This window comes from Streptomyces sp. AC1-42W, assembly GCF_003248355.1.
Taxonomy (GTDB): Bacteria; Actinomycetota; Actinomycetes; order Streptomycetales; family Streptomycetaceae; genus Streptomyces.
On sequence record NZ_QKWY01000002.1, the window covers coordinates 2,968,827 to 3,024,980 of the forward strand.

The window sequence follows — 56,154 nt, forward strand, 5'->3', positions numbered from 1 at the left end:
CGCATGAGCATCCAGCACGCCGAGAACACGGAGCGCCCGGGGCCGTCCGCGCTCACGCTGACCAAGCAGTCGCACTCCTGCATCCGCCTGGAGAAGGACGGGCGCGCGCTCGTCATCGATCCGGGCGGCTTCTCGGAGCGGGACGCCGCCATCGGCGCCCGGGTGATCCTCGTGACGCACGAGCACCCCGACCACTTCGACGAGGGACGGCTGCGGGCCGGGATGGAGGCCGACCCGGCCGCCGAGATCTGGACCCTGCGCAGCGTCGCCGACCGGCTGAGCGCCGCCTTCCCCGGGCGCGTGCACACCGTGGGCGACGGCGACACGATCACGGCCGCCGGGTTCGACATCGAGGTGCACGGCGAACTCCACGCCGTCATCCACCCCGACATCCCGCGCGTCACCAACATCGGCTTCCTCGTCGACGGCCAGGTCTTCCACCCCGGCGACGCCCTCACCGTGCCCGGCCGGGCCGTGGACACGCTGATGCTGCCCGTGATGGCCCCGTGGAACAAGATCTCCGAGGTCATCGACTACGTCCGCGAGGTGAAGCCGCGGCGCGCGATCGACATCCACGACGCGCTGCTCACCGACCTGGCCCGGCCGATCTACGACCGGCAGATCGGCGAACTGGGCGGCGCCGACCACGGCAGGATGACGCCGGGCGACTCGACGGCCCTCTGACCGCCCGCCGCCCCGGCGGCTGTCAGTGGCAGGCGTTAGGTTTACGTACATGCGCATCGCGACCTGGAACGTCAACTCGATCACCGCCCGTCTGCCGAGGCTGCTGGCCTGGCTGGAGAGCAGCGGCACGGACGTGCTGTGCGTCCAGGAGACCAAGTGCACCGCCGAGCAGTTCCCGGCGGACGCGCTCCGCGAGGCCGGCTACGAGTCCGCGGTCAACGCCACCGGCCGGTGGAACGGCGTGGCGCTGCTCTCCCGCGTCGGCCTGTCCGACATCGTCCTCGGCCTGCCGGACGGGCCGGCGTACGAGACCGCGCAGGAGCCCCGCGCGATCAGCGCGACCTGCGGCCCGGTGCGGCTCTGGTCGGTGTACGTGCCCAACGGCCGCGAGGTCGCCCACGAGCACTACGCGTACAAGCTGCGCTGGCTGGAGGCGCTGCGCAAGGCGGTCGCCGCCGACGCCGCGGGCCCGGCCCCCTTCGCCGTGCTCGGCGACTTCAACGTCGCCCCGACCGACGAGGACGTCTGGGACCCGGCTCTGTTCGAGGGGGCCACGCATGTCACGCCCGCCGAGCGCGAGGCGCTGGCCGCGCTGCGCGCCGAGGGCCTGTCCGATGTGATGCCCCGCCCCCTGAAGTACGACCGCCCCTACACCTTCTGGGACTACCGCGAGCTGCGCTTCCCCAAGAACAAGGGCATGCGCATCGACCTCGTCTACGGCAACGCCCCCTTCACCGCCGCCGTGGGCGACAGTTACGTGGACCGCGAGGAACGCAAGGGCAAGGGGGCCTCCGACCACGCCCCCGTGGTGGTCGACCTCGATCTCTGAGCCGCCCGCGGCCCGCGCGCCCTGTGGTGCGCGGGCGGACCGGGATGCGATTCTGAGTGGTATGAACATCCCTTTCCTGGACAACTGGCGTAAGCGTCACGGCGCGGCGCGGCGGACGGGGCTCGCGGGTGCCGCCGACGCCGATCCGGAGGGCGTGGCCGCGCTGCTCGCCGAGTGCGAGCTGCTCCGGGTCCGGGTGGGGGAGCGCGGCATCGAACTGGACGACAGCCCCGCCTCGTTGGAGGAGCTGGACCAGCTGCCGCCGCGCTGGCGCGACGATCCCGAGGAACTGCCCTGGCTGGGCAACGACGCGGGCCTCTACCTCGGCACGGTGCTGGTGCGCAATGTCGCCGGGGCGCAGTGGCACATCTGGCCGAGCGGCCAGCCCGTCGTCCGGCTCGCCTCCGGCCGCGAGATCGACGTCGTGGAAGCGGGGCTGGACTGGGCGATCTCCGGCAGCCCCGAGCTGTCCCAGGTGTACGCGGAGTCCGCCGAGGGCTGACCCGTACACCTGACGGACCACCGGCCGACCATCCGAAGAGATAAAACGCCTTATGCGCCATTGGTGCGTGTCGGTCGGGAAGTGCCTTGCCGGGCTGGTTAGTTTGCGCTGACCTCGACCGAGCGACAAGTGGGTAGGGCAGCGCATGGCCGTCGATCCGTTGATCGAGCTGCGAGACGTCAACAAGTACTACGGGAAGTTGCACGTCCTGCAGAACATCAATCTCACCGTCGGCCGCGGGGAGGTGGTGGTGGTCATCGGCCCGTCCGGCTCCGGCAAGTCGACGCTCTGCCGGACGATCAACCGGCTGGAGACGATCGAGGCGGGCCACATCACCATCGACGGGCAGCCCCTCCCCGAGGAGGGGCGGGGACTGGCCCAGCTGAGGGCCGAAGTCGGCATGGTCTTCCAGTCGTTCAACCTCTTCGCCCACAAGAGCGTGCTCGCCAACGTCTCGCTGGCCCAGATCAAGGTCCGCAAGCGCAAGAAGGACGAGGCGGACCAGCGCTCCCGCGAACTGCTGGACCGGGTCGGGCTCGGCGCCCACGCCGACAAGTTCCCCGCCCAGCTCTCCGGCGGCCAGCAGCAGCGCGTCGCCATCGCCCGCGCCCTCGCCATGGACCCCAAGGCCCTCCTGTTCGACGAGCCGACCTCGGCACTCGACCCGGAAATGATCAACGAGGTCCTGGAAGTGATGCGACAACTCGCCCGCGAGGGCATGACCATGGTCGTCGTCACCCACGAGATGGGCTTCGCCCGCTCCGCCGCCAACCGCGTGGTGTTCATGGCCGACGGCTGCGTCGTCGAGGACCGCACTCCGGAGGACTTCTTCACCGCCCCGGAGAGCGACCGGGCCAAGGACTTCCTGTCCAAGATCCTCAAGCACTGACGGGAGGCCCGGAGTTGCGTACGACAAAAGCACTGGCCGCCTGCGCCGGTCTGCTGCTCGCCGTCCTCGCCGCCGGATGCGGCAAGGAGGGCAGCCCGCCGGTCAAGGGCCCCAAGGCCGACCAACTGCCCGTCTACCAGGTGGACACGGACTTCCGGCTGCCGGACTCCCGAACCTGGCGGAACGCCGAGAAGCGCGGCTACCTGCGGGTGGGCGCCAAGGAGGACCAGCCCTACCTGGGCGAGAAGGACCCCGCGACCGGCGTCTACTCGGGCTTCGACATCGAGATCGCCCGCATGCTGTCGGCCTCCCTCGGCTTCGCCCCCGACACGATCCGCTTCCGCACGATCGCCTCCGCCAACCGCGAGACGGCCCTGCAGAACGGGCAGATCGACTACTACGTCGGCACCTACACCATCAACGACATGCGCAAGAAGCTCGTCGGCTTCGCCGGCCCGTACTACATGGCCGGTCAGGGACTCCTCGTGCGCACCGACGAGAACGACATCCACGGCCCCCAGGACCTGGCCGGCAAGACCGTCTGCTCGGCCGCGGGCTCCACCCCGTACCAGCGGATCGCCGCCGACTACCCGAAGGCGGAGCTCGTCGCGTACGACACCTACTCCATCTGCGTCGACAACCTGCTGACGTACCAGGTGGACGTCGTCACCACCGACGACGCGATCCTGCTCGGCTTCGCCGCCAAGGCACCCGACGAGATGAAGGTCGTCGGCAAACCGTTCTCCGAGGAGCCGTACGGCATCGGCGTCCCGCGCGGCGACAACGCGCTGCGCCTCGCACTCGACGACGCGCTGGAGGCCAACGAGAAGAACGGCAACTGGAAGAAGGCGTTCGAGGCGACGCTCGGCCTGTCCGGCGCGCCCGCGCCCGAGCCGCCGCCCATCGACCGCTACCCGGCGAACTGAGAGGACGGCCCGCCCCATGGACGTACTCACCGACAATTTCTCGCTCTACGGCAAGGGTTTCCTCGGGACCGTCGAACTCACCGTCTACGCCTCGATCCTGGCGATGGTCCTCGGCTTCGTGATGGCCTCGTTCCGGGTGGCGCCGGTCGGCTCGCTCCGCGTCTTCGGCACGGTGTGGGTGACGATCCTGCGCAACACCCCGCTCACCCTGCTGTTCTTCGCCGTGCTCCTCGGCCTGCCGCGCTTCGGCCTGGTGCTGCCATTCGAGGTCTTCGCCGTCATCGCGCTGGGCTGCTACACCTCCGCGTTCATCTGCGAGGTACTGCGCTCCGGCATCAACACCGTGCCCACCGGGCAGGGCGAGGCGGCCCGCAGCCTCGGGATGACCTTCGGGCAGACCCTCGGCAACATCGTGCTGCCGCAGGCGTTCCGCTCGGTGATCCCGCCCATCGGCTCGACGCTCATCGCGCTCGCCAAGAACTCGGCGATCGCCGGAGCGTTCAGCGTCACCGAACTCCTCGGCACCTACAAGACGCTCAACGAACTGGGCTACAGCATCATCTGGACCTTCGTCTGGATCGCCGTGGGGTACCTCATCATCACCCTCACCATCAGCGCGCTCTTCCATGTGATGGAGAAGCGCTGGGGAGTCGCCCGATGACCGCCCACACCGCGTCCGCCGCGAACGCCCTCTACGACATCCCGGGCCCGCACACCCGTAAACGCCACCGCCTCTACGGGCTCGTCTCGACCCTCCTCATCCTCGCCCTCATCGGCTGGGTCGTGTATCTCCTGTTCGACACCGACCAGTTCACCGCCGCCAAGTGGACACCCTTCGAGTACAAGGGCATCCAGGAACTCCTGCTGCGCGGCCTCGGCAACACCCTCAAGGCGTTCGCGTACGCGGCCGTCCTCTCACTGGCGCTGGGTGCCGTGCTTGCGGTGGGGCGGCTCTCCGACCACCGGCCGGTGCGCTGGATCGCCACGATCCTCGTCGAGTTCTTCCGCGCCATGCCCGTGCTGGTGATGATCTTCTTCGTCTTCGTGGCGCTGAAGGTGCAGCCGCTCCCCGCGCTGGTCACCGGGCTCACCCTCTACAACGGCTCGGTGCTCGCCGAGGTGTTCCGCACCGGCATCAACTCCGTCGAGCGCGGCCAGTGCGAGGCCGCGTACGCGCTCGGCATGCGCAAGACGCAGGTCACCACGTTCGTCCTGGCCCCGCAGGCGGTGCGCGCCATGCTGCCCACCATCATCAGCCAACTGGTGGTCGCCCTGAAGGACACCTCGCTGGGCTACCTGATCACCTACGAGGAATTCCTCCACGCCGGGAAGCTCATCGCGTCCAACCTGGACTACGATCTGCCTTTCATCCCCGTGGTGATGGTGATCTCACCGATCTACATCGGGATGTGCATGCTGCTCTCCTGGTTCGCCACCTGGGTGGCGAAGCGGCAGCGACGCAATCCGAAGACGGAGGCGGTGGGCGTCGGACCGGCACAGCCCGGCACGCTGATGCCGGGAGGGCGGTAAAAAGACGGGAGCGGGGTCCGACCGGCAGCAGTCGGTGATCACTTCACGCCACGGCGGGAAGAAGGTCAGCTGCGCGCCGGCGGACCGGTCAGCCGAGCGCGCTCCGCGTCCGCCAGTCGGCCCAGGAGACGTTCCACGCCCCGTAGCCGTTGCCCTCCGCGACCGTGCCCTTGGTGTCCTTGCCGGTGATCTCGAACGGGTCGCCGACGCGGACCTGCCGGTAGAGGGCCGCGGCGTCCGCGTCGCTCATCCCCACACACCCCGAACTGTGGTTGGCCCGCCCGAAGTACGCCGCGTTCCACGGGGCCGCGTGGGCGTACATGCCCGACCAGGTCAGCCGCATCGAGTAGTCGACCATCTTGTCGTAGGCGTCGCCCAGGCCCACCGTCTCGGAGCGCATGTTGATCGTGCCCTCCTTCGACATCAGCACCGCCGTCCCGCGCCACGACCGCTTGTCCCCGCCCGGCGTACCGCCCGACACCGGTACGTCCATGACCGTACGGCCGTCGCGCCGCAGCGTCAGCCGGTGCCGGTCCAGGTTCACCTCGACCACCTGGCTCGCGCCGACCGTGAACGTCGTCGCGTAGTCCCGTACGAAGAAGCCGCCCGCCGGGCCGGAGTCAACGCCGTTCAGCTCGGCGTCCAGGGTGATGCGGGTGCCCGGCTTCCAGTACTTCTCGGGCCGCCAGTCGACGCGGTCGCGGCCCGAGTGGTCGCGCACCCAGCCCCACGCGCCCTCGGTGTCATTCGACGTGGACACCTTGAGGGCCTTCTCCACCGCGGCCTTGTCCTTCACCGGGTTGTCGAACACGATCGACAGCGGCTGGGCGATCCCGACCGTGGTGTTCTTGCCGGGGGCCAGGGTCAGCTTGTTCACCTTGCCCGCCGCCCGCGTCGTGAACGACGCCGTGTCGGCGCTGCCCGAGGTGTCCCGCGCCTTCACGCGGTACGTGGTGCCGGGCGCCGCCATCCGGTCCGACGTCCAGGTCCGGCCGTCGGCGGATATCCGGCCGGTGAGCGCCCCGCCCCCGTCGGCCGACACCGTCACCTCGCGCAGCTTCCCGGCCGCCAGCGTCACCGTCACCGGCCGGCCCGCCACCGCCGAGGTGCCGTGCGGGCTCACCGTGATGGCGGCCGGAGCCGCCGCCTCGGACGGAGCGGCCCCGCCCCCGCCGCCGGCCCCCGGTCCGTGGCGGCGGCGCCACCGGAGCAGGCCGTGAGGGCGAGGCCGAGCACCGCGGCCCCGGCGGCCGGCGCGAACCGGGCGGCCGGCGCGAGCCGGGCGGGCCGCGGCGGACGCGCCGGAACCAGATATGCGCGCATCACAGGAGTCATGGGAATCAAGGGGAAACCTCCAGGTTTCTGCCGGATCGCAGGCGGCGACGCACCGGAGCCTAGGTTCCGTACATCCGCGCGGAAACCGGATCGCGCTCTGTGACGGCAAGCGGAGCGCAACGGTCATCGTCCGGTCACATTCGGCGCGCGGAGCGGTCACAGGCCGCTGTGAGCATCCTGTGCAGCCCCGCAGAACAGACCGCGGGAGGTACGAGGAAGGGCCACCGACATGTCAGCGCTGCTCGCCATGGGAGACCGCAGCCGCGAACGGGACCTGCGCATACACGGCCTCACGGCCGACGAGCACCGCGCCCATCTCGCCATCCACCCCGACGCCGGCTTCCTCCAGCACCCCTCCTGGGCCGGTGTGAAGGAGGGCTGGAGGTCCGAGAGCCTCGGCTGGCACGACGAGTGCGGCATACCGCGCGGCAGCGCCCTCGTCCTCTACCGGCAGTTCCCCGGCACCCGGAAGTACTTCGCCTACCTTCCCGAGGGTCCCGTCACCGACTGGGCCGATCCCGCGATGGACCGGTGGCTGCGCCCGCTGCTCGCGCATCTGCGCGCGGCCGGAGCCTTCGCCGTGCGCATCGGCCCTTCCCCCGCCTACCGGCGCTGGGAGGGCGCCCGGCTCAAGGCGGCCACCGGCCCCGGACGCACCGTCGGCGACGTGCTGGCCAGCGAGGTCGATCCGGTCGGCGCCGCCGTCGCCGACCGGCTGCGGGCCCGCGGCTGGCGGCGCTGCGGCGGGGACGGCGACGACGCCGACGCCCAGCCCCGGTACGTCTTCCGGGTCCCGCTCGCCGGCCGCACCACCGAGGACCTGTGGTCCGGGCTCAACCAGGAATGGCGCCGCAACGTGCGCCGCGCCCGCGCCGCCGGGGTGAGCGTCGTCACCGGCGGCGCCGCCGAACTCCCCGAGTTCCACCGGCTGCTGAGGATCACCGAGGAACGCGACGGCTTCCGGCTCGGCCGCTCGCTCGCCTACTACCAGCGCCAGTACGCGGCGCTCAACGCCGAACACCCCGGCCGCATGAAACTCCGCCTGGCCGTGCACGACGGCGAGATCCTGGCCGCCCACACCATGATCAGCACCGGCCGGCGGGTCTGGTACCAGACCGGCGCGTCCGCCGACCACCGCCGCGAGGTCCGCCCCAGCAACGCCCTCCAGTGGCAGATGCTGTGCGACGCACGGGACGGCGGCGCCGAGGTGTACGACATGCGCGGGGTATCCTCCACCCTCGATCCCGACGACCGCCCCTTCGGGCTGCTGCGCTGGAAGCTCGGCACCGGCGGGCACGTCGTGGAGACCCTCGGAGAGTGGGAGACATCGGTGGGCGGAGCCGCCAACAACACGTTGTACCGGGCGTTCCAGGCGTACCTGGCCCGCCGATGACCGCCGCCGGCACCGCCTCCGGGGCGGCCGCTCCCGAACAGCCCGACGCCCAGCAGCCCGGCCCGCAGCAGCCCGACGCCGGACAGCCCGGCGCCGAAGAATCCGGCTCCGGGCAGTCCGGCGCCCGCGGCTCCGGCTCGGTGCTGCGCAGCGGCGCGGTGATGGCCGCGGGCTCGATCGTCTCGCGCGCCACCGGGTTCATACGCTCGGCGATCGTCGTCGCCGCGCTCGGCACCGGGCTGCGCGCGGACGGCTACACGGTCGCCAACACCCTGCCCAACATCCTCTACATGCTCCTCATCGGCGGCGCCCTCAACGCCGTCTTCGTCCCCGAACTCGTACGCGCCGCCAAGGAGCACGCCGACGGCGGCGCCGCCTACACCGACCGCCTGCTCACCCTGTGCACCACCGGACTCCTCGTCCTCACCGGGCTCGCCGTCCTCGCCGCACCCCTGATCGTCTCGGTGTACGCCCCCACCTACGAGGGCGACCAGGCCGAACTCACCATCGCCCTGGCCCGCTACTGCCTGCCGCAGATCTTCTTCTACGGCCTGTTCACGCTCCTGGGCCAAGTGCTCAACTCCCGCGACCGGTTCGGCGCGATGATGTGGACGCCCGTCCTCAACAACCTCGTGATCATCGCCGTCTTCGGGCTCTACCTCTGGACGGCCGCCGGCTCCGACGGCACCCTCACCGCGGACCAGGCGCGGTGGCTGGGCTGGGGCACCACGGCGGGCATCGCCGTACAGAGCCTCGCCCTGCTGCCCTCGCTGCGCGGCGCGAAGTTCCGCTGGCGGCCCCGCTTCGACTGGCGCGGCAGCGGACTGACCCGGCCGCTGCGCGCCGCCGGCTGGCTCGTCATGCTCGTCCTCACCAACCAGGCCGCCTACTGGGTCGTCACCCGGCTCGCCACCGCCAGCGGCCAGCACGCGGCGGACCAGAACGTCGCGGGCGGCGCCGGCTACACCGCGTACAGCTACGCCTATCAGTTGTGGGTCGTGCCGCAGGGCATCGTGACCGTCAGCCTCGTCACCGCGCTGATGCCCCGCATGAGCCGGGCGGCGGCCGCCGGTGACCTCGCCGGAGTGCGCCGGGACCTCTCGTACGCGCTGCGCACCTCCGCCGCCGTCGTCGTCCCGGCCGCCGCGCTGCTCCTCGCGCTCGCGCCCTGGGTGATGGGCTCCGTCTTCGGCTACGGGCGCACCGACCACGCCGACATCACGGTGATGGCGGGCATGATGGCCGCGTTCGCGCCCGGCCTCGTCGCCTTCTCCGGGCAGTACGTGCTCTCACGGGGCTTCTACGCGATGAGCGACACCCGCACCCCGTTCCTGCTGAACCTCGTGATCGCGGCCCTCAACGCCGGACTCACCGTCGTCGCCTACCTCACCCTGCCCGCGCGCTGGGCGGTGACCGGCATGGCGGGCGCGTACTCCGCCGCCCTGCTCGCCGGCTTCGCCGTCACCGCGTACGTACTGCACCGCCGGGTCTCCCCGCCCGGCACGGCGCGCCCGTCGCTCGCCCGCTCGCCCGGCGTATGGGCGCATGTGCGGCTGGGCGTCGCCTGCGTACCGGCCGGACTGCTGGCGTACGGGGCGGCCCGCGCGGTCGACACGGAGGGCTCCGGCCTCGGCGACCTGGCCGCGCTCGGCGCCGGCACGGCTGTCCTGGCGCTGGTGGTGGCGGCGCTGGCCCGGCCGTTGCGGCTCGACGAGGTGACCACCGCGCTGAGCGCCGTCCGGGGCAGGCTGCGACGCGGCTGACCCCGTCTCGTTCGCCCGCCCGTTCGAAACCGTTCCCCGACCGCTGGGATACTGACGCCATGCCGCGCGTGCTCCTGATCGAAGACGACCCCTCCGTGCGCGAAGGGGTCGAGCTGGGCCTGCGCAGACGCGGCCACGACCTGCGGGCCGTCGCCACGGGCGAGGCCGGGCTCGCCGCGCTGGGCGAGTTCCGGCCCGACCTCGTCCTCCTCGACCTGATGCTGCCCGGCATGAACGGCGTCCAGGTCTGCCGCCGCATCCGCGAGACCAGCCAGCTGCCCGTGATCATGCTCACCGCGCGCGGCGACGACTTCGACGTCGTCGTGGGCCTGGAGGCCGGCGCCGACGACTACATCGTCAAACCCGCCCGCACCGAGGTCATCGAGGCCCGCATCCGCGCCGTCCTGCGCCGCCTCACCGCCCCCGCCGGGCGCGGCGGCACCGAGGCGCACGGCGAACTGACCGTGGACCGCGCGGGCCTCACCGTCGCCAAGTCCGGTGAACGCCTGCTCCTCGCCCCCTCCGAACTCAAGCTGCTGCTCCACCTCTCCGCCTCGCCCGAACAGGTCTTCAGCCGCCAGCAACTCCTGGAGTACGTGTGGGAGCACAGCTACCACGGGGACGCCCGGCTGGTCGACGCCTGCGTACGCCGGCTCCGCCAGAAGATCGAGGACGTCCCCGGCACCCCCCGCTACATCCAGACGGTCCGGGGCTTCGGCTACCGCTTCGGCCCCGTGACCGCCGCCGGGCCGGGCAGAGCCGACAAGGCAACCCTCGCGTGAAACCGTTCGCCGCCCGCTTCGGCCTGCGCACCCGGCTCGTCGCGGCGTTCCTGTTCGTCGCCGCCGTCAGCGCCGCCACCACCGCCGCGCTCACCTACCGCGAGGCCCGCTCGGCGATCCTCCAGCAGGCCCAGGACACCGCCGTCGCCCAGTTCCGCGACCGGCTCGGCACCCAGTCCGTCACCCTGCCGCTGGACGCGGAGCAGCTGCGCCGGGTGTGCCTCGGGCTCGCCCGCGCGGGCAGCGCGCACAGCTGGACCGTGTTCGCCGAGTACGGGGACCTGAAGGTCTCCTCATCGGACCGGCCCACCTCCGAGGTGATCACCGACGAACTGCGGGAGGACACCCGCACCGCCACCCACGGCTCCTTCCAGCGCGTCGTCAGGAACGGCGAACCCTGGCTGACCGTCGGCATGCCCGCCCTCTTCGACCAGGGCGACGGCAGCCGGCCCACCGGCCTGGTCCTCTACGCCGTGCTGCCGCTCGCCGACGAGGAGGCGAACATCGCCGCCATGCTCACCGCCGCCCGCGACGGCGCCCTGCCCGCCCTGCTCATCGCCCTCGTACCCGCCCTGCTCGCCGCCCGCAGCGTCCTGCGCCCCGTCCGCGACCTGCGCCGGGCCGCCGCGGGCATCGGCCGGGGCGAACTGGACACCCGGATCACCGTCCGGGGCTCCGACGAACTCGCCGGCCTCGCCCGGACGTTCAACGAGTCCTCGACCAAGCTCCAGGAGTCCGTGGACGAGCTGCGCCGGGCCGAGCAACGGGCCAGGCGCTTCGCCTCCGACGTCTCCCACGAACTGCGCACCCCGCTCGCCGGCATGCTCGCCGTGACCGAGGTGCTGGACGAGGACGCCGGTGAACTGCGCTCCGACACCGCCACCGCCGTTCGCCTGATCAGCGCGGAGACCGGCAAACTCGTCACCCTCGTAGAGGACCTGATGGAGATGTCCCGGTTCGACGCCCGCGCGGCCGGCCTCCACCTGGACGAGGTCGATGTCGCCGAGACCGTGCGCAAGACGCTCCAGAGCCGCCGCTGGGAGGACCGGGTCGGCACCGAACTCGCCGATGGCGTAAGGGCGGCGCTCGACCCGCGCCGCTTCGACGTGATCGTCGCCAACCTGGTCGGCAACGCCCTGCGGCACGGCGCCGAACCCGTGACCGTACGGGCGCGCTCCGGGCGGACCGAGGACGGCGACCGGCTCGTCGTCGAGGTCGAGGACAGCGGGCCCGGCATCGACGTGGCGGTGCTGCCGCACATCTTCGACCGGTTCTACAAGGCGGACGCGGCCCGCACCAGGTCGGCCGGCAGCGGGCTCGGCCTGGCCATCGCCCAGGAGAACGTCCGGCTGCACGGGGGCACGGTGCGCGCGGCGAACCGCCCCGAGGGCGGCGCGGTGTTCACCGTGGACCTGCCGCTGGGGGAGCGGTGAGGGCCGGACGCGCGCTCGGCGCGCTGCTGCCGGTGCTGCTGCTCGCCACGGGGTGCGGCATCCGCGCCACGGACGTGGTGGCGGCCGGTGAACCGGCGCGCGTCGAGGTCGCCCCGGTCGGCCGGTCCGGCACTCTGCTGTACTTCGTCTCCACGTCCACCCGGCTGCTCCCGGTCATCCGCCCGGCCGATTCGGCGGGCGCGGAAGGGGACTCGTTGGGCAGGGACCCGCTGGTGGGCGTGCCCGCGACGCTCGCGCTGCTCTTCCGGGGCCCGACGAGCCGGGAGCGGGCGGCGGGCGTGCGCTCGAAGCTTCCGGTGTTGCGGGTGAACGTGGGTGTGGAACTCAGCGCGCAGGGCATACGGGTCACTCTGGACGTCCCCGTTGCGGGCTTCCCCGAGGTGGCCCGCCGGCAGCTCATCTGCACGGCGGCCCGCGCCCGCACCGCGGACCGCACCGAGGCGGTCACCATCACCGGCACGGACGGCACCATCGGCCCGGCCCGCTGCTCGGTGTGACCGCGCCGCCCCGGGCGCGCCGCCGGCGGGGTGCTCAGCCGGCCTTGCGGGCGACCGCTCCGTAGCCACCGGCCGGTGTCCGGGCCGCGTACGGCGCGTCCGGCCGCCAGGACGACACGGGCACGAGGCCGGGCTCCAGGAGTTCGAAGCCGTCGAGGAACTCCGCGATCTCGTGGCGGGAGCGCGGGGTGAGCGGTGTGGTGGCGGTGGCGTAGACGGCTTGGGCCGCGCTGCAGTCGGCGAAGTCGTCGGTGGCGTGCGAGAGCACCAGACAGCTGCCGGCCACCAGCGTGTCGCGCAGGGCGGCGACGGCCTGTCCGGGCCGGTCCGCGCGCGAGAGGAAGTGGAGCACGGAGACCAGGAGCAGCGCGACGGGCCGGTCGAAGTCGATGACGTCGCGGACGCGGGGATGCTCCACGATGCCGTGCGGGTCGCGGAGGTCGGCGAGCGCGACGCCGACCCGGCCGGACCCGCTGAGCAGGGCGTCCGCGTGCGCGATGACGATCGGGTCGTTGTCGACGTACGCCACGCCCACCCCGGGCGCCGTCGCGCGGGCGACCTCGTGCACATTGGGGTGGTGCGGCAGCCCGGCGCCTATGTCGATGATCTGCCGTACGCCCGAGGCGACGACATGGCGGACCGCGCGTTCCAGGAAGGCGCGGTTGGCGCGGGCACCGGCCCGCTCCTGGGAGGCGGCCGCGACCAGCTCGTCACCGGCCCGCTCGTCCACCCGGTAGTTGTCCTTGCCGCCGAGCAGGTAGTCGTAGATCCTTGCGGAGTGGGGTCGGCCGGTGTCGATCACCGGGGCGGGTAAGCCGTGCTGCCTCACGTGGCGCTCCTCTCGGCGGTCGCTGCGATCCTGCCTTTGCGTCCGACAACGTGTCAACTAAAGTACACAAGAGCAAGATCAATGAGGGCGAGAGAGAATCACCACGTGAGTGCGAGCTGTGACGAGGGAGAGCCCCGGCCGGGCGCGGCCACCGAGGGCCGGCACCCGGAAGCGCGGTCCCTCGCGCACAAGCTGAAGGCGCTCATGGCCGACCGCAGGGACGCGCGGGGCAGGCCCTATGTCTCCCGCACCCTGTCGCGGGCCGTCGACGATCTGCCCGACCCGCCCGCGTCCGCGTCGTTCGCGCTCATCGCGAAACTCGCCGGCGGCCAGCAGGACAACCCGACGGTCAAGACCGTCCTCGCCCTGTGCCGAGCCCTCGGTGACGTACCGCCGGCCCATCTGCTGCCGCACCCCGGCTACGACGACCTCGCGGCGCTCGAAGCCTTCGAGGACCCGCTCGCCCGCCGCGTGCTCGTCCTGCTGGGCGGACTGCCGGAGAGCGAGGTCCGCGCGCTGGTCGCCCGGCTGGAACACCGGCGCGACGTCCTCGGTCTTCCTCCCGTACCGGACGACGGACCGGACGGCGGACCGGGCCGCGTACCGGAGGACCGGCCCGACGACCGGCCGGTCGGCGGGAAGCCGAAGCGGGCCCGGCGACGACGGACCGAAACCGAAGCCGCCCAATACGCGGCCGACGCACTGGAAGGTCTCTGATGGACGGCATCATATTCGGCGCCTGCGCGGTGGCAGGTGTGCTCGTCACCGTGCTCTGCGCCCGGAGAGCCATGCACCACCCGCGCGTGTTCACCTGGTTAATCGCCGTCGCCTTCGGCGTGTGCACCGTGGGGGTCTTCTTCGCGATCCCCGCCGTCGCCGAGACCGCCGAGGACGTCACAGGACTGGACAACGCCGGGAAGCTGGTGGCCCACGTCTGCGCCATCCTGTGGTGCGCGGCGCTGCAGATGACGATGGTGGACCTGGCCTACCGCCCGGAGTACCTGCGTACCGCCATGTACCAGCGCGGATTCGCGGCCGTCGTCGAACTGGCCGTCATGGTCCCGCTCTTCCTCGCCACGAACGGCCGGGACGCCGAGTTCACCACGGCGTACGCGGACGAGCCCTCCGTGGCCGCGTATCTGCTCGTCTACCTCTCCTACGTCCTGGTCACCTGCGGAGAGCTCGCCTTCATGTGCGGCCGCACGGCACGCCGGTGCCGGACGACCCGCCCCTGGACCGGTGCCGGCTTCACCCTGTGCGCCGTCGCGGCCGTCCTGGGCGTCGCCTACACCATGTCCAAGGGGTCGTACCTCGTCTTCCACGCGCTCGGCAGCCCGTGGTCCCTCGGCGTCGAGGAGAAGCTGAGCCCGGCCCTGAGCGGCCTCGCCGTCCTCTTCCTGTTCGCCGGGCTGACCATGCCGATGCTGGGCGGCCTGCTCCGGCGCATGCGCGGCCGCGAACGGACTCCCCAGGGCCTCGGCCACTGACCGCCTCCCCCTCCCGGCCCGCCCGGGAACCCGGTTGTGTGAGGGGTGCTCGACCTGCGTGAGGCGGGCTTGGGGGACGCGCGTCAGTCGGAGGCGAGCGGGTCCCGGTGGTCGGCCTCGTCCCGCTTCCAGTAGCCCTTGGCATAGGCGCGGTGGCGGTCCAGGCCGAGATCCTCCAGGAAGTGACGGCGAATGTCCCGGACGGCTCCGGACTCCCCGGCCACCCATGCGGCGACCCGCTGCCGCGGGACGGGCGCCTTGAGCACGGCGTCTCTCAGGGCTTCGCCCTTGACCCGGCCGGCGCGGTGCACCCACACGACGTCCAGGCCGGCCGGCAGGGCCACCTCGGTCCGGGCCTCGGGGCCCGCCACCTCCAGGTAGACGGCGCCGCGCATACCGGCGGGCAGGTTCTCGGCGATGGTGAGGACGGCGGGTTGGGCGCTCTCGTCGCCCGCCAGGAGGTAGAAGCCGGCGTCGAGGTCGGGGCGGAAGGAACCTCGCGGGCCGCCGAAGGAGACCTCCTGACCCGGGCGGGCGGCCTCGGCCCAGCGGGCGGCGGGGCCGTTGCCGTGCAGCACGACGTCGATGTCCATACGCGGCGCGGACGGATGCATGCGGCGTACGGTGTAGGCCCGGCCGATGGTCTGGCCGTCCAACGGGTCGGTGACGAACAGCTTTACCCACTGGGTCGGTTCGTCGCAGCGGAAGGCCGACATTCCGGGGCCTCCGAGGGTGATGCGCGCCAGGCGCGGGGCGATCTCGGTGACCGCTTCCACCGTGGCGGTGTGACGGGGACGACGGGTGCGGAACATGGGGCAGCCCTTCAGGCGGAGGAGTCGGGAGACGGAGTCCCGGGGGGAGTGGCACCGTCCCGCAGGGCCAGGACGGCGGTGGTCAACTGCCGGGCGAACTGGGCGTCCAGCGGCCGTCCCGTCATGAAGGCCCGGTGGAAGGCGGGTCCGACGACAAGGTCGAGGAGTTGGTCGGCCTCCTGCCGGGTCACCGTGGAGTGCAGGGAGCCGGCCAGGGCCGCCTGGACGCGTCTGCGGTCGTACTGCCGTTGTGGTCGCAGTACTTCGTCGCGGAGGGCCGCGGCGGTGGCCGTGTCGTGCTGGGCGTGTCCGATGAGTACGAACAGGACGCGACCGGTGGCGGACTCGGTGAAGACCGTGCCCACGTGGGTCGCGTACTGCTCCAGCGTGGCCTGCGGGTCCTGCGGCAGCTCGGGCCAGAAGGCCAGGTCCCGCAGGTCCTCGTCCAGGACGTCGAGAAGGATGTCCACCTTCGACCGCCACCACCGGTAGATCGTCTGCTTGGCGACGCCCGCTCGTTCGGCGATGGCGCCGACCGTCATGGCGTGGAATCCGACGTCGACCAGGAGATCGTCGGTGGCGCGCAGCACCGCTAGGCGAGCGGCCTCGCTGCGCCGGGGTCCGTTGCGGGTGCGGCCGGCGTGCCCGCCGCCCGCCCGGTCCTGAACGTGCTGGGCGTCGATGGCGTGTCCTCCTCGTCGCGTTGCGGCGTCCGCTCCGGAGCCGGTCGACGAGATCGAGACTAGACGCAACGGTGCGTATGGTCAAAGGGGTGGAGGAGGGCAGGGGAAGGCCCGCCCCTCTCCGGTCGGGGGATTGGCCGGAGAGGGACGGGAGCAGGGGGAAGGGCGGACGCACCGCCTCATCGGACCTGGTGCGCTGTGTGTGCGATGTCGCACGACCCGTCAGTGCCGTGCGGCAGTGGCATCCCGCTCGACGGCCGCGGCCGCCGCACGGGCGAACAGCAGCCGGGTGCGCATCCGGTACACCGGGTCCCCGTGCTGGTCGACCGCCTCGACGAGGAAGCGGACCGTCCCCGTGTCCGGGCGCCTGGGATGCGGCGTGGCCTCCTCCACGGTGGCCCGCCCGCGCACTTCGTCGCCGGGTCGCACCGGCTTCAGGAACCGGACCTCGTCCATGCCGTAGGAGCCCTGGCAGGCGGCGTCCGCGAGCAGGGCGCGCACGAACTGCCCCATGACCACGGCGCCCGTGTGCCAGCCGCTGGCGACCAGGCCGCCGAAGGGGGAGCGGGCGGCGGCCTCGGGATCGAGGTGGAACGGCATCGGGTCGTAGACGCGTGCGTAGCCGATGATGTCATCGCTCGTGAGCCCTGTGGCGCCCAACTCGTACGTGGTGCCGACGGGAAAGTGCTCGAAGTGCCGCACGGTGACTGGTCCTTCGTCTCGGGGGGCGGTGGGGTGGGTCCCCGGCGGCCGGTTCAGCCGACGGGTGCCGCGGCCTGTGGGTACACGGACAGGTCCGGAGTGCGGACGGCGACGCGCTCGGCGCCGGGCCGGCCGGACCGGGGCTCCTCGGCGCTGAACCATTCCGCGACCCGGAACGCCAGGTCCATCGACTGCCCGCGGTTGAGCCGGGGGTCGCACGCCGTCTCGTAGCGCAGGTGCAGGTCGCCGGAGAGGACCTCGTCGCTGCCGCCCACGCATTCGGTGACGTCCTCGCCGGTCAGTTCCATGTGCAGCCCGCCGGGGTGTGTGCCCAGGGCGCGGTGAACCTCGAAGAACCCCTCGATCTCGTCCAGGACGTCATCGAAGCGCCGGCTCTTGTGGCCACTGGGCGCGGTGAAGGTGTTGCCGTGCATGGGATCACACACCCACACCACCTGCGCACCCTCCGCGCGTACGGCCTCCACCAGGGCGGGCAGCCGGTCGCGCACCAGTCCCCGCCCCATCCGCGTGATGAAGGTGAGCCGGCCCGGGGTGCGCTGCGGGTCAAGCCGGTTCAGCAGAGTCAGTACGTCTCCGACGCCCGCGTCCGGGCCGAGTTTGACGCCGAGGGGGTTGCTGACGCCCGCGGCGAACGCCACGTGCGCCTCGTCCGGCCGGCGGGTGCGCTCGCCGATCCACAGGAGATGCCCGGACAGGGCGTACCGCCGCCCGCTGTCGGGGTCCGTGCGGGCCAGCGCGGACTCGTAGTCGAGGAGCAGGGCCTCATGGCTCGCGAACACCTCCGTGGTGCGCATGGCCGAAGGGGTCATGCCGCAGGCCCGGATGAACGCGAACGCCGCGTCGATCTCGTCCATCAGCCGCCCGTAGCGGCCGCCCGCCGTGGACAGGGCCACGAAGTCGCGGTTCCTCTCGTGTACGGCGTGCGGGTCCGCGTAACCGCCGGCGGTGAAGGCGCGCAGCAGGTTCAGCGTCGCGGCGCAAGCATGGTAGACACGCTCCAGCCGGGCCGGGTCGGGGGTTCGGGCCTCGGCGGTGAACGCCCGCCCGTTGACGGCGTCGCCCCGATAGGAGGGCAGGGTTACGCCGCCCCGGGTCTCGGTGGGCCGCGAGCGGGGCTTGGCGTACTGGCCGGCGATACGGCCGACCTTGACCACCGGCAGGCCGGCCGCGTAGGTCAGCACGGAGGCCATCTGGAGGAGGACTTCCAGCTTGCCGCGGACCGACTCCGCGCTCACCGCGTCCAGGGTCTCGGCGCAGTCGCCGCCCTGGAGCAGAAACGCCTTGCCGCGGGCGACCTCGCCGAGCCTGTCCAGAAGGGTGTCGCACTCCGTGGCGAACACCAGCGGCGGGGCGCCGGCCAGGGACGACAAGGCGGTTCGCAGTGCCGCGGGGTCGGGCCAGTCGGGCTGCTGCGCGGCGGGCAGCGACCGCCACGCTTCGGGGGACGGTACGGACGGCGAACCGCCGCACTGTCCTGGGGAGTCGGGCTGCTTCGGTGAGCGGGCCCGTGCCGGGGGGTCCGCCGGTGACGGGCGCTTCAGGGTGTCCACGCTGAAAACCTCAACGCCTTCTGTACGGGGGCAGGGGCAGAGGGGGCCGGGGTGCGCAGCCTGTCACGCGCCTGCCCGGCCCGGGCAGTGGGTCGTTGTGGCTAGAAGGGTGGATCTAATACCCGCGTACTAGCCCCAGCGGCCGACTGTCGGGGTGGTGCCCGCTCCTGGAGCATTTCGGAAGGCGCGGGCCGCCGGCGGGAACCTTCGGTCCCCGTGGTACCCGCGCCGCACCCGCTACGCCACCTTCGAAAGGCGACTCCGTATGAGCAGCACCGCCAGGCCCGCCGGGTCCGTGTCCCGCCCCCAGACCGGGGACGAGTACCTCGAGAGTCTCCGGGACGGCCGGGAGGTGAGGATTTACGGCGAGAGGGTCGACGACGTCACCAGCCACCCCGCGTTCCGCAACAACTCCCGCATGGTGGCCCGTCTGTTCGACGCGCTGCACGACCCCGAGCGCAACAGCAGGCTCATCGTCCCCACCGACACCGGCAACGGCGGCTTCACCCACCCCTACTTCAAGGCTCCCTACACTTCCGGCGACCTGCGTACATCGGCGCGGGCCATGGAGGAGTGGGCGCGGATGACGTACGGCTGGCTGGGGCGTACCCCGGACTTCAAGGCCGCGTTCCTCTCCACCCTCGGCTCGAACAAGGAGCACTACGCTCCGTTCGAGGACAACGCGTCTTCCTGGTACCGCAAGGCGCAGGAGAATGTGCTGTTCATCGGCCACGGGATCGTCAACCCGCCGATCGACCGCAACCGCGGGCTGACCGAGCTGAAGGACGTCATGCTCACGGTGGACCGGGAGACCGATGCCGGCCTGGTCGTATCCGGCGCCAAGGTGGTCGGCACGGGAGCGGCGCTCACCCAGCACATCTTCATCGGCAGCTACGGGGTCATCCCCAAGGGCGCCAAGGAGTTCTCCGCCTACTTCATCGTGCCGACCAACAGCCCCGGCCTGAAGATCATCTCGCGGCCGTCGTACGAGTACGCCTCCGCCACGGTCAGCAGCCCCTTCGACCAGCCGCTCAGCAGCCGCCTCGACGAGAACGACGGAATCCTTGTCTTCGACCAGGTCCTGATTCCCTGGGAGAACGTCTTCTGCTACGACGTGGACAAGGCGAACAACTTCTTCTACGGTTCCGGGTTCTTCTACCGGGCGATGTTCCACGCCTGCGTCCGCTTCGCCGTGAAGATGGACTTCCTGACGGGGCTGCTCGCCAAGTGCCTGGAAACCACCGGAACATCGGAGTTCCGCGGAGTGCAGAGCCGACTCGGTGAAGTGCTCGCCTATCGCAACATGTTCTGGGCGTTGGTGGACTCCATGGCCGAGAATCCCACCAAGTGGCCGGACGGCACCGTCACCCCCAACGGGGAGACAGCGCTGGCCTTCAGGGTGCTGTCCTCGTCCATCTTCCCCAAGGTGCGCGAGATCTTCCTCCGGGACCTCGGCAGCGCGCTGATCTACAACAACTCCCACGCCGCCGACTGGTCCGACCCCGAGGTCAGGCCATACCTCGACAAATACGTCCGTGGCCTGGGCGTCGAGGCGATCGACCGGGTGAAGCTGATGAAGCTGGCCTGGGACGCGGTCGGCACCGAGTTCGGTGCCCGCTGGGAACTGTACGAGATGAACTACGCCGGCAACCACGAGCAGATCCGCTTCGAGGCGCTCCACGCCCAGCAGGCCTCCGGAAAGTTCGACGACTACAAACAACTCGTCGACCAGTGCCTGTCGGAGTACGACGAGAACGGCTGGAAGGTCCCGGACCTGATCGACGCGAAGGACACCACCGTCATCGGCGGCGGCGTGCCCGGTACAGGGCGGTCCGGCTCGGCCGAGGCCGGGCGGTGAACAGCCCGGCCCGCGCCCCGGGCGGCCCCGCCGCCCCTCCCGAAACCTCCGTCCTGCCCGACGAGGCCCATCTGAGGCAGGTCTTCGGACAGTACGTGACCGGTGTGTGCGCGGTGTCGACCCGATTCGAGACCCGGACCGGAACGCGGCACGACGCCATCGCGGTGAACTCGTTCACCTCGGTCTCCCTGGACCCGCCGCTGGTGTCGATGTACTTGCGGAACGACTCCACCTTCCTGCGCCGGGTGCGGACGTCCGGCCAGTGGGCGGTGTCCTTCCTCGGCAACCGGGCGCGTTCCCTGGTCGGGGCCCTGACCGCGCCCGCGGTGCGGCGGCCTCCGGTGGAGGAGGCGGCGGACTGGGTCGTCGGCCCCCACACCGGCTGCCTGCTGCTGCCCGACGCGCCCGGCACCCTCGAATGCGATCTGCACCTCACCCAGGCGCTCGGCGACCACGTGCTCGTCGTCGGCCGGGTGCTGGGTGCCGTCGGCCGTGACCACGACCCCCTGGTCTTCCACCGAGGCACCTTCACCGGCGTCGCACCGGCACCCTGACCGGGCGACGGACAACCAGAATGAGGAGGAGACGCCATGGCGGCAAGACGCCCGCGCGTGGCCGTGGTGGGCGGCGGCATCGGCGGCCTGGCCGTCGCACTCGGACTGCGACGGCAGGGCATCGAGGTGGTCGTCCACGAGCAGGCCCGGGAACTGTCCCACCAGGGCGCCGGTATCGCGATCGGCGCCAACGGGCACCGGGCCCTGCGCGATCTGGGCCTCGTCGAACGGCTCGCCGAATCGGCCGCGCGGCCCGTCCGTGCCGACTTCCGGCACTGGCGCACCGGCCGGTCCATGGTGACCCACCGCCTGACGGGCAACTACGAGAAGCTCTACGGGGCGCCCTTCTGGACGGTGGAACGCGCGGCCGTTCAGGAGGCCCTGCTCGCCGTGCTCGGCCCGGAACACGTCCGGCTCGGCGCACGCTGCACCACGGTGGAGCAGACCACCGACGGTGCCGTGCTGCGCTTCGCCGACGGCACCGAGGCCCGGGCGGACGCGGTCGTCGGCGCGGACGGCATCCACTCCGCGGTGCGCCACCACCTGTTCGGCCCCGACGCGGCGGTGTTCTCCGGAACGAGCGGGTACCGAGCCCTGGTACCCATGGAACGCCTGCGGCACGTTCCCGAACTGGCTGAGCCGGCCCTCTGGCTGTGGTTGGGGCCGGGCCGGCACTTCATCGCCTACCCGGTGGCGGACGGCAGCGCCCTGAACTTCCTTGCCGTCGTGCCCGACCGCACCTGGACGGTCGAATCCTGGTCCACCGAGGGCGACCCCGGCGCATTGCTGGCCGCCTTCGACGGCTGGCATCCCTTCGTGACCGAGGTCCTCGGCGCCTGCGACCACCCCGGCCGCTGGGCGCTGTACGACCGCGAACCGCAGCGCACGTGGAGCGTCGGACGGGTGACGCTGCTGGGCGACGCCGCACACGCGATGCTGCCCCACCACGGGCAGGGCGCCAACCAGGCACTGGAGGACGCCGTTGTCCTCGCCCGCCTCCTGGCGGGCACGGATGCCGAAGGAGTGGCCGGTGCGCTACGTGCCTACGAGCAGCTGCGCCGACCCCGCACCCGGCTGATCCAAACCGGTTCACGGAAGAACGCAGGCTGCTTCCAACTGCCGGACGGGCCGGAGGCCGAGGCCCGCAACGAACGGCTGACCGGGCTGCCCGACGACCTCGCCTGGATCCATGGGCACGACGCCTTGGACTCGCTGCGGGCCGCCCCTGCGCCGGTCTGACCGGCAGGCCGCCCCCCGACCGCCCCGACGAACGGTGAATCATCCCATGGCACACATCTACTCCTTCGAAGGCACCGTTCCCGTGGTGCACCCGACGGCCTTCGTCCACCCCGACGCCGTACTGATCGGCTCGGTGGACATCGGACCGGGCTGCTACGTCGGCCCGCTCGCGAGCCTGCGCGGCGACTTCGGACACATCGAACTCAGGACCGGCTGCAACGTGCAGGACGGTTGCGTACTGCACTGCTTCCCCGGCGCCGACACGGTCGTGGAGGAGGACGGACACGTCGGTCACGGCAGTGTGCTGCACGGCTGCAGGGTCGGCCGGGACAGTCTCATCGGAATGAAGTCCGTCCTGATGGACGGAGTGGTGGTGGGCCGGCAGGCGTTCGTCGGTGCCGGCAGCTTCGTCAAGTCCCGCTTCCACGTTCCCGAGCGGCACCTGGTGGCGGGCAGCCCGGCCAGGGTGGTACGCGAGCTCACCGCCGACGAGATCGCCTGGAAGGCCAACGGCACCCTTCAGTACCAGAAACTGGCCCAGCGCTGTCTGAGCGGCCTGCACCCGGCGCGGGCCGCCACCGAACGCGTCGAGCCCCTGCCCTCCGCAGGAGCCGGCGGGCCCGAGCACGTCACCCTGCACGCCTACCGGTCCCGCTGAACCGGTACACACCACACGGCCCGGGCCCCCGGTGCGGTCGACCGCACCGGGGGCCCGGGCCGTGTACTCGTCCTTCGCTCACAGCAGTCGCAGCAGGGACACCGGCCGCTCGACCAGGTCGGCCACGTGCCGGAGGAACCCGCCGGCCACCCCACCGTCACAGACCCGGTGGTCGAACGTGAGCGACAACTGGCACAGTTGGCGGATCGTCGGCTCTCCGTCGACGACCCAGGGGCGGGGCAGTATGCGGCCCACGCCGAGCATCGCCGCCTCGGGATGATTGATGATCGGCGTCGATCCGTCGACACCGAAGACACCGTAATTGTTGAGGGTGAACGTCCCACCGGACAACTCGGCGGGGGTCAGTGTCCCCTCCCGGGCGCCGGCGGTGAGCCGGCTGATCTCCGCGGCGAGCTCCGGCAGCGTCCTGCGGTCCGCGTCCCTGACCACCGGCACGACCAGGCCCCGCCCGGTCTGTGCGGCGAATCCCAGGTGCACGGACGGCAGCCGGACGATCTCCCGGCGGTCGGTGTCCACGGTGGCGTTCAGCTCCGGATACCGGGCGAGCGCCGCGAGGCAGACCCGCGCCAGCAGCGCGAGCAGCGAGATCCGCTGCGCGTCCGGGGCCGCGAGCTGCCGCTTGACATCCAGCAGGGCGGTGGCGTCCGTGTCCACCCAGGTGGTGGCATCGGGGATTTCCCGGCGGCTGCGCGCCAGCTTGTCGGCGGTCAGGCCGCGCACACCACGCAGGGGGAGCCGTACGGCTTCCGCGGCAGCCGCCGGCGGTGCCCCGAAAGCCTCGATGTCCTGACGCCGGACGAGCCCGCCGGGCCCGCTGCCCCGGATCGTCCGCAGATCGAGACCACGCTCCCGGGCCAGCCGCCGGACCAACGGGGAGATCACCGGCACCGGCCCGGCCGGCCCGCCGCCCGGCCGGGGCATCGCCACGAAGGCCGCGGGCGCGGCGGGGGCTGCGGGCGGCTGCCCGGACGAGCGGGGGCGGATACGCCGACGGCGGGCCGCGGCCGGCGACGTCCCGTAGCCGACCAGCACGTTGCCGGAGTCCTCGGCCGCCCGCCGCTCACGGACCGACACGAGCGGCTGCCCCACGTCCAGGCTGTCACCGGCCCGGCCCCACAGCCGGACGACGACTCCCGCGTACGGGCACGGGACTTCCACCACGGCCTTGGCCGTCTCCACCTCCACCACCGGCTGGTCGACGTGCACGGAATCCCCCTCCGAGACCAGCCACCGTACGATCTCCGCCTCCGTGAGGCCCTCGCCCAGGTCGGGCAGGGCGAACTCGCGCGTCGTCGTGGTCATGCTTCCTCCGTGTGCGAGCCGTCCTGCCACTGCAGCCCGGCGACGGCGTCCAGCACCCGGTCGACGTCAGGCAGATGGTGCCGCTCCAGCATCGGCGGGGGGTAGGGGATGTCGAAGCCGGTGACCCGCAGCACCGGAGCCTCCAGGTGGTGGAAGCAGCGCTCGGTGACCCGGGCGGCGATCTCGGCGCCGAACCCCGCGAACCCCTGGGCCTCGTGCACGACGACCGCCCGGCCGGTGCGCCGGACACTGGCGCACACCGTCTCGTCGTCGAAGGGCACCAGACTGCGCAGGTCCACTACCTCCAGCTCCCAGCCCTCGGCCACCGCGGCCTCGGCGGCGTCCAGACAGACCGGAAGGGAGGGCCCGTAGGTGATGAGGGTGGCCGAGGAGCCGCTGCGGCGTACCGCGGCCCGGCCCGGTCCGGTCACGGCAGCCGTACGGTCGATGTCGCCCTTCGACCAGTACAGGCGCTTGGGTTCGAGGAATACGACGGGGTCGTCCGAGGCGATCGCCGCGCGCAGCAGACCGTACGCGTCGGACACAGTGGCCGGCGTGACCACGTGCAGCCCGGGAGTGTGGGCGTAGTACGCCTCCGAGGCGTCACTGTGATGCTCGACGCCGCCGATCCCACCACCGTAGGGAATACGGATGGTGATCGGCATGGGCAGGGCGCCACGCGTCCGGTTGCGCATCTTGGCCACATGGCTGACGAGCTGCTCGAACGCCGGATACGCGAACGCGTCGAACTGCATCTCCACGACGGGGCGCAGCCCGTACATCGCCATGCCCACGGCCGTGCCCAGGATGCCGGACTCGGCCAGCGGGGTGTCGGTGACCCGAACGTCGCCGAACTCGGCGGCCAAGCCGTCGGTGACCCGGAACACGCCGCCCAGTGTGCCGATGTCCTCACCCATCAGATGGACCCGGTCGTCACTGGCCAGGGCATCGTGCAGGGCCAGATTCAGAGCCTTCGACAGAGTCACCCGCTCGACGCCCGCCCCGGCCGCGGACCGCGCGGCGGGCACGGCGGCGGTCACAGCGCCGCCTCCTCTGCTCCGGCGTCGCCCCGGCCGACGGGCTCGTTCGCCAGCTCCGCGATCAGTGTGGCGCGTTGCTCCTCCAGTTGGGTGGTGCGCCGGGCATAGACGTGCTCGAACAGGTCCAGGGCGTCGGGCATCGGTTCGTCCGTGAGACGGGCCCGCAACTCTGCGGCCATCTCCTCCGCCTCCCGGCGTACGTGCTCGACGCCGGCGTCGTCCAGCAGCCCACGCTCCCGCAGATGCCGTTCCATGCGGTCCACCGGGTCCCGGCGGCGCCAGAACTCCACCTCGGCCGCGTCGCGGTACCGGGTGGCGTCGTCGGCGTTGGTGTGTGCGTCCATGCGGTAGGTCACCGCTTCCACGAGGGTGGGCCCACCGCCCGCACGAGCGCGCTCCACGGCCTGCCGCACGGTCTGGTACACGGCAGCGGCGTCGTTGCCGTCGACCAGCACACCCGGGATGCCGTAGCCGACGGCTTTGTGCGCCAGGCTCGGGGCGGCGGACTGCCGGGAGACCGGTACGGAGATCGCGTATCCGTTGTTCTGCACGAAGAAGACCACCGGCGCGCGGTACACGGCCGCGAAGTTCAGCGCCTCGTGGAAGTCGCCCTCGCTGGTGCCCCCGTCGCCGGTCATCGCGAGGACGACGAGGTCGTCGCCGCGCAGCGCGGCGGCATGGGCCAGTCCCACCGCGTGGAGCGTCTGGGTGGCCAGCGGCGTGCACAGCGGTGCCACCCGCCGCTCACGGGGGTCGTACCCGCTGTGCCAGTCGCCCCGGAGCAGGGTCAGCACCTCCACCGGGTCGACGCCCCGCACCAGCAGGGCCAGGGTGTCCCGGTAGGTGGGGAAGATCCAGTCCTGGTCGGAGAGGGCCAGCACGGCCCCGGCCTCGCAGGCCTCCTGCCCCGAGGTCGACGGGTAGACCGCCAGCCGGCCCTGCTTGGTCAGCGCGGTCGCTTGCAGGTTGTAACGGCGCCCGCGCACCAACTGCCGATACAGCTCGAGCAGTACCGAGTCATCGAGGTCCCCGGTGCCGGACGGGCTGTCGATGAGGGTCAGCGGTTCCGGGGAGGGCAGCATGGCCGCCGCGCCGGCCTCACTGACCTCTGGCGGATCGAGAACGGTCATGGGGACGAGGCTCCTTCGGTCGCCGGACTGAGGTGTCAGCGTTCTCCGCACCAGAATTCGCGGAGGGACGCGGCGGCGGCAGTCGGCTGATACGGCTAGTACCTCGTGTCTACTTCCAACAGGCGACTGGTGGGCCCCGGCCCTGGACTCCACGCTGAAATCACTTCCGCGGTGTCGCAGACCGCCGCTTCCCGCCAGCCAGGAGGTAGTCCATGAGCAGCACAGACACATCCCGACTCGTCGTCGGTGACCGGTTTCGGGACTTCGCCGCGGCCGTCGGCGCCGACACCTTCTCCGACCTCGTCCGCGCGCTCGACGCCGGCGACCTCGACACCGTGGAAGGGCCGGTGCGTGTGGTCACCGGCCAGGGAGTCGGCTCATTCGAGGTCTCCTACCTCCTGGACGCCATCGCCCGGCGGAAGTTGGACGACCGCATCACTCTCGTGCACACCGCCGGGGAGCCCGCGCGCCGCCAGGAGCTGCACAAGGCTCGCGAGGACAACGTGCTGGTGGCCGGGCTCACTCAGGTCGACGACACCACCTATGAGGCCCGGCTCCGGCTGCACGATCACAACGAGTTCCTCGTCGATGTGCAGGACCGCGTGCATGTGCAGGGCATGGTGGCCGTCGAGGCGGCCCGCCAGATGTTCCTCGCGGTGGTGGAACGCTACTTCACGGCACGCTGGTCGCAGCAGCGCTACTACATTGTCCTGAACTCGATGAACACCACGTTCTCCAACTTCCTCTTCCCCGTCGGCGCCACCCTGCGGCTCACCGTGGACGCATCCGACCTGTCGGAGCCGAGCAGGCTCACCGTCCGCACCACGGTGGTGGTCGAGCAGGCCGGCCGGGAGGCCGCCGGCATCACCATCGACGCCGCCGCGTTCGCCCCCGGACTGCTGGAGGACAAGGAACTGCGCCGGGCCAAGAGCGCGGTGGCGAGCACGATGGACGCCGCTCTCGCCACCGCGTGACATGAGAGCACCGGTACAGGGAACCCAGCCGCGCCGCGTGCCGGGACGCATCCCGCGCCCGTGGCGGCTGACATATCTGGGGCCGGAGGGAACCTTCACCGAACGGGCGCTGCGCACCCTCCCCGAAGCCGACGGCTCGCGGCTGTTGCCGGCGGCCACGGCCGCCCGGGCACTGGAACTGGTGCACGGGGGCGACGCGGACGCCGCGATGCTGCCCGTGCACAACACGGTGGCCGGGCCGGTGGGGGACACGGTGCGCGCACTCGCCGGGGCACCCGCTCCGGTCGTCGTCCGCGAGGTGGTGCTCCTCGTCGAGTTCGCGCTGTTGGTGCGTCCCGGCACCGGGCTCGACACCATCCGTACGGTGAGCGGCCACCCGCACGCCGGGGCGCAGGTCGCCGGCTGGCTGGCCGGGCGACTGCCCCGGGCACGCTGGCTGCCCGCGCCGTCCAACGCGGAGGCCGCGCGCCGGGTCAGGGACGGCGCGAGCGACGCCGCGGTGGCCGGTGACTTCACCGCCGCCCACTACGGCCTGCGGGTGGCGGCCGCCGGCATCCAGGACACCGCCGGGGCGGTCACCCGGTTCCTGCTCTGCGCGCACTCCGGAGCCCACGCCTTCCCGCCCGTCCGGCAGGCCGATCGCACCTCATTGCTCGGACGTGTTCCGGGCCCGCCGGACGGCCTCGGCGCCTTCCTGGACGACCTCCGGCGCCACCCCCTCCTGCGGGCCGTGTCCCTGTACACCGTGCCCGACGGCAGCGGCGCTTCCGTCCTGTTCGCGGACTGCCCGGGCAACGCAGAGCAGCCCGCGACCCACCGCACCGTCCAACTGCTGAGCCTGCGCCTGCCCGGGCTGCAGTCCCTGGGGTCGTACGCCTCGGCCCCCAGCCCAACCGCCGTACGAACGGAGCCTGACGACGATGCACCGCGAGACGAGCACCACCGGGGAAGCCGCGCCCGGGGACATCGCCCGGCTGCGGGAGCGCATCGATGACCTGGACCGCTCCCTCATCGGTACGCTGAAGCAGCGGATCGAGGCATCCCGGGAGATCCAGCGCATCCGCACGGGAGGGGGCGGAGCCCCGCTGGACTCCGGCCGCGAGCTGTCCATCCGGGGCCGGTACGCCGAGGAACTGGGGGAGAGCGGGGCGGGTCTCGCCGAGGCATTGCTGGAGATGTGCCGGGGGCGGTCTCCGCGGTGAGTCCTCCCCCGCGGACGGTGCCACCGTCCCGCCGCCCGCGTCGCGGTCGTGAGGACGTCCTCATGGCCGCGACGGCCCTGTTCCACGAACGGGGGCACGACGCGACGAGCATGAGCGACATCGCCGACCGCCTCGGTGTCACCAAGGCGGCGCTGTACCGGCATGTGCGGGGTAGGGCCGAGGTGCTGCGCGAGGTCACCCGTCCGGTCCGCGCGCGTCTGCGGTCGTTGTCGGCCGCGGGCGCGTCCGGGGACGGCCGCTCACCCGCCGCCGAACTCGCCGACCTGCTGGACGCGCTCGCCCTGGCGGCGGCGGCGGATCCGGCCCGCCACGCGGTGTTCTGGGGCGTGGGCGGCACACCGAGCCCGGATGCCGAGGATGCCGTGTGCCGGGAATCCATGATTGCGCGGCTGGCACAGCTGCTCGCGCGGGCCATGCGCCGGGGCGAGACACGGTGCGACCTCGATCCGTCGGTCACAGCCCGCCTGCTCGTGGGAGCGGTCGTAGGCACGGCGGCGGGCGGAAGAGGCACGGAGTACCCGTTCGGGAGCCGGCGGAAACCGGACGGCGAGTCAGGGGCCGGGAGATCGCCATCGGCCGTCGATCTCCTGCTCGACGGCCTGCTCCGGTCACCGGCCGGCCCGCGGCGCACATGAGGGCGGCGGACCGGACGACGCGGAATGGGTGAGCGCGGCCCGTACGGCCTCGCGCAGCCACATGTGCACGGGCTCGGTCTCGTGCCGCGGGTGCCACGCCTGGCAGATGCTGATGGGCTCGGTGGCCACCGGCAGGTCGAACAGTTCGACGTTGACCGACCGCCGCGCGCCGGCCGCGACCGAGTGGGGCATCGCGGTCACCAGGTCACCCGTCGGGATCATCAGGAGCGCCTCGCCGTAGTTCGGCACGGACGCGATCACCTCCCTGTGCAGACCGAGTGCGTGCAGCGCGGTGTCGATGGGCCCGGCCATACGGCCCTTGCGGGAGACGCTGACGTGCCGCGCCGAGGCGAATGCCTCTGCGGTCACCTCCGCGGCCAGCAGTGGGTGTCCGGCCCGCGCCACGCCTGTGAACCGGTCTTGGAACAATGGCTCGATCCGCAGCTCCGGGCTGGGTTCGTCGATGACGCCGACCTCGATGTCCACAGAGCCCTCACGCAGGGGCGCGCTGCCGTGGGTACTCTCCACCGTGAAGGCGAACCGGGCCATCGGCACCTCCACGCTCGCCCGGTTCAGCAGATTCGGCGCCAGCACCGCCGCGTACGCCTCGTCCGCCACGATGGTCAGCATCCGACTCACCCGGGAGAGGTCCTTCTGCGGGCTCGGGCTGAGCAGCAGCTCCGCCTCCCGCAACAACGCCCTCACCCTCGGCTGGAGTTCCAGGGCCCGAGGAGTGGGCACGAGGCCCCGTCCGGCGCGGACCAGGACGGGGTCGCCGAGGGCGAGGCGGATCTTGGCCAGCGTCCGGCTCATAGCGGGCGGGGACAGTGCCAGCCGTTCCGCGGCGCCCGTGACGCTGTGCTCCTGCAGCAACGCGTCCAGGGCCGGCAGCAGGCGCAGGTCCAGACTCGGTCCTTGACGGCCGGACAGCTCGTCGGCCCATCCGCCCTGACGGTCGCCGACGCCGGTCTCGCTCATGGCTTCCCCTCGGTGGTGCCGTGTTCGTCGTGTCCCGGTCGCAGCCACAGTACGACCACGATGGTCAACAGGAGCAGTGCGAGTGCCACGATGCGCAACGACTCGGCCATTCCCGTCGTGAACGCCTCCCGCACCTGTGCGGACAGGTGTGCCGCGGCGGTGCCGGAGTGCTCCACGCCGCGCAGGGTGGTGCCCAGCGCCTGCCCGTTTCCGAAGTCCCCGGTGTCCCAGGGCCCGGCCGGCAGGGCGTTCACGAATCGGGTGTTGAGCAGCGTGCCGAACACGGCGAAGCCGAGTGCCCCGCCGATCTCCCGGCTGAAGCTGTTGACGCCGGAGCCGACGCCCGCCTGGTGGGCGGGGACGGAGGTGATGACTGCGTTCGACAGGGGCGGATTGGACAGCCCCGACCCGATGCCGACCACGACGATGCACCCGGCGTACACGACGTACGCGGTGCCGGGGCCGCACAGGGAGAACAACCCGAGGCCCACTACCACTACGAGCAGCCCACAGGCGATGACCGGACGGCCCCCGTACCGGTCGGCCAGCCGGGCGGCCCGCGGGGAGGCCAGGAAGATCACGACGGCCAGCGGTGCCGTGCCGAGGCCGGCCAGGACGGCCGGATAGTCCTTCACGTTCATGAGGTACTGGCCGTTGAGGTAGAAGACCGAGTACATCGCGACGAAGGACGCGACGATGCCGAGGGTTCCGGCACGCATCCCGGGCCGGCGGAACACCCGAGGGTCCAGCAGCGGCTGCTCCCGCCCGAGTTCGTAGCGGCAGAACAGCACCAGGAACACTGCGCTCGCGGCGAAGCCAGACAGCACGGCGGGGGAGGCCCAGCCGAGTTCGGAGCCCTCGATGATGCCGAAGAGCACCCCGAAGACGGCCGCGACGAGAAGGAGTATTCCGCCCGTGTCGATCAGGTGGGCATGGCGTTCGACGCGGGGCAGGGTCCTGGCCGCCACCGCCAGTCCGCACGCCGAAAGCGGAGCGGCCACCGCGAACAGGACCTGCCAGTCGTAGAACTGGAGCACCGCGCCGCCCACGATGTTGCCTGCCACGCCACCGCCTCCGCTGAGCGCGGTCCACAGAGCGACGGCATGCCCGCGTTTCCCCGGTGGGAAGCAGGAGATCAGCAGCGGCAGGCTGTTGGGCAGGATCAGTGCGGCGCCGGCCCCGGTCACCGCCCGCGCCCCGAGCAGCAGGGGGACGGTCGGTGAGACCGCGGACGCGAGTGATCCCACGACCATCATGGCGAGGCCGGTGAGCAGGGCGCCCTTCCGGCCGAAGCGGTCGCCCACGGCCCCGCTGGGGATGAGCAGGCAGCCGAAGACGATCAGGTAGCTGTCGACGATCCACAGGACCTCGGTCGGGCTCGGCCGCAGCGCGCTGGTCGCCAGGCGGCCGACCGCGAGGTTCACCCCCGCGCCGAGGCCGAAGACCAGCATGACGCACATGCCGAGCGCGGCGACGGCCGTGCGGGATTCCGGCCGGGCGCCGCTCGACGCGGCGGTCGAACGCCGTACCGGATCGGTCGGCGAGGACGTGTTCACGACACGGTCCACCCGGAGCCGGTGAATGTGGACAGTTCGAATCCCTGTCCGTCGGTGATGCCGACGGACACGTATCCGTTGTCCGGATTCCGGACGTGGTCGAGGTATGAGCGGGCACCGGCGGCGAACTTCTCGGTGTCGTCCGCGTGCACGAGCGCGCCGGTGCGCAGGTGCGGTTCGGCGGCCCGGACGACGTCGAGAAAGAAATCGGCCCAGCCGTCCAGATAGAGAAAATCGATCGGATCGGCGGACAGGGCAGGAAAGAAGGATAATACCTCGCTTGCCTCGCCGGTGATCACCTCGGCATATTTGTCGACCCCGGCCGCTTTCAGGTGATTTCGGGCCGCCGCGCACTTTCCTTCGTGGAGATCGACGGTGTAGAGCTTTCCTATTCCGTTGTCCTTGAGCGCTGCTGCGATATGGAGGGCGGTGAAACCGTAGGCGGTGCCGAACTCGAAGGCGATCCGGGGGCGCATGGCCCGGACGCAGGCGTAGAGCAATCGACCGATGGCTGCCGGGGCCGCGTAATAGCCGGAGGCGCACGCGGAAACGAGTTCCGCCGGTGTCCACGGTGTGGTGCGTCGCCGGATGATTTCGAGGAGCTTCGGTTGTTCCACGGCGTCTACGCGGTCCTGCTCGGCGGAGATGGCGTCGAGCACTGCTCGTATGTCGGCAGAGAAAAGGGAGGAGGTCATTCCCGAATTACCTTTCGGAGGTGTTTTCGATACATCGGAACCTGCGCTCGATCCCTGGCGCGATGAGCATCGATAGGGCTCTGGAATTCCAGGGTGTCAGGGACCGCCGGCGCGCCCGTAGCGCCACTTTGGCCGGATGGATCAAGGGAGGCTGGCCGGCCGAAGCGGGAAGTTGCTGCGCCGTGCGCGTTCGGCGGACATCGGCTCACCTCTCCCGGAAGGGGGAGAACAGCAGATTGGGAACGGGGTTCCTTTCCCGACCTCACTGTAGGGGGAGCCGGTTGTTCAATCCAGTGCAATATGTGCAAGGTGGATTTGCTTGAGGTGGAATCGACGCTTTCCCCGAACGGGAGACGAAGGTTGGTTTAGCGGGCAACATAATGCTGTGATGTATCTCACGTTTAATTCATGGCTTCCGTTTCGGTGCATATACTGATTTCGCAACGAGAAATCGTTCATGGGCGAGGTGTGGGCGACGTGCTCGCCTGTGCGCCCTTGATGAGTGATGGCCATTCATGACAGGGGGAAAATGTGTCTCGTGAATCCCGTCAGATGTTAGAAGGGCAGCTCTCCGTCCTGGGTTCCGAACGTGCGACGACGGATCGCGTGTTGCGGAGGGCGCCCTTTCCGCTCACGCCGCGCGAGCGTCAGGTCCTCGATGAGATCAAAGAGGGGAAATCGAACAGGATGGTCGCGCGTTTGCTGGGGATATCCGAGCGAACCGTCAAGGTCCATCTGCATTCGATATTTATCAAGTTGGACGCGGCATCCCGCACCGAAGCTGTCATCGAAGGCATAAGGAGCGGCTGCATCAGCCTGCACTGACCAAACGGTGAGGGCCCCCGGCGCATCGCGCCGGGGGCCCTCACCATGTGCGTCGGATGTGACCGGCCGTGTTCCGGGGGAACCGGCCAGTGCTCAGGGGGTGCCAGCCGACAGTGTGCGCGCCAGGGAGAGCGTGAGCTGGGCGGTCGTGACCACGAGCTCCTCGTCGATGGGCGCACCGAGCACGAGTACACGGAAGTACAACGGGCCGAGGGAGAGATCGATGAGGTGGTCGACCCCCCGGTCCGCAACCGTGATGTCCTCACGGGCGAGGAGGTCGCGGAGCCCGGCGGCGTCCCGTTCCCGTTGTTCCCGCAGGAATCCGGAGCGCAGCGACGCCGCGGTGTCCTCGTTCAGTTGGGCGTGACCCAGAAGGGCCTGCAGCACCTGTCCGGCCGGCTCCTGGAAGAAGTCGGCCACCCGCCGGAGGTGGGACGTGAGCGCCTCCTCGGCGCCGGCGTCGGTGTCCGGGCGCCATTCCAGGGCCTCGCGGGCGTCGTCGGTGAGAGTGTCGAGAAGGATGTCGACCTTCGACTTCCACCAGCGGTAGATCGTCTGCTTGGCCACGCCGGCACGCTGGGCGATGCCTTCGATGGTCAGGGCGGAGAACCCCCGCTCGACCAGGAGGTCGTCCGCGGCGTTCAGTACGGCCAGCCGGATGCTCTCGCTGCGGTAGGGTCCGGTCCGGCTGGTGGCCGTGGTCGCCCCACCGGCCGGTCGTGGTTTCCGCGTGGTACCGATGGCTCCGTCAACCCTTCACGTCATGTCCGTCCCCGTAATTCTGTCACAGCGGGGGTCCGCCGCGGCCGAGCGCGGCGAACCCCGGTCAGGCGGTTTCGCGCCCGGTCCGCACCAGGCTGAGCAGCACGCCGAGGGAGAGCGCGGCGACGACCGCGCTGAATGTCTCACCGGCGGGGCGCAGGCTGGTCTCGCGGATCAGGATGCCCACGCCGATCGCGGGCACCGCCAGCATCGAGTAGAGGATGGCGAAGAAGGTGGACACCGACGCGCCGCGGTGCTGAGGGGCGCTGCGGGTGGTGATGCCGCTGATGCCGTGTCCGACCGCGATGCCCGTCGCCAGTCCGTTGACGATGGCCCCGGCGAACAGCGGGGTGAGTGTGCTGGTGGCCATCGCGGTGGCGATCAGGACGGCCGCGACGATCAGGCCCAGGCAGGCCGCGGGCAGGGCGGTGCCGGGCTTGAGGGTGCGGACCAGGAGCTGGCCGAGCGCGGTGCACGCGAAGGCGGCGAAGACGACGAGGCCGGTCAGTGAGTGGCTGGACTCGTGCAGCACCGTGCCAAGGAACAGGCCGGTCACGGCGGTCAGGACGCCGAGGACGGCGAAGCCGGCGCCCGCCGCCATCGCCGACCGCAGGAAGTCGGACCGGATCTCGCCCGGGATGTGCAGGGGCTGGAACTGCAGCGAGAAGCCGGACCGGTGGGCCGAGCTCTCATCGTTCAGCAGGACGCCGACGGCGGCGATGGCGGCGAGGGCCAGCATGGCGACCCAGGGGGTGCGCAGCGGAGACGGCGCGAGGTCCGCCAGAATGCCCGCCAGCAGAGTGCCGCACGCGAGTCCGCCCATGTTCGCGAACAGGGCGATGGTGGCCGGCTTGACGCGGCTGTGCTGCCCGAGCCGCTCGGCGAGTGAGGCCGTCGCGGCGCCGGTGATCAGTGCCGCGGAGAACCCGGAGATGATCCGGGCGACGATCATGGCGGTGACGTTCTGCGCCAGCAGGAACACCACTGCCGCCATGACGGACAACAGGGTGGCGGCGACGAGCACGGGACGACGCCCGATCTGGTCCGAGAGCCGGCCGAAGACCAGGAGTCCGAGGACGACCCCCAGCGCGTAGACGGCGAAGATCACGGTCACGGTGAACGGTGTGAAGCCGAACTCGTCGCCGTAGAGCGGGTAGAGGGGGGTGGGCGCGGTAGTGCCCGCCATGGTGATCCAGAAGGCGAAGGCCACGCTGAACGCGGCGAGGCCGGTGCCACGTGCTGTCGCTGGCGCGCCGGTCCGGTCGCCGGCGCGAACGGTCGAGTTTCCCACTGCGGTGGCCTCTCATGAGCGATGGAAGAGCGGAAGGGAGTGGTGCGGGCGGCCGCCCGCACCATCGGGGAAACGGCTTCGGGGCACAGGTGTGCCGTACGGGCGTGCGCACAGGTATGACGCACGCACATGACAAGACTTGCCGTTGCGTCTACTCAGAGGCTAGACCAGTCGGTGCGTCTATTCAATGCGCTCGACGCACGGCAGGGAATGGGTGGACCGGGCCGGTGGCTGTCGGGCCTTCGGGTTCGAGGCGGTCCTGACGATGCGGGGGCGGCGGCGTTACTCTGCGCGGACGATCCTTCACCGGAGGTACGCATGCGACGTTCCGTCAGGCGAAATGTGTCGTTGGCGGCGGTTCTCGCCGCCACCCTGTCCGTCGGGGCCGCCGCCCCGGCCTCGTCCGCCCACCCCGCCCACGCCCCGGCGCCACCGGACAAGTCGCCGGTCGCGGTGGGGTACGGGGGCGCCGTCTCCAGCGTGGACGCGGACGCCACCGCCGCCGGCATCGAGGTGCTGCGCAAGGGCGGCAACGCGGTGGACGCCGCCGTGGCCACGGCCGCCGCGCTGGGCGTGACCGAGCCGTACTCCGCGGGGCTCGGCGGCGGCGGGTACTTCGTGTACTACGACGCCCGCACCCGTACCGTGCGGACCATCGACGGCCGCGAGACCGCGCCGCGCAGCGCCGACTCCGCCCTCTTCCTGGAGAACGGCAAACCGCTCGCCTTCGCCGACGCCGTCACCAGCGGGCTGGCCGTCGGCACCCCCGGCACGCCCGCCACCTGGGACACCGCCCTGGACGCCTGGGGCAGCAAGTCGCTGCGGAAGGTCCTCGCGCCGGCCGAACGCCTCGCCCGCCAGGGCTTCGTCGTCGACGAAACGTTCCGCTCGCAGACGGCGGGCAACGAGGAGCGGTTCCGGGACTTCCCGGCCACCCGGAAGCTGTTCCTGCCCGGCGGGAAGCTGCCCGAGGTCGGCGCGGTCTTCCGGAACCCGGATCTCGCGCGTACCTACCGGGAGGTCGGCCGCGAGGGCGTCGCCGCGCTGTACAAGGGCGAGCTGGCCCGCGACATCGTACGCACCGTGCGCAACCCGCCCGTCGACCCCGCGTCCGACCGGGTCGTCCGGCCCGGCGACCTGACCGCCCGGGACCTGCGCTCCTACCGCGCGCTGCGGCAGGCGCCCACGAAGGTGAACTACCGGGGGCTCGACGTGTACGGCATGGCACCGTCCTCCTCCGGCGGCACGACGGTGGGCGAGGCCCTCAACATCCTGGAGTCCACCGACCTCGCGCGGGCGAGCGAGGAGCGCTACCTCCACCGCTTCATCGAGGCCAGCCGCATCGCCTTCGCCGACCGGGGGCGCTGGGTCGGCGACCCCGCGTTCGAGGACGTGCCGACCCGCGGCCTGCTCAGCCAGAGGTTCGCCGACGCGCGCGCGTGCCTGATCCGGGACGACGCCGTGCTGCCCAGCCCGCTCGCACCCGGCGACCCGCGCCACCCCGGCGCCTGCCGCTCCGCGGGGAAGGCCGCGCCGACCACGTACGAGGGCGAGAACACCACCCATCTGACGACCGCCGACAAGTGGGGCAACGTCGTCGCCTACACCCTGACCATCGAGCAGACCGGCGGCAGCGGGATCACCGTGCCGGGGCGCGGCTTCCTGCTCAACAACGAGCTGACCGACTTCTCCTTCGCCCCGGCCGACCCGGCCGTCCACGACCCGAACCTCCCCGGTCCCGGCAAGCGCCCCCGCTCGTCCATCTCGCCGACCATCGTGCTGCGGCACGACCGGCCGGTGCTGGCCCTGGGCTCACCCGGCGGCGCCACCATCATCACCACCGTCCTCCAGTCGCTGATCGGCACGGTGGACCGGGGGCTGCCGCTGGTCGAGGCCATCGCGGCGCCGCGGGCCAGCCAGCGCAACGCGGCGGCGACCGAACTGGAACCGGCGCTGTGGAACAGCCCGCTGCGGGCGAAGCTGGAAGGCATCGGACACGTCTTCAAGCTCAACCCGGAGATCGGCGCGGCCACTGGTGTGCAGCGGCTGCCCGACGGGCGGTGGCTCGCGGCGGCCGAGAAGGAGCGGCGCGGCGGCGGCTCCGCGATGGTGGTGAGGCCCGCCGGGCGGCCCTGACGGGATGCTCAGAGCGCGGTGAGGATACGCGGTCCGTCGTCCGTGATCGCGACGGTGTGCTCGGCGTGCGCGGCGCGGCTGCCGTCCGTCGTACGCAGGGTCCATCCGTCGCGGTCCGTCCGGAACGTGTCCACGCCGCCGCCGATCAGCATCGGTTCGATGGCCAGCACCATGCCGTGGCGCAGGAGCATCCCGCGCCCCGGCCGGCCCTCGTTGGGCACCCCCGGGTCCTCGTGCATCTCGCGGCCCACGCCGTGTCCGCCGAACCCCTCGGGGATGCCGTAGCCGGCGGCGCGGCAGACCGTGCCGATGGCGTGCGCGATGTCGCCGATGCGGTTGCCCGCGGTGGCCGCCGCGATGCCCGCCGCCAGGGCCTCGTACGCGGTGTCGACGAGCCGGGTGTCGGCGGGGCGGGCCCGGCCCACGGTGAAGCTGATCGCCGAGTCGCCGGCCCAGCCGTCGAGCGTCGCGCCCGCGTCGATGCTCACCAGGTCGCCGTCGCGCAGCCGGTAGTCGGTGGGGATGCCGTGCACGATGGCGTCGTTGACCGACGCGCAGATGACGGCGGGGAAGGGGACCGGGGCGAAGTGCGGCCGGTAGCCGAGGAACGGCGAGCCGGCGCCGGCCTCACGCAGCACCCCGCGCGCCACCTCGTCGAGTTCGCGCAGCGAGACGCCGGCCGCGGCCGCCTCCCGCGCGGCCGTCAGCATCCGTGCGACGACCCGGCCGGTCGCCCGCATGGCTTCGATGGATGTGTCCGTCTTGAGTTGCACCATGCCAATTACTATACCGGATTCCAATTACTATACCGATCCGGTCGGTATTAGAATGACGGCATGGTCCGCACCCCCCTGACCCCCGAAGAGCGCCTGCGCGGCGAACGGCTCGGCCGGCTGCTGCGCGAGGCGCGCGGCGCCCGCAGCATGACCGACATCGCCGCCCGGGCCGGCATCTCGGCGGAGACCCTGCGGAAGATCGAGACCGGCCGCGCCCCCACCCCCGCGTTCTTCACCGTCGCCGCGCTGGCCGGCGCGCTCGGCCTCTCCATGGACGAACTCCTGCTGCGCTGCACCCCGGAACCGGAGGCCGTACCGGCGGCCGTCCCGCTGGCCGGCTAGCACCCGGCGCACCGGCGGTACGTCACCCGCGCAACCGTGGTACGCGCCCGGCGCGTCGCGTACTGGCCCGCACGGGTGTGAAACATGATCGACTCGGCCGGTTCACGGCGATGGTCTTGCCCCGCCGTGTGGTGGGGCCTACGTTCTCCCGTACGCACGTGTTCTACGGGCGTAGAAGCATCAAGAGGCTCTCTGACGCCGCGTCGAAGGAGCAGCTCATGTCCCACGTCGTACGCGCCGCACTCGTCCAGGCGACCTGGACGGGCGACACCGCATCCATGATCGCCAAGCATGAGGAGCACGCCCGCGAGGCCGCCCGGCAGGGCGCGGGCATCATCGGCTTCCAGGAAGTCTTCAACGCCCCCTACTTCTGCCAGGTCCAGGAGCCCGAGCACTACCGCTGGGCCGAACCGGTACCGGACGGCCCGACCGTACGGCGGATGCGGGACCTCGCCCGCGAGACCGGCATGGTGATCGTCGTCCCGGTCTTCGAACTGGAGCAGTCCGGCTTCTACTACAACACCGCCGCAGTGATCGACGCGGACGGCTCCTACCTCGGCAAGTACCGCAAGCACCACATCCCGCAGGTCGAGGGCTTCTGGGAGAAGTACTACTTCAAACCCGGCAACGCCGGCTGGCCCGTCTTCGACACCGCGGTCGGCAAGGTCGGCGTCTACATCTGCTACGACCGGCACTTCCCCGAGGGCTGGCGCCAACTCGGCCTGGGCGGCGCCCAGATCGTCTACAACCCGTCCGCCACCTCGCGCGGCCTCTCCGCCTATCTGTGGCAGCTGGAGCAGCCCGCCGCCGCCGTCGCCAACGAGTACTACGTCGCCGCGATCAACCGCGTCGGCCGGGAGGAGTACGGCGACAACGACTTCTACGGCACCAGCTACTTCGTGGACCCGCGCGGCCGGTTCGTCGGCGACGTCGCCTCCGACAAGGAGGAGGAACTCGTCGTACGGGACCTGGACCTCGGGCTCATCGACGAGGTCCGCCAACAGTGGGCGTTCTACCGGGACCGCCGACCCGACGCGTACGGGGGGCTGATCGAGCCGTGAGCAGCCTCCACCACCGCCACCTCGCCGTCAGCCCCGACTGGCTGGCCCTCTACTACCGCCACCCGCTGGAGATCACCCGCGGCGAGGGCCGCCACGTCTGGGACGCCGACGGCAACCGCTACCTCGACTTCTTCGGCGGCATCCTCACCACCATGACCGCCCACGCCCTGCCCGAGGTCACCAAGGCCGTCAGCGAGCAGGCCGGCCGGATCATCCACTCCTCCACGCTCTACCTCAACCGCCCGATGATCGAACTGGCCGAGCGCATCGCCTCGCTCTCCGGCATCCCCGACGCACGGGTCTTCTTCACCACCTCCGGCACCGAGGCCAACGACACCGCCCTGCTGCTCGCCACCACGTACCGCGGGTCCAACCAGATCCTCGCGATGCGCAACAGCTACCACGGCCGGTCCTTCTCCGCCGTCTCGATCACCGGCAACAACGCCTGGTCGCCCACCAGCCTCTCGCCGCTCCAGACCCTGTACGTGCACGGCGGCGTTCGCACCCGCGGCCCCTACGCGCACCTGAGCGACGAGGAGTTCACCGCCGCCTGCGTCGCCGACCTGGAGGACCTGCTCGGGCACACCCGCGCCCCGGCCGCCCTGATCGCCGAACCCATCCAGGGCGTCGGCGGCTTCACCTCACCGCCGGACGGCCTGTACGGCGCGTTCCGCGAGGTCCTGAACCGGCACGGCGTGCTGTGGATCTCCGACGAGGTGCAGACGGGCTGGGGCCGCACCGGCGAACACTTCTGGGGCTGGCAGGCCCACGCGCAGAACGGGCCGCCGGACATCGTCACCTTCGCCAAGGGCATCGGCAACGGCATGTCCATCGGCGGCGTCGTCGCCCGCGCCGAGGTCATGAACTGCCTCGACGCCAACTCCATCTCCACCTTCGGCGGTTCACCGGTCACCATGGCGGCCGGGCTCGCCAACCTGGGCCACCTCGTCGAACACGACCTCCAGGGCAACGCCCGGCGCGTCGGCGGGCTGCTCATCGAACGGCTGCGCGCGATCGGCGCCACCTCGGGCCGGGTGCGCGAGGTACGCGGCCGGGGCCTGATGATCGGCATCGAACTCGTCAGGCCCGGCACCGACGAGGCCGACCCGGAAGGCGCGGCGGCCGTCCTGGAGGCGGCCCGCGAGGGCGGCCTGCTCATCGGCAAGGGCGGCGGCCACAACACCAGCGTGCTGCGCATCGCCCCGCCCCTCTCCCTCGCGATCCCGGAGGCGGAGGAGGGCGCGGAGATCCTCGCCGAGGCACTGCGCGCGGTCTGACCGCCGACCACGGCGCGGGCGCGGGCCCCACGGCCGGCGCCCGCGCCCCACCCGCAGGACAACGAGGAGGGGTACCCATGAGCCGTACCGTCATCCGCGGCGGCCTGGTCGTCACCGCGTCGGACGAGATGCACGCGGACGTCCTCGTGGACGGCGGCCGGATCGCCGCGCTCGCCGCCCACGACAGCGACGAGGCCGCGGGCTGGACCGCCGGCCGGACCATCGACGCCACCGGCAAGTACGTCATCCCGGGCGGCGTGGACGCCCACACCCACATGGAGATGCCGTTCGGCGGAACGCGGGCCGCCGACACCTTCGAGACCGGCACCCGCGCCGCCGCCTGGGGCGGCACCACCACCATCGTCGACTTCGCCGTCCAGTCGGTCGGCCGCCCCCTGCGCGAAGGACTCGACACCTGGTACGCCAAGGCGGACGGCAACTGCGCCATCGACTACGCCTTCCACATGATCCTCGCGGACGTCAACGAGTCCTCGCTCAAGGAGATGGACCTCCTGGTGGGGGAGGGCATCACGTCCTTCAAGCTGTTCATGGCCTACCCCGGCGTCTTCTACAGCGACGACGGGCAGATCCTGCGCGCCATGCAGCGGGCCGAGTCCAACGGCGGCCTGATCATGATGCACGCCGAGAACGGCATCGCCATCGACGTCCTGGTCGAACAGGCGCTCGCCGCCGGCCGCACCGACCCCCGCTACCACGGGGACGTACGGAAAGTGGCGCTGGAGGCGGAGGCCACGCACCGGGCCGTCCAGCTCGCCCGGGTCGCCGGCGCGCCGCTGTACATCGTGCACGTCTCCGCCGACGAGGCCGTCGCCGAGATCGCCGCGGCACGCCACCAGGGGCGGCCCGTCTTCGGCGAGACCTGCCCGCAGTACCTCTTCCTGTCCACCGACAACCTCGCCGAACCGGACTTCGAGGGCGCCAAGTACGTCTGCTCCACCCCGCTGCGGCCCAGGGAGCACCAGGAGGCGCTGTGGCGGGGGCTGCGCACCGGCGAACTGCAGGTCGTCTCCACCGACCACTGCCCGTTCTGCTTCTCCGGACAGAAGGAGAGGGGCCGGGGCGACTTCTCGAAGATCCCCAACGGCATGCCCGGCGTCGAGAACCGGATGGACCTGCTGCACCAGGCGGTCGTGGACGGGCACATCTCACGCCGCCGCTGGATCGAGATCGCCTGCGCCGCCCCGGCGAGGATGTTCGGCCTCTATCCCAAGAAGGGCACGATCGCGCCCGGCGCGGACGCCGACATCGTCGTCTACGACCCGACGGCCGAACAGACCGTGTCCGCCGCCACCCACCACATGAACGTGGACTACTCCGCGTACGAGGGAAAACAGCTCACCGGCCGGGTGGAGACCGTGCTCTCGCGCGGTGAGCCCGTCATCGACGGCCGTACGTACACCGGCCGCGCCGGCCACGGCAGCTACACCCCACGCGCCACCTGCCAGTACCTGAACTAGGAGCACGCGGCATGGACTTCGGACTCGTCCTCCAGACGGACCCGCCCGCATCGGCCGTCGTCGGCCTGATGCGCCGGGCCGAACGCAACGGGTTCCGCCACGGCTGGACCTTCGACTCGGCGGTGCTCTGGCAGGAGCCCTTCGTCATCTACAGCCGAATCCTCGAACACACCGACCGCCTCACGGTCGGCCCGATGGTCACCAACCCCGGCACCCGTACCTGGGAGGTCACCGCCTCCACCTTCGCCACCCTCAACGACATGTACGGCAACCGGACCGTGTGCGGGATCGGCCGGGGCGACTCCGCGATGCGCGTCGCCGGGCGCAGCCCCCACACCCTGGCCCGCCTCGGCGAGGCCATCGACGTCATCCGCGACCTGGCCGAGGGCCGCGAGGCGACCGTGGACGGCAACCCGATCCGCATCCCCTGGGTCAGGAACGGCAGGCTGCCCGTCTGGATGGCCGCCTACGGCCCCAAGGCCCTCGCGCTCGCCGGGCGGAAGGCGGACGGCTTCATCCTCCAGCTCGCGGACCCCTACCTCACCGAGTGGATGATCAAAGCGGTACGGGAGGCGGCGGCCGGGGCCGGACGCGACCCGGACGCGGTCACCATCTGCGTCGCCGCCCCCGCCTACGTCACCGCCGACGACTCGCCCGAGGCCCTGGCCCACGCCCGCGACCAGTGCCGCTGGTTCGGCGGCATGGTCGGCAACCACGTCGCCGACCTCGTCACCCGGTACGGCGAGCACTCGGACCTCGTCCCGGACGAGCTCACCGCGTACATCAAGAACCGCCAAGGCTACGACTACAGCCACCACGGGCGCGCCGGCAACCCGGACACCGCGTTCGTCCCGGACACCATCGTGGACCGCTTCTGCCTGCTCGGGCCCGCCGCCGCCCACATCGACAAGCTGCGCCACCTCCAGGCGCTGGGCGTGGACCAGTTCGCGGTGTACGCCATGCACGACGCCCGCGAGGCCACCATCGACGCGTACGGCGCCGAGGTGATCCCCGCGTTCACCGGCTGACCGTTCACACCGGGGAGGAGGTCCGGCCCAGCAGGGCGCTGACGTCGTACGACTCCGAGGGCGACGGCGTGTTCCGGGGGACGGGCACGTCGAAGTCCGAGAGGTTCACCACCGCGTCGGTGCCGTCGCCGCCGTTCAGGGTGAGCCGCAGCGGGTACGGCTTGCCGGTCGCCGCCACGTCCACGGTGAGCGTCATGTCGCCGCGCATCCGGGTCAGCGGCACGACGGGGGTGTCACCGAGGGTGGTCCTCGCGCCCTTGTTGAGGGTGCCGCTGTCGTCGTTCGCGTTGTCGCTGACCAGCTTCTGCACGGTGTTGAGGTCGCACGTCTTCGTCAGGCCGCGCAGCCGGGGGCTGTCGGCGGGCGCCTTCAGATAGCGGTCGCCGACGATGGCCGCGAAGGCCGAACCGCCGTTGGGCACCTGGTTCTTCCAGAAGTCGGCGTCCGGCTTGAGCCACACGTCGTCACCGCGCTTGACGATCAGCACCGAACCCCGGCTCTCACCCAGGTCCACCGAGCCGTTGCAGTTGCCGTCCCGGTCCAGGGTGAGATCCAGGGACATGGGCTCGCCGTCCTCGCCGAGGTCGCCGCGCGAGGTCACATGCACCGACCGCGCGTCCAGCAGCGCGTCGCGCGAGCGGTCGGCGATCTGCTGGGCGGTCAGATGGTCGATGTCCTCCGCGTGGGCCACGCCGCCGAGCGCGCCGCTGCCCGCGGCGGCCACCAGCACCGCCGCGGCCCACGCCGCCGGGCGTCGGCGCCGCGCGGAGCGGCGGTCCGATTCCGCGTGGGGGCCCGAAGATGAACCGGTCACGTCGCCTCCTCGGAGCGAAGGGTCGTGGGGGACCGCCGGGTGACCGCGGTCCCGTCCCGTCGAGCGTACGCCGGAGGAGTGAACACCGCCCGTTCGGACCGGGCCGGGCGCCGGACCCTACGGCACGCGGGCGGTCCACGCGTCGTCCGCGAACTTCGTACGGACCAGCTCCCGCGCCCTGGCCAGCTCCTCGGGCGTCACCCCGCCCCGCGTCAGACCGTGCCGGTCGCGGAAGGACTCGATCATCCGCTCGATCACGGCCTGGCGCGGCAGCCCGGTCTGCCGGCGCAGCGGGTCCACCCGCTTCTTGGCGCTCTTCGTGCCCTTGTCGGACATCTTCTCCTTGCCGATGCGCAGCACCTCCAGCATCTTGTCGGCGTCGATGTCGTACGACATGGTCACGTGGTGCAGCACCGCGCCGGGGCCCCCGTCCGGGCCGACCACGCGCTTCTGCGCGGCGCCGGCGATCTTGCCGACCTCGGTGGCGATGTCGTTGAGCGGCTGGTACCACGCCTTGATGCCCATGTCGCCCAGCGCTTCGAGCACCCAGTCGTCCAGGTATGCGTAGCTGTCGGCGAAGGAGAGCCCGGAGACGAGGGACTGGGGCACCGCCAGCGAGTACGTGATGGTGCTGCTCGGCTCCGCGAACATCGCGCCGCCCCCGGAGATCCGGCGTACGACCGTGACGCCGTGGCGCTCCACGCCCTCGGCGTCCACCTCGTTGCGCAGCGACTGGAAACTGCCGATGATCACCGCCGGGGAGTCCCACTCCCACACCCGCAGCGTCGGTGGCCGCCGGCCCGCCGCCACCTCCGCCGTGATGACCTCGTCCAGCGCCATGTGCAGCGCGGGGGACTGCGGGGCGTCGTGGATGAGCTGCCAGTCGTAGTCGCTCCACTCCGTGGCCCGGGCCAGCGCCCGGCGCACGGCGACGGCGACGCCCTCCGACGTGAGGCCGAGCATCACCGTGGACTCCGGGAGCGCCCGGTCGATCCTGGCCGCCAGGGCCGCGGTGTCCGTGGTCGCCGGGGCGCCCTCCAGCGCCGCGTCGATCGCGAGGATCGCCTCGTCCGGCTCCAGGAAGAAGTCCCCGGCCACCCGGACGTTCCGCAGCGCCCCGCCCTCGACCTCCAGGTCCACCACGACCAGCTTGCCGCCGGGGATCTTGTACTCACCGTGCACGGTCCTGCCTCCACTTCCGCCCGGCCCGCTCGCCGACGTACGGGCCCCGGCCTGCGACAACGCCACGGTCCCACGGAATAGTCCACCGGCCGCGCCCGGACCCGCCGCGCGGCGCGCCGCGCCGGTGCCGCCGTCGCTTCGACTCCTGTGGTCCGTACCGGAGTCTTGACAGCCCCTTTCTTCACTTCTTAAATCACGTAGCGAACCAAGTGCTCGGTAACCCTTCCCCCCTCACACCCGGAAGGGAGAGTCATGGACTCCCCACGCCTTTCGCGGCACCTGCTGCGCTCCGTACTCCCGGCCCTCGCCCTCGCCCTCGCCACCGCCGGACTGGCCGGCGCCGGAGGTCCCGGCCCGGCGGACGCCGCGCCGATGGCCCAGGCCGCCGCGGCCGCCACGACGACGTTCGCCGACGAGTTCGACGGCCCCGCGGGCGCCGCCGTGGACAGCGGCACATGGCAGATCGAGACCGGCGACAACGTCAACAACCACGAGCGGCAGTACTACACCTCCGGCAACAAGAACGCCGCGCTGGACGGGCAGGGCCACCTCGTCATCACCGCCCGCAAGGAGAACCCGGCCAACTACCAGTGCTGGTACGGCACCTGCCAGTACACCTCGGCACGGCTGAACACCTCCGGCAGGTTCAGCCAGGCGTACGGACACGTCGAGGCGCGCATGAAGATCCCGCGCGGCCAGGGCATGTGGCCCGCCTTCTGGATGCTCGGCAACGACATCGGACAGGTCGGCTGGCCGAACTCCGGCGAGACCGACGTCATGGAGAACGTCGGCTTCGAACCCTCCACCGTCCACGGCACCCTGCACGGTCCCGGCTACTCCGGCTCCGGCGGCATCGGCGCCGGCTACACCCTGCCGGGCGGCCAGGCGTTCGCCGACGCCTTCCACACCTTCGCCGTGGACTGGGCCCCCGACTCCATCACCTGGTCCGTCGACGGCAACGTCTACCAGCACCGCACCCCCGCCGACACCGGCGGCAACACCTGGGCCTTCAACAAGCCGTTCTTCCTCATCCTCAACCTGGCGGTCGGCGGCTACTGGCCCGGCGACCCCGACGCGAGCACCCCCCTCCCCGGCACGCTCGTCGTCGACCACGTACGCGTCACCACCAGCGACAGCCAGGGCGGCACGGGCGGCCGGATCACCGGCCTGGCCGGCAAGTGCGTGGACGTCGCCGCGGCTGGCACCGCCAACGGCACCCCCGTCCAGCTCTACGACTGCAACGGCACCGCCGCCCAGCGCTGGACCGCCGGCGCCGACGGCACGATCCGGGCCCTCGGCAAATGCCTCGACGTCGCCTCCGGCGGCACCGCGGACGGCACCCGGGTGCAGCTGTGGGACTGCAACGGAACGGCCGCGCAGAAATGGGCGATCAGCGGCGCACGCGACATCGTCAACCCGCAGGCGAACAAGTGCCTGGACGTGACCGGCAACAACTCCGCCAACGGCACCCCGCTCCAGATCTGGACCTGCGCCGGCACCGCCAACCAGAAGTGGACGGTGAACGGCTGACCGGAACGGGGTGAACGGCCGGTCGGCCCCGGCCCCCCCCGGGCGGTCCGGTCCGGCCCCCCGGCGCACCCCGCCCGCCCGCATGATTGGCTGGGGGCATGATCGATGACTTTCTCAACGGTGACCTGACCAGGGTCGAGGCGGCGGTCCGCGCAGCGGCCGCCGCCGAGATCATGCCCCGCTACCGGCAGCTCGCCGCCGACGAGATCGTCGAGAAGAACGGCCCCCACGACCTGGTGACCGTCGCCGACCGGCGCGCCGAGGAACACCTCACCGAATCCCTGCCCCGGCTGCTGCCCGGCTCGGTGGTCGTCGGCGAGGAAGCGGTGCACGCCGACCCGGCCGTGTACGAGGCGCTGAGCGGCGACGCCCCCGTGTGGATCGTCGACCCGGTGGACGGCACCCGCCAGTTCGTACGCGGCGAGCCCGGCTTCTGCACCCTGGTGGCACTGGCCCACCGGGGCGAGGCGCTGGCCTCCTGGACCTACGCCCCCGCCCTCGACGAGATGGCCGTCGCCGTCCGCGGCCGGGGCGCGACCCTGGACGGCACCCCGATACGCTCCGGCTCCCCGGAACCCGGCACCGTACTGCACGTGGCGATGTCGCACCCCGACTACACCACCGACGAGCAGAAGCGCGCCCTGCGCGGGCTGCGCACCGAGGGCTTCGCGGCCCTGCGCCCCTGCGGCTCGGCCGGCCTCGAATACCTGGCCGTCGCCCGCGGCGAGGTCGACGCCCTGGTCTACGACTGGGAGTACGCCTGGGACCACGCGGCGGGGCTCCTGCTGGTCGCCGAGGCGGGCGGCGCGCACCTCACGCTCTCCGGGGGGCCGTTCCGGATCGCCGGGGGCAACGCCATGCCCTTCACCGCCGCCCGCGACCGGGCCACCGCCGACCGCATCCTGACGGCCCTGCGCGAAGGCGCCTGACCCGCCCGACCGGGGCCGGAGGCGCGGCCGGCCGCCGCCGGGTCAGCCCGCCGCCGCCCCCAGCACCGCCCGCACCTCGCGCACGACCTCCGACGCGGTCTCCACCGCCGCCGTGTCCAGCCCCCGCAGGGCCGCGTCCACCCGGTCCGCGAAACCGGCCGGGGTGCGGGGCAGGGCGGCGGCCGCGGCCAGCGCCCCCTTCTCGTTGAGGCACCAGGTGCGATGGTGGGCGTGGAGCGCCTGGGCGAGGACGCCGAACGCGCGGGACAGACAGAGCGAGACATGCAGCCGGTCGCCGGACGGCGCCGACTTGCGGGCCGCCGCGACCGCGAACTCCGCCTCCCAGGCCGCCCCGGCCAGCGCCTCGCGCAGCGGCTCCGGATAGACCGACGTCTGCGCCCGCAACGCCGTCAACTCCCCGCCCGGATCGGACAGTACGCGCCCGAGGGCGACCTCGCCCGGATAGGCGGGGGACCAGAACCCGAGCGGATGGCCCGGCTGCACCCCCACCTCGAACCGGCCCGCCCGGCAGTCGTCCCAGACCCGCTCGACCCGGTCCAGGTCGCGCAGAATCCAGTCCACCTGGACGCCGTCCACCCGCAGCCACGCCCCGCCGTCGACCCACGGCCCCCAGCCGCCCGGCCCGGCCACCTCGACCGGGGAGCCCTGGAACGCGGCGGCCAGCGCGGCGAGGGCCGCGACGTCCGGCGTCCCCCGGTAGTAGAGGCCCACATCCCAGTCGGAGTCGGGGCGATGGGTGCCGCGGGCCCGGCTGCCGCCGAGCATGACGGCCCGGACACCGGGCACTTGGGTCAGGCGAGCCGCCATCGCGGCGATCCGGTCGGGCGGGGCGAAGGGCGTGGTGGGTGCGTTGTCCGAGGTCATCGGGCAGGGACACTACCCGCCCTCCGGCTGTCGGTGCCTGCGAATATCCTGGGTGCTTTGACCGTCGGCTGACAAAGGAGTCCGAAGGTGCCGTCGATGCTCGATGTGGTCGTGGTGGGCGCGGGCCCCAACGGACTGACCGCCGCAGTCGAACTGGCCCGCAGGGGCTTCGCCGTAGAGGTCTTCGAAGCCGGCCCCGAAGTGGGCGGCGGAGCGCGTACGGAGGAGCTGACGCTCCCCGGCTTCCGGCACGACCCCTGTTCGGCGGTGCACCCCCTGGCCATCGGCTCGCCCGCCTTCGACACGATGCCGCTCGCCCGGCACGGCCTGGAATGGCTCCAGCCGCCCCTCGCCCTCGCCCACCCCTTCCCGGACGGCACCGCCGCCGTGCTCGCCAAGTCGGTCGGCGAGACGGCCATGGCGCTCGGCTCCGGAGACGCGGGCGCCTACCGCCGCCTCCTCGCCCCCTACCTCGGCCACTGGGACACCCTCGCGCAGGACTTCCTGCGCACCCCGTGGGACGGGCTGCCCCGCGACCCGTACCGCTGGGCCCGCTTCGGGCTCGACGCGCTCCAGCCCGCCACGCTGCTCTCCCGCCGCTTCCGGGGCGAGAAGGCGCGCGGTCTCCTGGCCGGGCTCGCCGCCCACGCCATCGCGCCCACGACCGGCCTCGCCACGGGCGGCATCGCCCTGCTGTTCGCGCTCGCCGCCCACGAGCGGGGCTGGCCCGTCCCGCGCGGCGGCTCCCAGGCCATCTCCGACGCCCTCGCCGGATACCTGCGGGAGCTGGGCGGCACCATCAGGACCGGTACGGAGGTCCGGCGCCTGGACGAACTGCCGCCGGCCCGCGCCTATGTCTTCGACACCTCGCCGACCGCGCTCGCCCGGATCGCCGGCCTGGGCCGCGCCTACCGGGACTACCGCTACGGCGCCTCCTGCTTCAAGATCGACTACGCGCTCTCCGGCCCGGTGCCCTGGACCGCCGAGGAGGCCCGCCGGGCCGGCACGGTGCACATCGGGCCCACCGCCGGGGAGATCGACGACGCCCTGCGCCGCGCGGTCACCGGCCTCGACCCGCGCGTCCCGTTCCTGATCACCGCTCAGCCCGGCCTCGTCGACCCCTCCCGCGCCCCCGAGGGCAAGCACGTCTTCTGGGTGTACGGACACGTCCCGGCCGGCTGGGAGGGCGACGCCACCGACGTGGTCGAACGCCAGCTGGAGCGGTTCGCCCCCGGCTTCCGCGACCTCGTGCTCGCCCGCGCCGTGGCGGGCCCGCCCACCCTCGCCCGGCGCAACGCCAACTACGTGGACGGGGACATCGCCTGCGGCGCCTTCGCGGGCCTCCAGACCGTCATCCGCCCCAAGCTCGCCCGCGTCCCGTACGCCACCGCCCACCCGGCGGTCTTCCTCTGCTCCTCGGCGACCCCGCCCGGCCCCGGCGTGCACGGCATGCCCGGGCACCACGCGGCCAAGGCGGTCTGGCGCCGGCTGCGGCAGGCCGGGGAGCCGGTCCGCCGCTGACCCGCGCCGGTCAGCCGGACGCGGCGGCCCGCTCCCGGTCCGGAGCGGGCGCCCCCGCCGCCAGGAACTCCACGACGGCCAGCAGGAACAGCAGACACAGCGCGATCCCGACGACCACCCACCCCGTGGGATGCGCCCACAGCAGCCAGACCAGGAGCGCGCCCGCCACCAGCAGCCAGGTGATCCAGGCCCGGAACCGCCGGACGAACGGCCCCACCGGGCCCGTGCGCAGCCCCGCCCCCTCGGCGGTGGCGCGCGCCGCCCCGATGCCGGACGTCCACAGCCCCCGCACGGTCCGGGCGCGGCGGCCCGGCCCGGTCAGCCACGCGGACAGCGCGACGACGACGCCGACCGCCACCACCATCCGCACCGTCGTCCCCAGGAACCGGGTCATCGCGTCGTAGACCGCGCCCGCCGCCCCCGGCGACACCCCGGCCGGCAGGGCGTCCAGATACACCGCCCGGAAGACCCGCAGCCCGATCCCCAGCACCCCGGCCGCGAACGCGGCGCCCAGCGCCCCGGCGACCAGGGCCCGGCGCCGCCGCACCGCGAGCAGGACGCCCCCGGCGATCAGCAGCACCGCGATCACGGGCAGCCAGTTGCCCAGGAACTGAAGCACCCGCAGATACGTCCTGGCCTCGCCGATCGCCTCGGACCGGACGAGCGTGATGTGGGTGTGGACCTCCGGGAGATGCCCGGCCGCCGTCAGGCCGCGGTTCACCAGCCGCTGTTCGACCTTGTCCACGACGGGCCCCAGGTCGAGCACGGCCGCGTCGTCGGTCAGCTCCACCGCCCCGCCGCCCTTGCCGGTGAGCGCCTTGTCCACGGTGCTGTGGGCCCGCCGGTTGGCCTCGGTCCACAGCCGCTCGAAGTCGTCCGACGCGGCGACCTCGCGCGCCCGGTCGTGCACGAAGCCGCGCAGCGCGTCCTGCAGCGCACCGCCCGCCCGGCCCAGCGCCTTCTCCAGCCGGGGCCGGTCGCCGGGCGCCACGCCGGACAGCAGCGTGGAGAGGTCGATCCTGGTCATCAGGGCGTCGGTCACCCGGTCGGCCACGGCGTCCTGCACCGCCGGGTCGGAGGCCAGCGGGGCGACCGCGGCCACGTACCGGTCGGTGTCCGCGACCTGGTCGGACGCCCAGACGGCGACCACCGACAGCGGGGCGAGCAGACAGCCGAGAGCGATCAGGACGGCGGCGAGGAAGGACCGGCCGCGATGCCGGGGCGGCCGGGCCCGCTCCTCTTCGAGCGCGGCCACGCGGTCCCGGAGCGCCCGCACCTCCCCGGACGGCGAGCCGTCACTCCCGTCGATGCCCTCCACCGCGCCTCCCGCCGGTCCCGTGTACCTGACTGCCAGGCAACGTGGCCCACCGGACCGGCGCGAGCCGGACTGGGCCGAACGGGAGCCGGTCGCCCCCGCCCCGGCCCGGGTCCGCCGGGCAAGCCCTACGCCGGCAGGCGTTCCAGCAGCCCCGCGAAGTCCGTGTCCGGGGCCAGGGTGCCGAACGCCAGCCCCCGGTCACCGGCCAGCCGGGACGCGCAGAACGCGTCCGCCACCGCAGCCGGGGCGTGCCGCACGAGCAGCGAGCCCTGGAGCACCAGCGCCGCACGCTCGATCAGCCGCCGGGCCCGCAGCGGGGCGTCCTCCGTCAGCACCAGCTCACCGCGCAGCTCGCGCCAGGCCGCGTCCAGCCGGCGGTCCGCCCCCGAGGCGGCCCCGACCTCGGCGCCGAACGCCTCCAGGGACTCCGGCTCCCGCGCCAGCGCCCGCAGCAGGTCCAGCGCGTTCACATTGCCCGACCCCTCCCAGATGCCGTTGAGCGGCGCCTCCCGGTACATGCGCGGCAGGCCCGAGTCCTCCACATAGCCGTTGCCGCCGAGGCACTCCAGCGCCTCGGCGACCGCGACCGGCTGCCGCTTGCACACCCAGTACTTGGACACCGCCGTGGCCAGCCGCAGGAACGCCCGCTCACCCGCGTCGCCCCGCCGCGCCCGGTCGGCGGCCCCGGCCAGCCGCAGCGCGAGCGTGGTGGCGGCCTCCGACTCGACCGCGAGGTCGGCGAGCACGTTGCGCATCAGCGGCTGGTCGATCAGCGTGGCGCCGAACACCGAGCGGTGGCGGGCGTGGTGGGCGGCCTGGGCGAGCGCGGCCCGGATGCCGGCCGCCGAACCGAGGACGCAGTCCAGCCGGGTCATCGTCACCATCTCGATGATGGTGCGCACCCCCTTGCCCTCGGCGCCGACGAGCCAGGCGACCGTGTCGTCGAACTCCGGCTCGCCGCTGGCGTTGGAGCGGTTGCCGAGCTTGTCCTTGAGCCGCTGGATGCGGAAGGTGTTGCGGCTGCCGTCCGGCAGGACGCGCGGCACCAGGAAGCAGGAGAGCCCGCCCGGTGCCTGGGCGAGGACCAGGAACAGGTCGTTCATCGGGGCGCTGGTGAACCACTTGTGCCCGCGCAGCCGCCAGGTGCCGTCACCGGCCTCGGTGGCCGCCGTGGTGTTGGCGCGCACATCGGTGCCGCCCTGCTTCTCCGTCATGCCCATTCCGGCGAGCAGCCCCGCCTTGTCGGCGGGCGTCCGCAGCCCGGCCTCGTACACCCGGGAGGTGAGCAGCGGCTCGTACACCTCGGCCAGGTCGGGGGCGTGCCGCAGGGCGGGGACGACGGCGTACGTCATGGAGACGGGGCACAGATGGCCGGCCTCCAGCGTGGACATCAGCATGAAGCCGGCCGCGCGCGCGACATGGGCGCCGGGGCGCTCGTCGGCCCAGGCGGCCCCGGCCAGGCCCGCGCCCACCGAGGCGTTCATGAGGTGGTGGTAGGCGGGGTGGAAGTCGACCTCGTCCACACGGTTGCCGTAGCGGTCGTGGGTGCGCAGCACGGGCCCGTTGACGTTGGCCTGCTCGGCCCACTCCTGGGCCTGGGCGCTGCCGACGAGCCGGCCGACGCGGTGCAGCTCCTCGGTGTGCCAGGCGGCGCCCTCGCGGCGCAGGCCCTCCAGGAGGACCGCGTCCTCGGCCGCGTCGTACCCCGTCAACGGCGGGGTCTGGTTGGTCACTTCGTGGGTCGCGGCGCCGGGGGAGCCGGGCGGGGCGGTCATGGACACGGGAACCTCCGGAGGGATGAGGGGGTACGCGGATCGGTCAGCGGCCGGCGACGGGCGGGGCGCCCGCGCAGCGCAGGGCCATGGCGACCAGTTCGGTGAGCAGCGCCCCGGCGGTCGCCTCGTCGCGGGCGCCGAGCGGGTCGACCAGGACCTCGCCGACCGCGCCGGTGAGCGCGGCGGCGGTGATCTCGCCGTTCTGCGCGGGCAGCAGGCCGTCCTCGATGCCCTGGCGGACGACCTCCGCGAACAGCGCCCGGTAGCGGCGGCGGAACTCCAGCCGCTCGGCGCCCACCGCCGGATCGGCCGGGGCGGCGAGCAGCGCGTAGGCCAGTCCGCGGTTCTCCAGCGCCCGGCGGGCGAAGACCTCCACGCCGCCGGCCAGCCGCTCCACCGGGCTGCCCGGCCCGTGCAGCACCTCGCCCAGGACCTCCACCTCGCGCCCGGCGGCGCGCCGGAACACCTCGACCGCCAGCGCCGCCTTGGACGGGAAGTGCTGGTAGACCGAACCGGCCGCGATACCGGCCGCGTCGGCGACGGCGGTCACCGACGCCTGCGCCCAGCCCACCTCGGTCACGACCGCGGTGGCACAGGCGACGAGGTGCTCCCTGGCTGCTTCGAGCCGACTGATCTCGGCGGGTGTCCTGCGGTAGGCCATGAATGAAGTGAACCACCATTCAGAGCTTCCCGCCACGGTCCGGACGGCGCGACGCCCATGTCGGATTTCCGCCAGCCCCGGCCCCCTTCCGTGAACCATCCTTGAACCATGCACACCGACACCGAGCGTTGCGTACGGGCCGTACGGTCCAAGGACGCCCGCTTCGACGGCTGGTTCTTCACGGCCGTCCTGACCACCCGGATCTACTGCCGGCCGAGCTGCCCCGTCGTCCCGCCCAAGGCCGAGAACATGACGTTCTACCCGAGCGCGGCGGCCTGTCAGCAGGCCGGGTTCCGGGCCTGCAAACGGTGCCGGCCCGACACCAGCCCCGGCTCGCCCGCCTGGAACGCCCGCGCCGACTCCGCCGCCCGCGCCATGCGGCTGATCCGGGACGGGGTCGTGGACCGCGAAGGCGTACCGGGCCTCGCCGCCCGCCTCGGCTACTCGCCCCGCCAGATCGAGCGCCAGCTGCTCGCCGAACTGGGCGCCGGACCGCTCGCCCTGGCCCGCGCCCAGCGCGCCCAGACCGCCCGGGTGCTCATCGAGACCACCGCCCTGCCCATGGCCGAGGTGGCCTTCGCGGCCGGCTTCGCCTCCGTCCGCACCTTCAACGACACCGTCCGCGAGGTCTTCGCCCTGGCCCCCGGCGAACTGCGCGCCCGCGCCGCCCGCACGGCCCCGCCGCCCGCCACCCCCGGCGTCATCGCCCTGCGCCTGCCGTACCGCGCACCGCTCAACCCGAGCAACCTCTTCGGCCACCTCGCCGCCACCGCCGTCCCCGGCGTCGAGGAATGGCGCGACGGGGCCTACCGGCGCACCCTCGCCCTGCCGCACGGCCACGGCATCGTCGCGCTCACCCCCCGCCCCGACCACATCGCCTGCCGGCTCTCCCTCACCGACCCGCGCGACCTGACCCTCGCCATCAGCCGGTGCCGCTGGCTGCTCGACCTGGACGCCGACCCGGTCGCCGTGGACGGGCAGCTGCGCACCGACCCGCTGCTCGCCCCGCTGGTCGACGCCGCCCCCGGCCGCCGGGTGCCCAGGACCGTGGACGGCGCCGAATTCGCCGTACGGGCCGTGCTCGGGCAGCAGGTGTCCACCGCCGCCGCCCGCACCCACGCCGCCCGGCTCGTCACCGCCCACGGCACCCCCGTCGACGACCCGGAGGGCGGGCTGACCCACCTCTTCCCGGACCCGGAGGCGCTGGCCGGCCTGGACCCCGAGCGGCTGGCCCTGCCGCGCAGCCGCCGCCGCACCCTCACCACCCTCGTCCACGCCCTCGCGGACGGCTCACTGCGGCTGGGCCCCGACTCCGACTGGGAGCGGGCCCGCGCCGAACTGACCGCGCTGCCCGGCTTCGGCCCCTGGACCGTCGAGGTCGTCGCCATGCGCGCCCTCGGTGACCCGGACGCCTTCCTGCCGACCGACCTCGGCATCCGCAGGGCCGCCCAGCACCTCGGCCTGCCCGCGACCCCGGCCGCCCTCACCGCTCGCGCGGCCGGCTGGCGCCCCTGGCGCGCGTACGCCGTCCAGTACCTCTGGACCGTGGACGACCACCCGATCAACCACCTTCCCGCCGCAGGAGGCACCCCGTGACCCGGCAGCACACCGTCGTGGACAGCCCCTACGGGCCGCTCACCCTCGTCGCCACCGACGGCGTCCTGGCCGGCCTCTACATGACCGGCCAGCGCCACCGGCCCCCCGAGGAGACCTTCGGCGAGCCCGACCCGCGCCCCTTCACCGAGGCCGCGCGCCAGCTCGACGCCTACTTCGCCGGTGACCTGCGCGCCTTCGACCTCCCGCTGCGCCTGGACGGCACCCCGTTCCAGCGCGGCGTCTGGGAGCAGCTGCTGCTCATCCCGTACGGCGAGACCCGCACCTACGGGGAACTCGCCGAGAACCTCGGCAAGCCCGGCGCCTCCCGTGCCGTGGGCCTGGCCAACGGCAAGAACCCGGTCGGCATCATCGTGCCCTGCCACCGGGTGATCGGGGTATCCGGCGGCCTCACCGGCTACGGCGGCGGCCTGGACCG

54 protein-coding genes and 1 pseudogene (1 of these 55 cut by a window edge) are annotated in these 56,154 nt (G+C 72.2%); 34 read left to right on the forward strand and 21 right to left on the reverse strand.

Going from position 1 to position 56,154, the window contains the following annotated elements:
• Positions 1-3: 3 nt before the first annotated feature.
• The 7 genes from DNK56_RS31105 (at position 4) to DNK56_RS31135 (ending at position 5,360) form a co-directional block, all read left to right on the forward strand.
• Positions 4-684 (forward strand): MBL fold metallo-hydrolase, encoded by a 681-nt coding sequence (locus tag DNK56_RS31105; RefSeq protein ID WP_111339093.1) that lies wholly within the window; start codon positions 4-6, stop codon positions 682-684.
• A 49-nt stretch (positions 685-733) separates the two neighbouring features.
• Positions 734-1,513 carry an exodeoxyribonuclease III gene (locus DNK56_RS31110; RefSeq protein ID WP_111339094.1) on the forward strand — a complete coding sequence of 260 codons (780 nt, stop codon included), beginning with the start codon at positions 734-736 and terminating at the stop codon, positions 1,511-1,513.
• 61 nt (positions 1,514-1,574) lie between these two features.
• A complete protein-coding gene (locus DNK56_RS31115) occupies positions 1,575-2,015 on the forward strand; it encodes a DUF6278 family protein (protein ID WP_111339095.1) in 441 nt (146 codons plus the stop codon).
• A 145-nt stretch (positions 2,016-2,160) separates the two neighbouring features.
• Positions 2,161-2,904: an amino acid ABC transporter ATP-binding protein gene (locus tag DNK56_RS31120; RefSeq protein ID WP_111339096.1), complete on the forward strand. Its 744-nt coding sequence runs from the start codon at positions 2,161-2,163 to the stop codon at positions 2,902-2,904.
• Positions 2,905-2,918: 14 nt separating this feature from the next.
• Positions 2,919-3,830, forward strand: coding sequence for a glutamate ABC transporter substrate-binding protein (locus DNK56_RS31125; protein WP_111339097.1), 912 nt, complete (start codon positions 2,919-2,921; stop codon positions 3,828-3,830).
• 16 nt (positions 3,831-3,846) lie between these two features.
• Positions 3,847-4,491, forward strand: coding sequence for an amino acid ABC transporter permease (locus DNK56_RS31130; protein ID WP_111339098.1), 645 nt, complete (start codon positions 3,847-3,849; stop codon positions 4,489-4,491).
• On the forward strand, positions 4,488-5,360 hold the full coding sequence (locus DNK56_RS31135) for an amino acid ABC transporter permease (protein WP_111339099.1): 873 nt from the start codon (positions 4,488-4,490) through the stop codon (positions 5,358-5,360). Before DNK56_RS31130 ends, DNK56_RS31135 begins: the two co-directional genes overlap by 4 nt.
• 88 nt (positions 5,361-5,448) lie before the next feature.
• Here the strand turns inward: DNK56_RS31135 and DNK56_RS31140 are convergent.
• Positions 5,449-6,683: pseudogene (locus DNK56_RS31140) on the reverse strand (Ig-like domain-containing protein).
• A 241-nt stretch (positions 6,684-6,924) separates the two neighbouring features.
• On the opposite strand from DNK56_RS31140, the gene DNK56_RS31145 reads away from it, so the two are divergent.
• From DNK56_RS31145 to DNK56_RS31165, 5 genes are read left to right on the forward strand one after another with little or no spacing between them, the layout of a single operon-like run.
• Entirely contained in the window at positions 6,925-8,088 is a 1,164-nt protein-coding gene (locus DNK56_RS31145; protein ID WP_111339100.1) for a lipid II:glycine glycyltransferase FemX, read from the forward strand.
• Positions 8,085-9,851, forward strand: a complete 1,767-nt coding sequence (gene murJ, locus DNK56_RS31150) for a murein biosynthesis integral membrane protein MurJ (RefSeq protein ID WP_111339101.1) — start codon at positions 8,085-8,087, stop codon at positions 9,849-9,851. Before DNK56_RS31145 ends, murJ begins: the two co-directional genes overlap by 4 nt.
• Before the next feature lie 59 nt (positions 9,852-9,910).
• Entirely contained in the window at positions 9,911-10,633 is a 723-nt protein-coding gene (locus DNK56_RS31155; RefSeq protein ID WP_111339102.1) for a response regulator transcription factor, read from the forward strand.
• On the forward strand, positions 10,630-12,066 hold the full coding sequence (locus DNK56_RS31160; protein WP_111339103.1) for a sensor histidine kinase: 1,437 nt from the start codon (positions 10,630-10,632) through the stop codon (positions 12,064-12,066). Before DNK56_RS31155 ends, DNK56_RS31160 begins: the two co-directional genes overlap by 4 nt.
• Positions 12,063-12,584, forward strand: a complete 522-nt coding sequence (locus DNK56_RS31165) for a hypothetical protein (protein ID WP_111339104.1) — start codon at positions 12,063-12,065, stop codon at positions 12,582-12,584. The genes DNK56_RS31160 and DNK56_RS31165 overlap by 4 nt, the downstream gene beginning before the upstream one ends.
• Before the next feature lie 34 nt (positions 12,585-12,618).
• Here the strand turns inward: DNK56_RS31165 and DNK56_RS31170 are convergent, their stop codons facing one another.
• On the reverse strand, positions 12,619-13,413 hold the full coding sequence (locus DNK56_RS31170) for an SAM-dependent methyltransferase (protein WP_111339105.1): 795 nt from the start codon (positions 13,411-13,413) through the stop codon (positions 12,619-12,621).
• 105 nt (positions 13,414-13,518) lie between these two features.
• Here DNK56_RS31170 and DNK56_RS31175 point away from each other — a divergent pair, with 105 nt between their 5' ends.
• Both DNK56_RS31175 and DNK56_RS31180 read left to right on the forward strand, forming a co-directional pair.
• Positions 13,519-14,130 (forward strand): hypothetical protein, encoded by a 612-nt coding sequence (locus DNK56_RS31175; RefSeq protein WP_241990144.1) that lies wholly within the window; start codon positions 13,519-13,521, stop codon positions 14,128-14,130.
• Positions 14,130-14,900 carry a hypothetical protein gene (locus tag DNK56_RS31180; RefSeq protein ID WP_111339106.1) on the forward strand — a complete coding sequence of 257 codons (771 nt, stop codon included), beginning with the start codon at positions 14,130-14,132 and terminating at the stop codon, positions 14,898-14,900. Before DNK56_RS31175 ends, DNK56_RS31180 begins: the two co-directional genes overlap by 1 nt.
• Positions 14,901-14,983: 83 nt before the next feature.
• On the opposite strand, the gene DNK56_RS31185 is transcribed toward DNK56_RS31180, so the two are convergent.
• From DNK56_RS31185 to DNK56_RS31200, 4 genes are all read right to left on the reverse strand, one after another.
• On the reverse strand, positions 14,984-15,712 hold the full coding sequence (locus DNK56_RS31185) for a siderophore-interacting protein (protein WP_111339107.1): 729 nt from the start codon (positions 15,710-15,712) through the stop codon (positions 14,984-14,986).
• A gap of 11 nt (positions 15,713-15,723) precedes the next feature.
• A complete protein-coding gene (locus DNK56_RS31190) occupies positions 15,724-16,464 on the reverse strand; it encodes a TetR/AcrR family transcriptional regulator (protein ID WP_199563567.1) in 741 nt (246 codons plus the stop codon).
• Between the two features lie 153 nt (positions 16,465-16,617).
• Positions 16,618-17,097 carry a MaoC family dehydratase gene (locus tag DNK56_RS31195; protein WP_158558459.1) on the reverse strand — a complete coding sequence of 160 codons (480 nt, stop codon included), beginning with the start codon at positions 17,095-17,097 and terminating at the stop codon, positions 16,618-16,620.
• Positions 17,098-17,150: 53 nt separating this feature from the next.
• Positions 17,151-18,668 carry a class II 3-deoxy-7-phosphoheptulonate synthase gene (locus tag DNK56_RS31200; protein WP_274543548.1) on the reverse strand — a complete coding sequence of 506 codons (1,518 nt, stop codon included), beginning with the start codon at positions 18,666-18,668 and terminating at the stop codon, positions 17,151-17,153.
• A 265-nt stretch (positions 18,669-18,933) separates the two neighbouring features.
• Between DNK56_RS31200 and DNK56_RS31205 the strand changes: the two genes are divergently transcribed.
• From DNK56_RS31205 to DNK56_RS31220, 4 genes are read left to right on the forward strand one after another with little or no spacing between them, the layout of a single operon-like run.
• Positions 18,934-20,526 carry a 4-hydroxyphenylacetate 3-hydroxylase family protein gene (locus DNK56_RS31205; protein ID WP_111339109.1) on the forward strand — a complete coding sequence of 531 codons (1,593 nt, stop codon included), beginning with the start codon at positions 18,934-18,936 and terminating at the stop codon, positions 20,524-20,526.
• The gene (locus DNK56_RS31210; protein WP_158558458.1) at positions 20,523-21,080 is read left to right on the forward strand and encodes a flavin reductase family protein; all 558 of its coding nucleotides are present in this window, start codon (positions 20,523-20,525) and stop codon (positions 21,078-21,080) included. Before DNK56_RS31205 ends, DNK56_RS31210 begins: the two co-directional genes overlap by 4 nt.
• 36 nt (positions 21,081-21,116) lie before the next feature.
• Entirely contained in the window at positions 21,117-22,319 is a 1,203-nt protein-coding gene (locus tag DNK56_RS31215; protein WP_111339111.1) for an FAD-dependent monooxygenase, read from the forward strand.
• A gap of 46 nt (positions 22,320-22,365) precedes the next feature.
• Complete coding sequence (locus DNK56_RS31220) at positions 22,366-22,977, forward strand: acyltransferase (protein WP_111339112.1); 612 nt, start codon at positions 22,366-22,368, stop codon at positions 22,975-22,977.
• Positions 22,978-23,055: 78 nt separating this feature from the next.
• Here DNK56_RS31220 and DNK56_RS31225 read toward each other — a convergent pair whose 3' ends face one another.
• Genes DNK56_RS31225 through pdhA form a run of 3 tightly spaced genes read right to left on the reverse strand, consistent with a single transcriptional unit; the run spans position 23,056 to position 26,470 of the window.
• The gene (locus DNK56_RS31225; protein WP_111339113.1) at positions 23,056-24,300 is read right to left on the reverse strand and encodes a dihydrolipoamide acetyltransferase family protein; all 1,245 of its coding nucleotides are present in this window, start codon (positions 24,298-24,300) and stop codon (positions 23,056-23,058) included.
• Positions 24,297-25,328, reverse strand: a complete 1,032-nt coding sequence (locus tag DNK56_RS31230; RefSeq protein WP_446750413.1) for an alpha-ketoacid dehydrogenase subunit beta — start codon at positions 25,326-25,328, stop codon at positions 24,297-24,299. Before DNK56_RS31230 ends, DNK56_RS31225 begins: the two co-directional genes overlap by 4 nt.
• Before the next feature lie 8 nt (positions 25,329-25,336).
• Positions 25,337-26,470, reverse strand: coding sequence for a pyruvate dehydrogenase (acetyl-transferring) E1 component subunit alpha (pdhA, locus tag DNK56_RS31235; RefSeq protein ID WP_111339115.1), 1,134 nt, complete (start codon positions 26,468-26,470; stop codon positions 25,337-25,339).
• 212 nt (positions 26,471-26,682) lie between these two features.
• Between pdhA and DNK56_RS31240 the strand changes: the two genes are divergently transcribed.
• The 4 genes from DNK56_RS31240 (at position 26,683) to DNK56_RS31255 (ending at position 29,302) form a co-directional block, all read left to right on the forward strand.
• The gene (locus DNK56_RS31240; RefSeq protein WP_111339116.1) at positions 26,683-27,444 is read left to right on the forward strand and encodes an AfsA-related hotdog domain-containing protein; all 762 of its coding nucleotides are present in this window, start codon (positions 26,683-26,685) and stop codon (positions 27,442-27,444) included.
• A gap of 37 nt (positions 27,445-27,481) precedes the next feature.
• On the forward strand, positions 27,482-28,438 hold the full coding sequence (locus tag DNK56_RS31245) for a prephenate dehydratase (RefSeq protein ID WP_158558457.1): 957 nt from the start codon (positions 27,482-27,484) through the stop codon (positions 28,436-28,438).
• Complete coding sequence (locus DNK56_RS31250) at positions 28,365-28,646, forward strand: chorismate mutase (protein ID WP_111339118.1); 282 nt, start codon at positions 28,365-28,367, stop codon at positions 28,644-28,646. Before DNK56_RS31245 ends, DNK56_RS31250 begins: the two co-directional genes overlap by 74 nt.
• Positions 28,647-28,708: 62 nt before the next feature.
• Complete coding sequence (locus DNK56_RS31255; protein ID WP_111339119.1) at positions 28,709-29,302, forward strand: TetR/AcrR family transcriptional regulator; 594 nt, start codon at positions 28,709-28,711, stop codon at positions 29,300-29,302.
• Here the strand turns inward: DNK56_RS31255 and DNK56_RS31260 are convergent.
• From DNK56_RS31260 to DNK56_RS31270, 3 genes are read right to left on the reverse strand one after another with little or no spacing between them, the layout of a single operon-like run.
• Complete coding sequence (locus DNK56_RS31260; protein ID WP_111339120.1) at positions 29,276-30,280, reverse strand: LysR family transcriptional regulator; 1,005 nt, start codon at positions 30,278-30,280, stop codon at positions 29,276-29,278. The genes DNK56_RS31255 and DNK56_RS31260 overlap by 27 nt on opposite strands.
• Positions 30,277-31,836, reverse strand: a complete 1,560-nt coding sequence (locus DNK56_RS31265; RefSeq protein WP_199563566.1) for an MFS transporter — start codon at positions 31,834-31,836, stop codon at positions 30,277-30,279. The genes DNK56_RS31260 and DNK56_RS31265 overlap by 4 nt, the downstream gene beginning before the upstream one ends.
• Entirely contained in the window at positions 31,833-32,495 is a 663-nt protein-coding gene (locus DNK56_RS31270) for an O-methyltransferase (protein ID WP_199563565.1), read from the reverse strand. The genes DNK56_RS31265 and DNK56_RS31270 overlap by 4 nt, the downstream gene beginning before the upstream one ends.
• A gap of 567 nt (positions 32,496-33,062) precedes the next feature.
• Here DNK56_RS31270 and DNK56_RS31275 point away from each other — a divergent pair.
• Positions 33,063-33,356: a LuxR C-terminal-related transcriptional regulator gene (locus tag DNK56_RS31275; protein ID WP_146610407.1), complete on the forward strand. Its 294-nt coding sequence runs from the start codon at positions 33,063-33,065 to the stop codon at positions 33,354-33,356.
• A 93-nt stretch (positions 33,357-33,449) separates the two neighbouring features.
• Here the strand turns inward: DNK56_RS31275 and DNK56_RS31280 are convergent, their stop codons facing one another.
• Together DNK56_RS31280 and DNK56_RS31285 are read right to left on the reverse strand one after the other, a co-directional pair.
• On the reverse strand, positions 33,450-34,016 hold the full coding sequence (locus tag DNK56_RS31280; protein ID WP_342211093.1) for a TetR/AcrR family transcriptional regulator: 567 nt from the start codon (positions 34,014-34,016) through the stop codon (positions 33,450-33,452).
• Between the two features lie 166 nt (positions 34,017-34,182).
• On the reverse strand, positions 34,183-35,409 hold the full coding sequence (locus DNK56_RS31285) for an MFS transporter (RefSeq protein ID WP_241990145.1): 1,227 nt from the start codon (positions 35,407-35,409) through the stop codon (positions 34,183-34,185).
• A 318-nt stretch (positions 35,410-35,727) separates the two neighbouring features.
• Here DNK56_RS31285 and ggt point away from each other — a divergent pair, with 318 nt between their 5' ends.
• Complete coding sequence (gene ggt / locus DNK56_RS31290) at positions 35,728-37,545, forward strand: gamma-glutamyltransferase (protein WP_111339124.1); 1,818 nt, start codon at positions 35,728-35,730, stop codon at positions 37,543-37,545.
• A gap of 8 nt (positions 37,546-37,553) precedes the next feature.
• Here the strand turns inward: ggt and map are convergent, their stop codons facing one another.
• Positions 37,554-38,321 carry a type I methionyl aminopeptidase gene (map, locus tag DNK56_RS31295; RefSeq protein ID WP_111339125.1) on the reverse strand — a complete coding sequence of 256 codons (768 nt, stop codon included), beginning with the start codon at positions 38,319-38,321 and terminating at the stop codon, positions 37,554-37,556.
• A gap of 60 nt (positions 38,322-38,381) precedes the next feature.
• Here map and DNK56_RS31300 point away from each other — a divergent pair, with 60 nt between their 5' ends.
• The 5 genes from DNK56_RS31300 to DNK56_RS31320 all read left to right on the forward strand — a co-directional run bounded on the left by DNK56_RS31300 (position 38,382) and on the right by DNK56_RS31320 (position 43,507).
• Complete coding sequence (locus DNK56_RS31300) at positions 38,382-38,663, forward strand: helix-turn-helix domain-containing protein (RefSeq protein WP_111339126.1); 282 nt, start codon at positions 38,382-38,384, stop codon at positions 38,661-38,663.
• Between the two features lie 218 nt (positions 38,664-38,881).
• Positions 38,882-39,724, forward strand: a complete 843-nt coding sequence (locus DNK56_RS31305) for a nitrilase-related carbon-nitrogen hydrolase (RefSeq protein WP_111339127.1) — start codon at positions 38,882-38,884, stop codon at positions 39,722-39,724.
• Positions 39,721-41,001, forward strand: coding sequence for an aspartate aminotransferase family protein (locus DNK56_RS31310; RefSeq protein ID WP_111339128.1), 1,281 nt, complete (start codon positions 39,721-39,723; stop codon positions 40,999-41,001). Before DNK56_RS31305 ends, DNK56_RS31310 begins: the two co-directional genes overlap by 4 nt.
• 77 nt (positions 41,002-41,078) lie before the next feature.
• Positions 41,079-42,479 carry a dihydropyrimidinase gene (hydA, locus tag DNK56_RS31315; RefSeq protein WP_111339129.1) on the forward strand — a complete coding sequence of 467 codons (1,401 nt, stop codon included), beginning with the start codon at positions 41,079-41,081 and terminating at the stop codon, positions 42,477-42,479.
• Positions 42,480-42,490: 11 nt separating this feature from the next.
• Positions 42,491-43,507, forward strand: coding sequence for a TIGR03842 family LLM class F420-dependent oxidoreductase (locus DNK56_RS31320; RefSeq protein WP_111339130.1), 1,017 nt, complete (start codon positions 42,491-42,493; stop codon positions 43,505-43,507).
• 4 nt (positions 43,508-43,511) lie between these two features.
• On the opposite strand, the gene DNK56_RS31325 is transcribed toward DNK56_RS31320, so the two are convergent.
• Complete coding sequence (locus tag DNK56_RS31325; RefSeq protein WP_111339131.1) at positions 43,512-44,321, reverse strand: hypothetical protein; 810 nt, start codon at positions 44,319-44,321, stop codon at positions 43,512-43,514.
• 117 nt (positions 44,322-44,438) lie between these two features.
• Complete coding sequence (locus tag DNK56_RS31330) at positions 44,439-45,503, reverse strand: lipoate--protein ligase family protein (RefSeq protein WP_111339132.1); 1,065 nt, start codon at positions 45,501-45,503, stop codon at positions 44,439-44,441.
• A 252-nt stretch (positions 45,504-45,755) separates the two neighbouring features.
• Between DNK56_RS31330 and DNK56_RS31335 the strand changes: the two genes are divergently transcribed.
• Positions 45,756-47,033 carry a glycoside hydrolase family 16 protein gene (locus DNK56_RS31335; RefSeq protein ID WP_111339133.1) on the forward strand — a complete coding sequence of 426 codons (1,278 nt, stop codon included), beginning with the start codon at positions 45,756-45,758 and terminating at the stop codon, positions 47,031-47,033.
• A gap of 98 nt (positions 47,034-47,131) precedes the next feature.
• Positions 47,132-47,962, forward strand: coding sequence for an inositol monophosphatase family protein (locus DNK56_RS31340; protein WP_111339134.1), 831 nt, complete (start codon positions 47,132-47,134; stop codon positions 47,960-47,962).
• A 42-nt stretch (positions 47,963-48,004) separates the two neighbouring features.
• On the opposite strand, the gene DNK56_RS31345 is transcribed toward DNK56_RS31340, so the two are convergent.
• The gene (locus tag DNK56_RS31345) at positions 48,005-48,847 is read right to left on the reverse strand and encodes a nucleotidyltransferase domain-containing protein (RefSeq protein WP_111339135.1); all 843 of its coding nucleotides are present in this window, start codon (positions 48,845-48,847) and stop codon (positions 48,005-48,007) included.
• A gap of 87 nt (positions 48,848-48,934) precedes the next feature.
• Between DNK56_RS31345 and DNK56_RS31350 the strand changes: the two genes are divergently transcribed.
• Positions 48,935-50,368, forward strand: a complete 1,434-nt coding sequence (locus DNK56_RS31350; RefSeq protein WP_111339136.1) for a phytoene desaturase family protein — start codon at positions 48,935-48,937, stop codon at positions 50,366-50,368.
• A 10-nt stretch (positions 50,369-50,378) separates the two neighbouring features.
• Here DNK56_RS31350 and DNK56_RS31355 read toward each other — a convergent pair whose 3' ends face one another.
• The 3 genes from DNK56_RS31355 to DNK56_RS31365 form a co-directional block, all read right to left on the reverse strand.
• Positions 50,379-51,686, reverse strand: coding sequence for a hypothetical protein (locus DNK56_RS31355; protein ID WP_111339137.1), 1,308 nt, complete (start codon positions 51,684-51,686; stop codon positions 50,379-50,381).
• 125 nt (positions 51,687-51,811) lie between these two features.
• A complete protein-coding gene (locus DNK56_RS31360) occupies positions 51,812-53,461 on the reverse strand; it encodes an acyl-CoA dehydrogenase family protein (RefSeq protein ID WP_111339138.1) in 1,650 nt (549 codons plus the stop codon).
• Between the two features lie 43 nt (positions 53,462-53,504).
• The gene (locus DNK56_RS31365) at positions 53,505-54,122 is read right to left on the reverse strand and encodes a TetR/AcrR family transcriptional regulator (RefSeq protein WP_111339139.1); all 618 of its coding nucleotides are present in this window, start codon (positions 54,120-54,122) and stop codon (positions 53,505-53,507) included.
• 108 nt (positions 54,123-54,230) lie between these two features.
• On the opposite strand from DNK56_RS31365, the gene DNK56_RS31370 reads away from it, so the two are divergent.
• Together DNK56_RS31370 and DNK56_RS31375 are read left to right on the forward strand one after the other, a co-directional pair.
• Positions 54,231-55,718 (forward strand): AlkA N-terminal domain-containing protein, encoded by a 1,488-nt coding sequence (locus DNK56_RS31370; RefSeq protein ID WP_111339140.1) that lies wholly within the window; start codon positions 54,231-54,233, stop codon positions 55,716-55,718.
• On the forward strand, positions 55,715-56,154 hold the 5' portion of the coding sequence (locus DNK56_RS31375; RefSeq protein WP_111339141.1) for a methylated-DNA--[protein]-cysteine S-methyltransferase. It continues 61 nt past the right edge of the window; 440 of the gene's 501 nt are visible here — the first part of the coding sequence; its start codon is at positions 55,715-55,717; its stop codon lies off the right edge, out of view. The genes DNK56_RS31370 and DNK56_RS31375 overlap by 4 nt, the downstream gene beginning before the upstream one ends.

Bases quoted from the DNA above. Each gene is read 5' to 3' on its own strand.
- DNK56_RS31105 (WP_111339093.1), top strand. From the start codon at position 4: ATGAGCATCCAGCACGCCGAGAACACGGAGCGCCCGGGGCCGTCCGCG.
- DNK56_RS31110 (WP_111339094.1), top strand. From the start codon at position 734: ATGCGCATCGCGACCTGGAACGTCAACTCGATCACCGCCCGTCTGCCG.
- DNK56_RS31115 (WP_111339095.1), top strand. From the start codon at position 1,575: ATGAACATCCCTTTCCTGGACAACTGGCGTAAGCGTCACGGCGCGGCG.
- DNK56_RS31120 (WP_111339096.1), top strand. From the start codon at position 2,161: ATGGCCGTCGATCCGTTGATCGAGCTGCGAGACGTCAACAAGTACTAC.
- DNK56_RS31130 (WP_111339098.1), top strand. From the start codon at position 3,847: ATGGACGTACTCACCGACAATTTCTCGCTCTACGGCAAGGGTTTCCTC.
- DNK56_RS31135 (WP_111339099.1), top strand. From the start codon at position 4,488: ATGACCGCCCACACCGCGTCCGCCGCGAACGCCCTCTACGACATCCCG.
- DNK56_RS31145 (WP_111339100.1), top strand. From the start codon at position 6,925: ATGTCAGCGCTGCTCGCCATGGGAGACCGCAGCCGCGAACGGGACCTG.
- murJ (WP_111339101.1), top strand. From the start codon at position 8,085: ATGACCGCCGCCGGCACCGCCTCCGGGGCGGCCGCTCCCGAACAGCCC.
- DNK56_RS31155 (WP_111339102.1), top strand. From the start codon at position 9,911: ATGCCGCGCGTGCTCCTGATCGAAGACGACCCCTCCGTGCGCGAAGGG.
- DNK56_RS31180 (WP_111339106.1), top strand. From the start codon at position 14,130: ATGGACGGCATCATATTCGGCGCCTGCGCGGTGGCAGGTGTGCTCGTC.
- DNK56_RS31185 (WP_111339107.1), bottom strand. From the start codon at position 15,712: ATGTTCCGCACCCGTCGTCCCCGTCACACCGCCACGGTGGAAGCGGTC.
- DNK56_RS31205 (WP_111339109.1), top strand. From the start codon at position 18,934: ATGAGCAGCACCGCCAGGCCCGCCGGGTCCGTGTCCCGCCCCCAGACC.
- DNK56_RS31215 (WP_111339111.1), top strand. From the start codon at position 21,117: ATGGCGGCAAGACGCCCGCGCGTGGCCGTGGTGGGCGGCGGCATCGGC.
- DNK56_RS31220 (WP_111339112.1), top strand. From the start codon at position 22,366: ATGGCACACATCTACTCCTTCGAAGGCACCGTTCCCGTGGTGCACCCG.
- DNK56_RS31225 (WP_111339113.1), bottom strand. From the start codon at position 24,300: ATGACCACGACGACGCGCGAGTTCGCCCTGCCCGACCTGGGCGAGGGC.
- pdhA (WP_111339115.1), bottom strand. From the start codon at position 26,470: ATGACCGTTCTCGATCCGCCAGAGGTCAGTGAGGCCGGCGCGGCGGCC.
- DNK56_RS31240 (WP_111339116.1), top strand. From the start codon at position 26,683: ATGAGCAGCACAGACACATCCCGACTCGTCGTCGGTGACCGGTTTCGG.
- DNK56_RS31250 (WP_111339118.1), top strand. From the start codon at position 28,365: ATGCACCGCGAGACGAGCACCACCGGGGAAGCCGCGCCCGGGGACATC.
- DNK56_RS31255 (WP_111339119.1), top strand. From the start codon at position 28,709: ATGGCCGCGACGGCCCTGTTCCACGAACGGGGGCACGACGCGACGAGC.
- DNK56_RS31260 (WP_111339120.1), bottom strand. From the start codon at position 30,280: ATGAGCGAGACCGGCGTCGGCGACCGTCAGGGCGGATGGGCCGACGAG.
- ggt (WP_111339124.1), top strand. From the start codon at position 35,728: ATGCGACGTTCCGTCAGGCGAAATGTGTCGTTGGCGGCGGTTCTCGCC.
- map (WP_111339125.1), bottom strand. From the start codon at position 38,321: ATGGTGCAACTCAAGACGGACACATCCATCGAAGCCATGCGGGCGACC.
- DNK56_RS31300 (WP_111339126.1), top strand. From the start codon at position 38,382: ATGGTCCGCACCCCCCTGACCCCCGAAGAGCGCCTGCGCGGCGAACGG.
- DNK56_RS31305 (WP_111339127.1), top strand. From the start codon at position 38,882: ATGTCCCACGTCGTACGCGCCGCACTCGTCCAGGCGACCTGGACGGGC.
- hydA (WP_111339129.1), top strand. From the start codon at position 41,079: ATGAGCCGTACCGTCATCCGCGGCGGCCTGGTCGTCACCGCGTCGGAC.
- DNK56_RS31320 (WP_111339130.1), top strand. From the start codon at position 42,491: ATGGACTTCGGACTCGTCCTCCAGACGGACCCGCCCGCATCGGCCGTC.
- DNK56_RS31335 (WP_111339133.1), top strand. From the start codon at position 45,756: ATGGACTCCCCACGCCTTTCGCGGCACCTGCTGCGCTCCGTACTCCCG.
- DNK56_RS31340 (WP_111339134.1), top strand. From the start codon at position 47,132: ATGATCGATGACTTTCTCAACGGTGACCTGACCAGGGTCGAGGCGGCG.
- DNK56_RS31345 (WP_111339135.1), bottom strand. From the start codon at position 48,847: ATGACCTCGGACAACGCACCCACCACGCCCTTCGCCCCGCCCGACCGG.
- DNK56_RS31360 (WP_111339138.1), bottom strand. From the start codon at position 53,461: ATGACCGCCCCGCCCGGCTCCCCCGGCGCCGCGACCCACGAAGTGACC.
- DNK56_RS31365 (WP_111339139.1), bottom strand. From the start codon at position 54,122: ATGGCCTACCGCAGGACACCCGCCGAGATCAGTCGGCTCGAAGCAGCC.
- DNK56_RS31370 (WP_111339140.1), top strand. From the start codon at position 54,231: ATGCACACCGACACCGAGCGTTGCGTACGGGCCGTACGGTCCAAGGAC.